A 57,671-nucleotide genomic window follows, 5' to 3' on the forward strand; every position below is an offset into this window, starting at 1 on the left:
TTAACAATGCCTTTGGAGCATGGCGCGGTAGCCAAGTGGTAAGGCCGGGGACTGCAAATCCTCTATTCGTGAGTTCGATTCTCACCCGCGCCTCCATTTTAGCCCACTGATAACAGTGAAATCCTTGACTAAAGGTAAGAGCTAAATGAGTTCAATAATTTACCTAGTTTTTCGAATTATAGATCCTTTACGATTGCGGAATTTTTGGGGTAGTGGCATAAAGTTGAATTTACTCTGTACGTTTTCGCTGTTCAAGTTTTGAAATGCTGGAACTCAACCCATTATCCCATGCAAGTAAACAAGGAAAATATCGACTCGATCCATCGCATTGATCCTGAAAGTACAGGTGAAATCGCGGGTCGTTTTGAGGAACTTGTTCATTTGCTCGAAACTGAAAGTGATGATCGGGTGCTTGCTCATGTGGATGCTTTTCACCACTCCGATTTGGCAGATGCGATTGGTCTGTTGACCGGGAGTCTGAGAAAGAGGTTACTCGAACTGGTCAAGGTCGACTTAGACCATGACTTGCTTTTTGAACTCGAGGATCACCTTCGTAAAGAGGTGACCGATCAATTATCTCCCAAGGAAATGGCGGAGGTCATTACCGAGATGGAGTCCGATGAGGCGGTTCAGGTACTCGAGGACATGGAGGCCGAGGAGAGGGACGAGGTATTAAGCGAGGTTCCGGATGAGGAACGCGAGGATATAGAGACTGGATTGGCTTACCCCGAAGACAGTGCGGGTCGTAGAATGCAGACAGAGCTGGTTAGCGTGGGCACTGACTGGACGGTCGGGCGGACGATTGATTTCTTGCGCGAGGAGGAGGATTTGCCCGAGGAATTCCTCGACCTTTTTGTAATCGATGGAGAAGAGAAACCAGTGGGTGTAATTTCACTATCTCGTATTTTACGTTCCCCCCGAAAAACCTTGATGAGGGAGATTGCGGATGAGACCCAGGTGATCGTGCCTGCCGAAATGCTCCAGGAAGAAGTGGCCCTACTTTTTGAGAAATACGATCTGACCACCTCCGGTGTGGTTGACGGTACAGGGAGGCTGATCGGGATGATCACGGTGGACGATGTAATGGAGGTGGCCCGTGAGGAATTTGAGGAGGATGTTCTTCGGCTCGGTGGAGTGGGGGAGGAAACGGTGGATGATTCTGTAATTCAAGCTTCCTTGAAACGTTTTACCTGGTTACTGGTTAACTTGGGTACCGCGATTTTAGCTTCTTTAGTAATTGGTTTATTTGATGGTACTCTTGAGGAAATGGTGGCGTTGGCAATCCTGATGCCGATCGTGGCATCGATGGGAGGAAATGCGGGGACGCAGACTTTAACGATTACGGTACGTGCACTCGCCACCAAGGAGTTGACCGCGTACAATGCGTTCCGTACTTTTCGAAAGGAATTTGCGGTGGGTCTTTTGAACGGTGTTGTCTTTGCAGTTCTTGCCGGCTTCGTCGTGGTGTTGTGGTTTAATCAATTGGATGATCGATACTTGCTCGGTGGTATTATTGCCGGAGCGATGGTAATTAACATGATGGTGGCCGGGATTGCTGGGGTTCTGCTGCCCTTGACACTGGATCGAATGGGCATTGATCCAGCAGTGGCTTCGGGAGTATTTGTTACCACGGTTACGGATGTAATTGGCTTTCTTTCCTTCCTCGGACTGGCTTCAGCAATTTTATTATGAGTATAGAAAAGCGCAGGATTTTAATTACCGGTTCGACCGGGTGTATTGGGACCCATGCCGTGGACTTTTTGTTGTCTGAGGGATCGGGAGAAATTTTTGGTTTCAATCGATCGATTCCCATTGGGAGCGAAGAGAAAAACGATTATCAATGTATTTCTGGAGATCTTTCCGACCCAGAAAGCATTGCACGGATAGTTGAGGAAGTACAGCCCACCCATGTGATTCACCTTGGGGCGTTGCAGACTCCTGACTGTCGGGATTACCCTATGAAGGGCTTGGACATAAATGTGATTGGGACTGCTCACTTGTTTCAAGCCTGTACCCGATTGAAAAGACCATTGGAACGATTTGTCTTTGCCAGTTCGAGTGCAGTAAATGGGGCTCGTTCTCTTTATGGACCGGAAGGAGTCCGCCCGGAAGATCCCTACCATCCATTTAATTTATACGGGTACTGGAAAGTGGCCGGGGAGGGAATGGCACAGGCTTTTCACCAAGCCACTGGTGTAGCCACAGTATGTCTTCGCCTTGCCACTACATATGGTCCTGGGAGAGATCGGGGTTTTACTGCTGCCATGACTTCTGCAATTAAGGCAATTGTAGAGGGCGAGCCTTTTGAGGTGCCCTATCGTGGGAAAGAGCATTACCATTTTTCCTTGGATGTGGGGGCAGGATTTGCCCGTGCTGCGATTGATCCATTTTCCGGATACGGTGTTTTTAACCTTTTAGGAGAAACCCATTCGATTGAGCATTTTATCGAAACCATCAAAAAAGAATCGGTACATTTCGAAATTGATAAACCGGAGATTAATTTTTCCTCGGATGCGGAACCTTCTCCCTTCATTTATGAATTAAATGACGAGGCAACCCGAAAGGTATTTCCCCTGATGCCACAGACCTCTTTACGCGAGGGAGTACTTCAATCGATTGCTTATTTCTTGGGGTTAACCCGCGAGAAATAAATAAATGTAAAAATAAATTTCAGATTATTTTGACATAGATACCTATTTAGTGTAAATACATTATTAAATCCCTTAATTAAATATGATCACTAACTTACTCTCCTTTATTTTCATCCTAAGCGTATCGACAACTGGACTTTGGTTCCTTACACAAGTGTAAGAAACTATTGATTTTCTTCTTCGCTTGGTTTCTCGATCGACTCCATTGTTTCATCCTGAACAAAAGCCCTCACTTTTTGTTCTTGTTGGTTTTCCTCATCGACTTCTTCTCGAATTTTTTCGACAAGTGAGAGTGCATTATTTCGATGTTTGAGTGAACGTTCTTGAAACTTGGCAACTTGAATAAGAGCGTCACTCTGATCATAATGTGCATGCAGGAAATGAAATAAATTAACTCCTGATAATACTCCCATCAATACGGCAATAAACAGAACCGCAATCTGAGCATTTTGAGGTAAATTTTGAGATAACCAATAGGCAGTGGCGAGCATACTTAATCCTAAAACCACGCAGAAAATGAGTACAAGGGTACGACTTGAATTATAGGCGGAATTTCTTCGAATCGATTTGATGGTCTCTTCTCCTGAGTTTGTTTTCTTTTTCATGTCATATTAATTTCATTGGAAAGAGACAGTTAGCAAGACAGAAGAAATCACCGAAATAAGGTTATTGTAAGAAGGAGGAGACTTTTTTTTCTTATTGGTTTTGAAAAAGTGAAACTTTTCCAAGCTCAATTTCATGAGCTAAGTCGTGTAATAAAGTAAGAAACTATTACCATCGATGAATCCACTTGAACACTGGAGGAGAGAATTTTTGAATAAATTGGACGAAATCCAGATTTCTTGAATCGTGAATTAAACTCGGAATACAACCAAAGAGTTTCTATCTGGCGGGACGATGTGATGGACCTGGGGTACCAGAGATCTCGTGGTCGATACGACAGACGAAAAGGTTGTACTGCGTCGGGCGATTCGAATCAATCTTAGCGTTTCCCTGCGTCGAGGCAGACTGCTTCGGAGGTACTCCGGGCAAAGACCAATCCGTTACTCAGGATGGGAGTGCTCCAGCATTTTCCATCGAGCACTTTTTTTCGAGCCAATTCCGTATATTTCGAAGGAGTGGCCTTGACCAAAGAAAGAACGCCGTCATCGGCAAGGGCAATCAAGTGATCGCCCGATAAAATAACATTGCCGGGCCCATATCCATCCTGGCTCCACTTAATCTTACCTGATTTTAACTCAACGCACTGAAGAGGTCCATTTCCATATTTTTTAAAACTGAACATACCATATAGATGTCCGTCATGGTAGAGCGGGGTACTCCAGTGGTTAAACATGTCATTCTTTTTGCGCCAAATCTCGGAGCTGGAGAAGCGGGTTCCTTTTCTGCTGATTTTATAGAGCCCCGCCCCGACACCGTACCCGGCCGAACAGTAGATCATGTCGCCGGCGACCACCGGAGAAGCGGCGGTGGAAACCTTGAAGGGAAATGCCTGACGCCAAAGCTCGCGGCCACTTTTGGGGTCGACTGAAACCAGACCCGATGTGCAGAAGAAAATTACTTGCCTGACCCCATGAATGGTAGTGGCAATGGGCGTGGCGTGGGTGGCGGTTTCATCCCCGGTTTTCCAGGCGAGCTTTCCGGTGTCCCGCTGGAAGGCGAGCAGGCTTTGTCCAGGTCCTCCACCATAAACAATTACCAGATCTCCTTCAATGAGGGGAGCGGAGGAATTTTTCCATTTTATATTTTGTCCGTTGTGTTCTTTTAATACCTTCACATCCCAGATTATTTTTCCACTGGCCGCGTTCATGCAATAAAGGTTCATGTCCGAATCGTAGACCCATACCTTTCCATTCAAGACCGAGGGAGTAGATCTTGGACCATCCCCACCATTATTCCCGGGTGCCCCCGAGTTTCCCCCACCGCTCTTATAATCCATTCGGCAAAGCCAGCTGCTCCAAAGGCGCTTGCCGGATTTTGTGTCCAAGGCTATGCATACTTCGCGCATCAGTCCGTCCTCGTCCTCTTCTGCAATCAGGGTGAAGGCACGGGATCCCTCGGTGGAAAAAGAACTGAACCCCAAGGGGGTGGAGATTTTCCATTTTGGGGAGCCTGATTTTTCTAGCCATGTAGTGGAGGTCAGTCTTTCATCGGTCTTATTATCCGACCGTCGTCCATGGTATTGATTCCAGTCAATCGCAAATACAAGACTTATATTTAGAAAAAGGGAAAAAAACAGGGTAGTGAATATGGTTTTCATGTGCATTTGTTTATTGTTACCTCTGTTCCTTGAAATTCAAGTAAGAAGAGTGGACTGCTTTAATTTTTTCGAAAGCGTAGTCGGTAAAAAATGACCACTAAAATAAGGGTGATTATAAAATACCACGGAAACCAACCAAGCGATTGTACAAAGACGGCATCCTGTTCATTCATCTTCCTTCCCATCACTTGTGCGGGGATCCCCTCGGTTTTGATCCAGGCAATTAATCCGGAATAGAGAATGGAAACTGCCCCATAAGAAAGGTTGGTGGACAGTCCGCGAAAGCTCAATACGGTGGCTCGTCTATCTGAAGATGCTTCTTCGTTGAGGTACCGACTGACCAGGTAATTCATTATTTGCATGGTCGCGTAGAGTAGAATCGCGGGCACAATACCCCAATAGGGAAAGGCATAACTAATACCGTACAGTCCCACAAATAAGAGCGGGCAGAGGAGAAAAAAGTTTTGATTGGGAGAAAATCGATCTGCTAACAGACGGGCGAAGCGGGGAATGAAGACGCCCATCAATGACATCCCTGAAGCGACGAGACCAAAGGTGGCCAGCGGGAGTTCGATTACATTCCAATAAGCACTCGCAATAGTAAGGAATTGTCTGATTACATTATCCAGTGCCATTGCCGCGAGAAGAATGCCAAAGGGGAGGGGAGTTTTCCAAATCCACGAACCTGCTTCCACGGTTTTTCGGAAAGATAACTTCATGGTTTCCCATGCCCCCATTTTTTCGGTTTCAAAAGGGTCTTTCATTGCCAATGCTGCCCCTAATACGACAAGGGAAGAAATAAAAGTCAGAAAAATGGGAGCCTTAACTGCGGTTTCCGCCGTGATGGAGAAATTAATTCCGAGTCCATTCAGGCATGAGTTAATGAAGGAAGAATCGTAAAATGCGGAACCAGTCATCATGGCAAAGAAAAATGCTAAGGAGGTGAACCGTTGTGCTTTTTCAAGGGCCTTGCCCCAATTCTTTTCTAACCCCGCTTCTTTAAGAGAATCATAGGCCAGGGCTTCATCTGCTCCGCTGGCCGCGGCCTCCGCTAAGCCACTCACGATTCGGTTGAGTGCAAAAAGAAGAAATACATATTCGCTTCCATTCATAGGAGCGAACAGAAGGGCTACCATTTCCACCACCATACAAATTGCGGCAAGAACCAAGAGTTTTTTTCTGCCCAAAGTATCGGCCAGTGCACCCGAAGGGACTTCGAGAATAATGATGGTAAGTGCCCAAATTGCATTCAGAATGCCGAAATCTTCCCAGCTCAATCCATGTTCCAAAAAGATCAGGGCGTATACTGGGTAATAAAAGCGGGCGTTGAAAAGCATGCGAAAACAAATAAAGAGACTCAAATTACGCTGAGCTATTTTGCTTATGTCTTTAGTTTTCACTGATGGTGCCAAGAAATTTTTTAAAAATTAATAATTTGAATTTGCAAGATAACTCACAATTCACTTGCTATGAAACAAGCAAGCCGATTCTGATTATTTTATGTCAAGTAGACCTAATATTTTATGGATTTGTACCGATCAGCAAAGATTTGACACGATTTTGGCTCTCGGCAATGACCACGCACAAACTCCTCATTTAGACAAACTGATCGGTCAGGGAACCACCTTTAATAATGCTTATTGTCAAAGCCCAGTCTGTGCCCCCAGTCGGGCTTCTTTTTTGACCGGCCGATATCCTCGAACTACCCGCTGTCGGCAGAATGGCCAGTCCATCCCTGGGGATGAGGTACTCGTCTCCAAGATTTTTTCGGATGCGGGGTACCGGTGTGGCTTGGCGGGAAAACTTCATTTGGCCTCCTGCTCGGACGGAAAAGTGGAAAAAAGAACCGACGACGGGTATGATCCATTTCATTGGTCCCATCATCCACAACCGGACTGGGAGGAAAATGAATATACTAAATGGCTCACGGAAAAAGGACAGGACTGGTTTGATTTACAGGGTGAGAAAATCAGTCCCTATGTGCAAATTGGTCCACCAGCGGAGTTTAGTCAAACCACATGGTGTGCCGAAAAAACGATCGACTTTATCAAGAAAGAAAATGGAAAACCCTGGTTTTTTAGCTTTAACTGTTTTGATCCACACCATCCCTTTGATCCGCCAAAGGAATATCTGAATCAATTTAATCCTGACGATATGCCTTTGCCAAGTGTGCACGCGGATGAGGCCGATGCAAAAACCACTTTCCAAAAACTGGATCGGATCTGGGCCCATAATACCCCCGGGGAATTTCAGGTTGAATCGATGACTGAAGACGACAAGAGATTGGTTTATGCTGCTTACATGGCGATGGTTTCTCTGATCGACGATCAGGTGGGGCGAATTTTGCAGGCTTTGGAGGAATCGGGGCAGGCTGATGATACACTGGTTGTGTTCATGTCAGATCACGGGGAAATGCTAGGCGACCATGGAATTTATTTTAAGGGACCCCATTTTTACGACTGTCAAATGAGAGTGCCTCTGATTATGAGGTGGCCCAATGGTGGTATTGTGGAAAACCGCCGGGTGGATGGATTCGTTGAATTGGTCGATTTGATGCCCACTTTTTTGGAAGCAGCCGGATTGGTAATTCCTTCCGCGGTGCAAGGCAGTAGTTTACTCCCACTCCTTATTGGTGGGGAAGAGAATGAATTTTGCCGGGAACAAGTCTATGCAGAATATTATAATGCATGGACGCATAGTGAGGCATACGGTACGATGCTCCGCACAAAAAGTTGGAAGGTCGTGGTATACCATGGAACCAATCAGGGGGAACTTTATGATTTAATGGAGGACCCGGATGAGTTTTTTAATCTTTGGGACAGTCCTGTTCACGCTCAACGGAAGCAGGAACTTGTTTTGAAATGTTTTGACGCTTCGGTTCTTTCCATGGACCCCGATCCTCCCCGTCTCGGCTCTTTCTAGATAATTTTTTTCGCTCAAAAATCGAATTGGCTTGAATGGAATTTTAACCATGTCAGTCTCCTTATTTTCTTCTTCCCATGAACATACACGAATACCAAGCAAAACAACTCTTCGCGAAGGCCGGAGTCGCAGTTCCTAACGGAACCGTTGCCCAATCCGCGGAAAATTTCGATCAAGCAATCTCTAGCCTGCCTGAAGGTAAGGCTATTGTAGTAAAAGCCCAAATCCACGCTGGTGGAAGAGGGAAGGGTACTTTTAAAGATGGATACAAGGGGGGAGTCCATGTCGTCTCTACTCCAGAAGAGGCCAAAGAAAAAGCGGAGGCCATGCTAGGCAATGTTTTGGTTACAAAACAAACTGGAGATGAAGGCAAAGAAGTTAGTACTGTTTACTTCAATGAAGCCACGGACATAGAAAAGGAATATTATCTCGCTGTATTAATGGACCGTGCCACCTCGAAGCCGGTTATTATTGCCTCCACCGAAGGAGGAGTGGATATTGAAGAGGTAGCGGAAAGCTCCCCCGAGAAAATTTTAAAAGTATTAATTGATCCTGCCCTTGGATTACGTTCTTACCAAGCCCGACAAATTGCATTTGGTTTGGAACTGAGTGGAGATTCCTTCAAGCAGTGTGTGAAATTAGTGACTAAGTTATACGCTTTCTTTTGGGAGAAAGATTGTTCTCAAGTGGAAGTCAATCCATTGGTCACCACTCCCGATGGTGATGTGTTGGCCTTGGATGCAAAAGTTAACTTTGATGCCAACGCACTTTTTCGTCATCCCGATGTGGTTGAACTCCGTGATGAAAGTGAAGAGGATTCCAAGGAAGTGGAGGCATCCAAATTCGATTTGAATTATATCGCCCTCGACGGAAATGTAGCCTGCATGGTAAACGGTGCCGGTCTGGCCATGGCCACAATGGATATCATCAAGCACTATGGTGGATCGCCTGCAAATTTTCTTGATGTGGGAGGAGGAGCAACAGAAGAACAGGTTGAGAATGCATTTCGTATCCTCGTTTCTGATGATTCAGTGAAAGCAATTTTAGTGAATATCTTTGGTGGAATTATGAAATGTGATGTGATCGCCACCGGAATTGTGAACGCTGCTCGCAAGCTTGACATGAAAGTACCTTTAGTGGTCCGTTTAGAAGGAACCAATGTGGAACAGGGTAAGAAGATACTCGCGGAGAGTGGGCTGGCCCTCGAGCCCGCGGACTCACTTTCCCAGGCAGCCGAGAAAATTGTTCAAATGGCGGCGGAAGCCAATTAATCCAGACACCTTTAACAGAAAAATTTATAATGAGCGTTTTAGTAAACAAAGATACCCGACTGGTTGTGCAAGGCATTACTGGAAGTGCAGGAAGTTTTCATACCACCCAATGTATTGAATATGGCACCAATGTTGTCGCGGGGGTTACCCCAGGCAAGGGCGGGCAAAAATTTCAAGATTCTGTACCGGTATTTGATACGGTAAAGGATGCAGTGGAGAAAGAAGGAGCCAATGTGGCTGCGATTTATGTCCCTCCTCCCTTTGCCGCAGATTCAATTTTGGAAGCAATTGACGCGGAGATTCCCTTAGTGATTGCCATAACCGAAGGCATACCAGTGCGAGATATGTCAGAAGTAAAAGCCCGTCTCGCTACTTCTAATACACGTTTAATCGGTCCGAACTGTCCGGGCATTATTACTCCAGGTGAGTGTAAGATTGGTATCATGCCAGGTTACATCCATAAGCCAGGAAAAGTGGGGATTGTTTCCCGTTCGGGTACCTTGACTTACGAAGCGGTTTGGCAAATTACTCAGGCTGGTCATGGCCAATCCACCTGTATTGGAATCGGTGGAGATCCGATCAACGGAACTAGTCACTTGGATGCGGTTAAGCTTTTCCACGAAGATCCAGATACCGATGCCATTATCTTAATTGGAGAGATTGGTGGTACTGCCGAGGAAGAAGCGGCTGCCTTTATCAAAGAACATGTAGATAAACCATGTGCCGCCTTCATCGCGGGTCGTACGGCACCTCCGGGTCGTCGTATGGGGCATGCCGGAGCAATTGTTTCAGGTGGAAAAGGAACAGCCGAAGCGAAAGTCGAAGCGATGCTCGATGCTGGAATCTCGGTCGCCGAGACTCCTTCTCATATCGCCGAAGCCCTCTTCAAAATTTATAATCCTTAATGTAGGATTATATTTTAAAGTGGATTAAGTATTTCTCCCCGAGCCCGGCTTGGGGAAGGGATTCGTCCAAGTTCCATACCTTGGCCGGATGGAGTCCTGAGCTTTTTAATTCTTCTGTATAGTCGCCTCCTTTTAGATAAAGGATTCCATTGGCGGGAGAATTTCTAGCCCCTTTTCGAATTTTATTACTCACCCAACCGAAGAATGTGGGTAGTGCGGTAACCGCACGTCCGATGATAAAGTCATAGGTTTTCTTTTTGGGTAATTCCTCGACTCGACCCCGGCGAATTTCCACATTTTTTAAATCGAGACGTTGTACCATGTCTTCCACTACCATAACCTTCTTCCCGATTGAATCAAGTAGCGTGAAGCGTGCCTGAGGATAGCATATGGCAAGTGGAATTCCCGGTAGTCCACCTCCCGTCCCCACATCTAGGATTTGGGCTTTGGGCATGAGGCGTAAGATATTGGTAATAGTTAGGCAATGGGCAAGATGCTTGGTTTCCAATCGGTCCATATCTTTGCGGGAGACCAAATTAATTTTTTCATTCCATTCCCTTAGTAATGCAGTGTACTCTTTAAGTTGTTGCCAAATTTCAGGAGATAATTCTGGAAACCATTGTTCGAGTAAGTTCCATGAATTTTCTGATTCGCTCATTGTAAAAGGATAAGAACGATTATTTCACATCCAAAGGCTGAAAGCCTTTCACGAGATCATCCATTGCCTTGGCTTGTTTTAGAAAAGCTTCCAGCTGATCCAAGGGCAGGGCACAGGGCCCGTCACATTTTGCCTCTGTCGGATTGGGGTGAGATTCGAGAAAAAGGCCCCCAATTCCCTGGCTCATTCCGGCGAGCATAAGTTCAGATACAGCCTGTCTTCGACCGCCTGCGGAATCACTTCTTCCCCCAGGTATCTGGAGTGAATGAGTCACATCAAAAACAACCGGGCATCCCGTTGTTTTCATAATTCCGAAGTTGAGCGGGTCAACGACTAGATTGTTGTATCCAAACGAGGAACCTCGTTCACAAAGAAGGATCTCTTCATTTCCGGCTTCTTTAAATTTGTTGATTATATGCCCCATTTCATGGGCGGCTAGAAATTGAGCTTTTTTTACATTGATTGGTTTGCCGGTTTCAGCAAGTGCAACCACGAGGTCAGTTTGTCGGCACAGGAAGGCGGGGAGCTGGAGAATATCAATTACTTCGGCACCTGGCTTTGCCTGAGCGGGTTCGTGAATATCCGAAATAATGGGAACTTGATGTACCTCTTTAATTTCGGCCAGTATTTCGAGTCCTTTCTTAAGTCCAGGTCCACGAAATGAATTAATGGATGATCGATTTGCTTTATCAAAGGATGCCTTGAATATGTAAGGAATTCCCAATTTACTGGTAATTTCTTTGTAGGTGGCGGCTACTTCCAAGGCAAGTTCGCGAGATTCCAGTACATTCATGCCCCCTAACAGAGTAAATGGCCGAAGGTTTGAAACTGTTAGGTTTCCAACCTGGATTTCCTTTTGATTATTCATGCAAATGTAATACTGGGTGGATTTCCATGCTCGGCGGAAACGACAATTCCAATACCACCACGGGCATTGAAATCGACTTCGACCCGGCACCATCTTGGTTGGAGCGCGTCGACGAGGTCATCCAGTAATCGATTGGCAAAATGTTCGTGAAAAGTACCCTCATCACGAAATGTCCAGAGATAAAGCTTGAGGGATTTTGATTCTACAATTTTTTGATCTGGTACATAGCGGATAAATATCTCTGCAAAGTCCGGTTGCCCGGTTTTGGGACATAAGCAGGTGAATTCATCGGTTTTCAATTCGACCAAATAGTCTCGTTCTGTATTTCTGTTAGGAAAAGTTTCCAGGGTCCGATTAGGATGGGTTCCCCCTTCTCCCAGCTTGGTAAGGTTGGTATGCTCAGAATTTGTTTCGTTCATAAAGTTTTATTTTTTCATGAGTTTGAAAAATGGGCAATTCTGAAAGGTTATTGAATTGCCTGCCAATTCAAATCTTTTGGTTTTCCTGCCAGGCTCTCTTGGAGTTTTTCGAGGAAAATGGTACGATCAACTTCAACTGCTCCAAGCTTTTCTAGATGGGGAGTGTGTACTTGGCAGTCTATGAAGTGGAAGTTATATTTTAACGCGATTGATACTAATTTCGCGAGACAAGCCTTGGAGGCTTCTGGCATATGAAAAAACATCGATTCTCCAAAAAAGGATTGGCCTAAAAAGAGTCCATATAACCCACCCACTAATTTGTTTTCATGGTAGGCTTCAATTGAATGAGCAATACCGAGTTGGTTTAGTGTACAATAGTCCTCAATCATATCATCTTCAATCCAAGTGCTTTCCTGGTCAGGCCTCTTGGATTGGGCACATTCTTTCATCGTTTGACGAAAGTTTTGATTGATACGAATGGAAAAACGGTTGTCCTTCACTGCTTTTTTTAATGAACGGGAAAGTTTAAATTCAGAGGGGTAAAGAAGGAAGCGAGGATCGGGCGAAAACCAATGCCAAAGCGGATAATCTCCTGTTTTAAGCCACGGAAAAATACCCTTTTGATAAGCAAGAATTAATCGTTCAGTACCCAAAGTCTCGCTTATGGCAACGAGACCATCCGGATCAGTTGCAAGCGGATCTGGAAACCAAGGGGCGTCTCGGTCGTCGAGAAAGTAAACCTTGGTCACAATTTAGCGTGAGGATAATTCCAGGATACTAACTTCGGGTCGGCAATTCAATCGAACTCCCCATAGATTTCCCACTCCTCGAGTGATGTGAATTTGCCTTTTTTTCCAGGAATGTAATCCCTCGACTAAAGAGTGATCTTGAACAGGCGCAAACGGTGTCCAATCGAGGAAGGGAATCTTTAGTTGACCACCATGGGTATGGCCGCAAAGCATGAGATCCCACTTATAATTTATTAATAATTCTTTGGCATCTGGATTATGGCAGAGAACCAATGATGTTCCAGAATTACTCCGGGAGGACACCTTGGTAAGACATTGTTCTGGACGGCAAGTTTTTGACCATAAGTCCCCCACGCCTGCAATTGTGAGGGATTGGCCTTTGAGGTAAATTGATTCTTTTTGATTATGCAGAAGTTTAATCCCTGCACGGGCGAGCATAGATTCGACTTTTTGAGTGCTCTTGAAACCACCATGAGCACCTGCCCATTCACCACCATCATGATTACCTAATGAGGCGAAAGTCGGAACAATATGTGCATACTTTGCCAATAGTCTGCCGAATTCTTCAAGTTCATGGTTACTTTTTTGTTCAGTGATAAAATCTCCAGTAATGACACATACATCTGGGCTTTGCGAAAAGCCTTCCCGAAAAGCAAAGTCAATATCCTCTAAATTTACGCTGTTTGAAAAATGTAAATCAGAAAGATGCAGGAGTTTTATGGGAACTTTATTTCTAAGCTTGGTAAGAATTACCTTCTTCTTTGTAATTTCCAACCAATTTGCTTCAAAGCGAAGATAAAAGAACGAGGCGAGTAATGTACCTAGTCCAAGGACTATTTTCCTTAAAAAATCGCGTCTGCTTCTGTTCGATTTGCTCTTCCTTTTTTTGAGTTGTTCTTGTTGGAAATCTGGAACTTCTCTTTGCATAATCAATTGTTTAGACTATTCGATCCCGCCTGCTTCATCCAGGTTTTCCAATTGTTCGATCAGGTTTTTCAGAGAAACTGTTTTTTCTTTACCACTTCGGAAATCTTTAATTTTGATCTCGTTTTTTATCCTTTCATCTTCGCCTAGAATTAAACCATATCGAGCACCGCTTTTTCCCGCTTCTTTAAATTGTTTCCCAAAGGCAGCATTTTTAAGAGAGTAAGCCACGGAAAATCCCGCTTTTCTGCATCGGGCAATAATGGGAAGGGAACTCTTTCTTTCTTCGTGATCTCCAATTAAAAATAGATCCGGGGCGAGAATATAGGTGGGAAGTAGGCCTTTTGATTGCAGGCAATCACTCAGGGTCATATCGCCAATCGCAAATCCACTTGCGGGCATATCTACATTGCCTGAAAGCTTTTTAATTAAATGATCATAGCGACCTCCCCCCGCGAGTGCACGACCTTGCCCGCTCGCTTCAAAGGCTTCATAAACAAATCCAGTATAATAGGCCAAACCACGGACAATCGAAAGGTCAATTTTTATGTAATCATCTGCACCATGTCCTTCTAAATATTCGAGGAGAGTAAACCATTGAGATGCTCTTTCTTTGCCCTCATCTCCACATTCATTTAATCGATTTTGTAATGCATCAAGCGAATCGATTTTTTTGATGGAGTCAATCTCAGCAAGGATTTCTTCTCCGCGTCCAGGGAGGGCATTTTCCAACGACTCTTTATTCTGTTCCGGTTTTCTTCTCTCACTTTTATCAATTGCATCCAGTACTGATGGTCTTTGCTCTTCTGTAACGCCGAGAGCATTTAAGAATAATACCCATGTAGTTCGGTCACTTAAGCGAATTCTAAAATCTCTTACACTCAATCCTAGGGTTTCGAATATTGCGACAAGCAGAGCGATTAATTCTGCATCTGCTCCGAGATTGGATTCTCCTAATAAATCAGCATTAAATTGATAAAATGATCGCCCCCGTCCTTTTTGTGGCCGTTCATATCGGAAGTGTTCCCCCACATTGAACCACTTAATGGGCTTGGGTAATGCATTTGCCCTTGAGGCAACCATGCGAGCTAATGTCGGGGTAAGTTCTGGCCTTAGTGCGACGCGTCGGTTGCCTTTATCTTCGAAGTGAAAAAGCTGACCTACAATTTCTTCACCAGATTTTTCTACATATAAATCTAGAGGCTCGAGTATGGGGGCATCGTACTCAGAGAAGTTAAAGGCATGAGCCACAGTTCGAAAAACGCGAAAAAGGTGGTTCCGTCGAGCACAGTCTTCGGGAGGGAAGTCCCGAAAACCGGGTAAAGTTTCAAACATTTTGAGGGGAGTAAAATTAGGAAGAAGGATCGAGCTTATCTAGGTTAAGTTTATCTAGTCCTTCTTTCATCTCTTTACCTGCTTTAAATTTAACGACTGCTCGGCGCGGTATCATTACATCAGTTTCAGGTTTATTGGGGTTTCTTCCTACCCGTGACTTTCTTACCTGAAGTTCAAACACGCCAAACTTACGCAATTCAATATTTTGACCATTTGCGAGGGCTTGTTGCATGATATCAAGAGTATTTTGTACTATACTTCGAACATCATCGTGGTTGTAATTAGAATTCTCGTAAATTTTCTGTACGATGTGCCGTTTCGTTAAATTATTGGACATGGTAGGGTGTTTCGGTTTGAAAGAGTTTCAATATAGGGTTAGATTGTTTCCTTCATAGATTCCTGTTACTCAATGACCTGTCAAACCCATTTTAAAAAAAATGACTAAGAAAGATGATGATAATCCTTTAGAGGAAATCCAAAAACAACTTCACGATTTACTAAATAATAAAAATGTTCAGGTTGCATTTGCCCCTTTTATGGAATCGATGAAGGCAAAAGACGGGGGAGAAAAAGTGGAAAATGAAGTCAAGGAGAGTAAGCCTCCTCCGCCGGAAGATGCGACTCGTGATGAGAGGTTAGACACCATTCGTTCCTTTGATCGTAGACCAAAGGAAATTCGTGATTATTTGGATCGTTTTGTAATCAAGCAGGAGCAGGCCAAGCGCGTGTTATCGGTTGCCGTTTGCGATCATTACAATCATGTCCGCCGTTGCTTAGAAAATGAGAAACTGGCCAAAAATGAATATGTGAAGCCTAATGTTCTCCTTCTTGGTCCAACTGGGGTAGGCAAGACCTTTCTGATGCGTAATGTTGCGAAATTAATTGGCGTGCCTTTTATTAAGGCAGATGCGACAAAATTCTCGGAGACTGGATATGTTGGATATGATGTGGAAGATATTGTGCGGGACTTGGTAAAATCTGCTGATGGTGATGTTGAACTTGCAGAATTTGGAATCGTGTATGTGGATGAGATCGATAAAATAGCCTCGGAGTCTTCAAAGACGGGCAAAGATGTTTCCGGTCGGGGGGTTCAAATCAATCTGCTTAAATTAATGGAGGAGACTGAAGTGAATCTGCATGCCCCTCAGGATATGATGGGGCAGATGAAATCCTTTATGGATATGCAGAAAGGAAATAAGCCTAAAAAGAGTACGGTAAGCACAAGAAATATATTGTTTATTGTAAGTGGTGCATTTGATCAACTGGGTGAAAACATTCGTAAACGACTCGACTTAAACCGAATTGGTTTTGGCTCGGCAGAAGAAAATATTTCATCGAGTGAATCGGCAAATCGCTTTTTATCTCAGGCGGAGACGCGCGATTTTATAGACTATGGTTTTGAGCCCGAATTTATTGGTCGATTACCAGTTCGTGTTTCCTGTGAAGAATTGAACAAGGACGACCTTGCTCAAATTCTTAGTTCGTCTGAAGGAAATGTATTGGAACAATACAAAAATGATTTTTCTGGTTACGACATCAGTATTGAGATTGGCGAGGATGCGATCGAAAAAATCGCCGAAAAAGCAGCTGAAGAAAAAACGGGTGCCCGTGGATTAGTAACTATTTTAGAAAAAACCTTCCGAGATTTTAAATTTGAACTTCCCTCCACTGCAATACGAGATTTTTCAGTCTCTGCTAACACCGTTGAAAATCCAGGAGAAGAACTTGAAATTTTACTTGAAGAAAGGAGGGATGAATTGGATGATTCCTTACTTGAAGATGTAGATCGTTATGCGGAACAATTTAGAAAAGAATGTGGCTATATTCTCAAGTTTCGCAAGGTTGCGAAGACAGCGATTGTAAAGGAATCAATCGCTGAGGGGCGATCTGTGCGTGCGATTTGTGAAAGAAAATTTTCTGATTTCATTCATGGTTTGGGCATCATTAACCAAAGAACAGGTAAAAAGGAATTTGTAATTGATAAGAAAGTAGTGGACGACCCGGATAAGGAATTATCTCAATGGGTAGTCGAGAGCTTTGGTAAAAGCAAGGATTCGTAAGGCGTGAGTAATCCTGATCCTGATGCGGTTCGAGAAACTTTTACCCGCGTTGCTGATCGATATGATATTGCGAATCATTTACTTTCTGGTGGGATTGATTTTTATTGGCGTAAAAAACTAGTCAATTTAGCAAGGCGGGCACCTTGTTCAAGAATCCTTGATTTGGCAACAGGCAGTGGAGATGTTGCCTTTGCCTTACAGGACGGCCTTGCTTCAACTGTTGAAATTATCGGGCTCGATTTTTGTGAACCTATGCTTAAACAAGCTCGTAAGAAACGAGGCCGACTTGGATTAGATTCTCAACAGTATCAGTTTATAGAAGGAGACTGCCTGGATCTTCCATTTGAAGATTCAAGCTTTGATTTGGTAACGATTTCTTTTGGCCTTCGAAACTTGGCAGATCGTAAAAAAGGATTGGCCGAGATTTATCGTGTTCTTAAACCAAATGGGCGTTTGATTGTATTGGAGTTTACTCAACCTTATTGGTGGTTTCGGCCCTTTTATTATTTTTATCTCCGCCTACTCTTACCTTGGTTTGCTCGAATAGTTACCGGTGATCGTGATGCCTATCTTTATTTGGGCACCAGTATTTCCAATTTTCCAAACCGTGCCGAATTGGGTGGGGAACTGGAAGAAGTGGGCTTTGAGAATGTGAATATTGAAGCACTTACTTTCTCGATTGTTGCCTTACATGTAGGTACAAAGAATTAATTTCTTACTATTTTCCCAATAGCTCTCTAATTTTTTCCGCACTGACTTCGGGTTGCTGGCAAGTTTGATTTTCGCAAATGTAAACGGCAGGTTTTCCATCCACTAACCGATGGGTTGTGATAAAAGGTGCAAACTCTAAAATTTCCGGATTTGTAACTTGCGTGGAACGAAAGAGTACAACTTTTGCTGGGAGGAAGTGTTGATTCACTTCTCTAATCAATTCCTTGGTATCATCCATGCTTGGATCTCCCACGATTACGATTTCTTTTGCTGGAGCGAGGGCGAAGTCAAGGGCATGTAGTAATACTTCTGCACCTTGTGGATTTTTTTCTATAAAACCAGAAAATGCAGAAAATAAATTTTCTGCAGAGGTGAGGTATTTCTTATTACCTGTAATTTTATTGATACGAAGTAGGTTGAGCGCCATGACTGAATTACCGGACGGAATTGCACCATCATAGATCTCCTTCGCCCTGATTAAAAGTTTTTCTCCATCATCCGCGGTCAGAAAAAACCCGCCCTTTTCTTGATCTTCAAAATGGACAATCGTGAGGTCCACCAATTCGATCGCTGCTTTCAAGTATTGAATATCAAAACTTGCTTCGTATAAATCAATTAATCCTTGGCTAAAAAAAGCGTAATCTTCTAAATGCGCAGGAAGTCCCGCTTTTCCACGACGCCACCTTTTTAAAAGTCGTCCGTTGGGTAGCCTTAATTCGGAAAGACAAAAATCGGCGGCATTTTGGGCGATTTTTAAATATTTATCTTGATCCAATGCCTTTGCCGCTTGTGCAAAAGTTGAAATCATTAATCCGTTCCAGTCGGTCAGTACTTTATCATCTTTTTGCGGATGGATTCGTTTTTTTCTAGCCGCAAAGAGAGTTGCTTTTAGCGAGTCTATTTTATCCCGAAATTCTTGCGGTGATTGATTTTTTTCTTGGGCGATTTCATCGAGAGATTTTCGTAAATGGGGAATATTCGTCCCGTTTTTTTGATGTGTGGCTTCATCCAGGAAATTTCCTTCTTTTTCGAACCGATAAGTTTCGTTAAAAAAGCTGCCATCCTCAATTCCCAGAATTTCTATTACTTCCGACTCAGTCCATACATAAAATTTTCCTTCTTCTCCCTCACTATCTGCATCTTCGGCAGAATAAAATCCACCTTCAGGTGAGGTCAAATCTCGGATTACATAACTAAGGATTTCCTTTGTAGTTTGTGCAAAATACTCAGACTTGGTAATTTGAAAGCATTCCAAATTTGCCTGGGCAAACAGGGCCTGATCGTAGAGCATTTTTTCGAAATGAGGAACAAGCCATTCTTCATCGACAGAGTACCGGTGAATTCCCATGCCGACTTGATCATACACTCCGCCCTGATGAATTTTTTGAAGACTGTGCTTTACTATTTCTAAGGCCTTTTTCTCTCCGGTTCTTTTATGATAACGTAGGAGAAAGCTTAGCGTATGAGCAGTTGGAAATTTAGGTTTATTCCCAAAACCTCCATATTGTGAGTCATAATCTGTCAGCAATGCCTGGAAACAAGCGTCGAGGTGACTTGCATTTAAGTCTCCACCAGCTTGATTCGCCTGCATTTCATTTAGGCTTTGCATGATTGCATTGCCGACTTCTGTTACCTTGTTTCTTTCCTTTTTCCAAATGTTTGCAAAATGTGGGATCAGTTGGATCATGGAAGATTTTGGAAAATATGTGCCGGCGAAGAAAGGAACTTTTTCGGGTGACATGATTACTGTCATGGGCCAACCGCCTTGACCAGTCATCATCTGTGTGACAGACATATAGACATTGTCTACATCTGGCCTTTCTTCCCGGTCCACTTTAATACAAATATAGTCCTTATTCATTAATTCCGCGACCTCATCATCTTCAAAGGATTCATGTTCCATCACATGACACCAATGACAAGTGGTGTAACCAATAGAAAGAAAGACTGGTTTATTTTCTTTTAATGCTTTTGAAAATGCTTCCTCCCCCCAAGGATACCAGTCGATTGGGTTACGGGCATGTTGAAGAAGGTAAGGACTGCTTTCAAATACCAAACGATTAAACTCCACTCCACCATCACGTGGCAGTTGAGCAATTTCTGAAGGCTCGGGGGGTGGGAGTCGCGAAGAATGCTTATTTTGTATATCCGAATGTTTTCCTTCCTTATTTTCTTTCATCGCAATAGGGGAGGGCAATTCGGCGGACCCAGTCTCTTTTTCTGCACACCCGGATATAAAAAAGAGGGGAGTCAGAAAAGAAAAGAAATAAAAGAACGCACTTGATTGTAACAAGGAACTGATCGGAATAGGGGTTTGTTGAAATTCCTTGCCCCGACAAGTGCTTCGAGTCACGAAACGGAGATCAGCTTTTGTAGACTATCTGCTCTTTCCTGTATTTCTTTCGCTCCGGCGGATTCGAGCCGGTCACACCCAAATGCTTCCACGGTTAAACTTGCAGTGGAGGTTGCATAAAGCATTGCTTCTTTAATCGTATTAAAGTCGGAGGCATTTCGTGATGCCATTCGTCCAATTAAGGCACCGGCAAAAGAATCGCCCGCACCAGTCGGGTCACGAAGATCGGTAACCGGATAAGCAGGCAGTGCAAACATGCCATCTTCATGAAAGAGAATAGCTCCGTGTTCACCTTTTTTAATAATGACAGATTCCGGGCCCATCTTCCTCAATTTTTGCCCCGCAAGAATGATGTTATTTTCTTCGGTCAATTCTTCTGCTTCAGTATCATTAATCACAAATAAATTGATTCTTTTAATCAAATCAAGCAGTGCGTTCCTTTCAATTTCAATCCAGAGATCAATTGTGTCCGCGAGTACATATGCTTCGCTTTCTAACTGATCTAGTACATGTGACTGAAGTGCCGGGTGAATATTTCCAAGAAGTACAAAAGGAGTATTTTTGTAAGAATCCGGAAGGTCGGGTCGAAATTTCTCAAAGACATTTAATTGAATATCAAGCGTGTCCCTACGATTGAAGTTTTCATGGTATTTTCCTTTCCAAAAAAAAGTGGGTCCACTTTCATCTTTTTGTACACCTTCCAAGTCAATTCCACGAGAACGTAGGCGGTCCAGATATTCTTCTCCAAAATCATTACCAATCACTCCCACCATTTGTACATCGGTATAGTAACTCGCCGCGAAAGAACAGTAGGACGCTGCACCTCCAAGAATGTGCTCTTTTTCACCGTAGGGAGTGATGACATTATCAAAAGCAACAGAACCCACCACAAGTAATGGGGAAACTGAAGAGGAATCAGATTTAATACGATCAGACATAGTGAAGTAAGATATCGAATTTTAAAAGAAGCTCAAGAGAACAAGGGTAAAGTTTTCTTGCATTTGTAGGGGAGATCAATCGGCTTGAATCTTAAGTTCCGATTCATCATTTTATTCTAATCATCTAGTTTGAACTGAGTTATTATTGATTGAAAATTTATAAATTAAAATGCAATTCGCAACCTCTTTGATTGCTCAATTAGCAACTAGTGAATGGCCAGTTTTTTCCTCATTAGTAGGTCGATTCGGTAGCAATCTAAGGATTCTACTGAATTAAAAAACTGATTTCAAAACGTCCTTAAATCTTCCCCCAAATTTTTTTCATAAGAGCAAATGTTGTGGGGTCATGTTCTTCCAATTCGGCCCTGACAAAGGGATAAAAGTCATTAACTCCAAGGTATGATTCGGACATCTCGGCAAAAAATTCCTTATGATTTGTCCGTGCATAATGACTTGTTTTTCCACCGCGGAAAAGCAGAACTTTTTCATAAAGGCCCTTTTTTTCAGCCCGTTGATAAGAATTTATAATTTCCTGGTGATCAAAACTGAGAATTTGATCATGATAGGAATGCGCGAGTTCGTGCAAAACTACATAGGGGTGTTTAGCCCACTGGTCCTTGCTTAAAAGTTGATGGGCCCTAGGGATATGAACTCTTTTTTCTAGTGTTGGGTCGTGCTTGTTTGTGAGTAACCATCGCTTGCTTGGATGGTATTGCATAGTGGTTAATTTGTGGTTCAGGTCTACTCGGATGTATAATTTACGCAATACCTCGACCTTTTCTTGATCTAAGATGTAGGTAATTCGTTGAAGGTGATTGGCGAGGGCTTTTTTTACATCTTTAAATAACATCCGATTCTCGCTGTTCTTAAAATCAGGATTCCATTCAACTGGCCAACCCTCGATTTTTTCTAGAAATGGAACGGAAAATTTTTCAATTGATGAAGCTCTTTCATTTGCGATTGAAAAAGAAACCAAAGTAAAAAAAATAAATAGGAGCGCAGGTAAGTATTTCATATTTAGGAAACTTGAGTGATCGGAAATGTGCTGGCGAGGACAACCTGGTCATCAATTTCAATAAGAATTGAGTAATTCCCCGGTTTTTCAAATTTTAAACGATGAATGTCATTAATTAAATTTATGCGGTGTTGGGGACCGGGAGATTCAAATTTGCGATCAATAATAGTCCTTGGTTCATCTTCCGCCATTGGAATACCAATAGAAATTTTGAGCATATGTTTTCCCTGGGTCAAATCAGAGAAAGAGAGAAACCAGATCATCCGGGGGTGAACTACTGGAAATTCTTTGGCTCTTAAATTCGAGAAAATACCCAGCAGGGTATTTTTGCCAGTAGCCGGATCTACATAAACTGAATCGCAGGTTATCCAAGCTAGGACTTGTGGCTTTGTAGACATAAAAGTTGAACTAGGTTTGTAGATTATGAAAGACCGCTTCTTTGAAGCAGAGCTTCTATCTTTGGGTCCCGTTCCATGAAATTTCGATATAATTGATCGGGAGGAAGTGAATTTCCTTTGCTTAAAATATGCTGTCTAAATCGATGACCAATTTCAGGATTCATCACACCCTCTTCTTGAAAGCGGGTAAAGGCATCCGCATCAAGAACCTCGGCCCATTTGTATGAATAATACGCAGCCGCATAGCCAACAGGACTACTAAATAGATGGCTAAATCGGTGGGTAATAGTGCGGGCAGGAGATTTTCTTTTTGGGAAATATTCTTTCAGTTCTGATTGAATTGCCTTTTCTAAATCATCAAATTCCTGCAATGCGAGAGTTCGGTGTAAAAATAAATCCAACTTGGAAAATGCAAGTTGTCTCATCATTGCATTTCCTGCCATAAAGTTTCGAGCCCGGAGCATCTTTTGAAATAAATCTTCCGGAATGGTTTCTCCCGTTTTATGGTGTCTTGCAAATAGGTCTAGACTGACACGCTCCCAGCACCAATTTTCCATAATTTGAGAAGGAAGTTCTACAAAATCCCATGCCACATTGACTCCGTTCAAGCTGCGGTGAGGTACTTCTCCGCATAAATGATGAAGGAGGTGACCAAATTCGTGAAATACGGTTTCGACTTCATAATGAGTAAGAAGTGCCGGCTTGCTTGCGGAGGGTGCAGTTAGGTTTCCACAAATGAGACCAAGATGGGGGGGGCGACTGCCGTCTGGTTTAGGCTCTGCTGTTTTTAAGTAGTTCATCCAGGCGCCACCACGCTTGGAAGAGCGGGGATGCCAGTCTGCGTAGAATGAGCCTAGCAAACACTTACTTTTTTGATCAAACAAATCGTAAAATCTTACTTCATTGTGCCATACTTCAACGGGTTGGCTTTCCTTTACTCCATGGGCAAAAACTTCCCCTTCAAATTGGGTGGACCGTTCAACAATCTCCAAGCCAAATATTTGGGTCACCAAGTTGAACATGCCGTTTAATACAGACTGAATAGGGAAGTAGGGTCGAAGATCTTCATCATCAAAACTATAGCGTTCCTTCTTTAACTTTTCTGCCCAGTAGCCGACTTCCCACGGTTGAAGCAGACCGACAGCTTGTCCTGTTTTCCCTGCTTTAAATTCCTCTAACTCACGGTTTTCTTCTGTGAAAAAGGGCAGAGTTTTCACTTTTAGGTCAGAGATGAAATCATCTGCACACTTACCATTTTTTGCCATTCTCCTACTCAATACGGTATCCGCAAAGTCTTTTTTGCCAACTAGTTCTGCTTTTTCTTGTCGAAGAGCCAAAATTTCTTTGATCAAGAGGGAGTTGTTATTGGGTTCTTCTGTACCCAATCGATCGCTTGCAGACCAAATTTCTTCCCGGAGTTCTTCGTCATCAAGATATTGTAATACTGGAAGCATGGATGGTGCATGAAGGGTGAATATCCAGGCATCTTTCCCTTCGTTATCACCTAGTTTTTTGATCGCAGCCTGCTTTGCTGCATCGAGCGCAGAGGAAGGAAGTCCCTTGAGCTTAGCTTCCTCTTTTACCACCATCTGCCAAGCGTTGGTTGCATCCAATACATTTTCAGAAAACTTTTGAGTAATCTTTGCAAGCTCACTGGAAATTTCTTCGAGGCGCTTTCTTTTTTCGAGAGGAAGATTAGCCCCCGCTTCCTGGAAATCTTGAATGGTTTCTTCCAGCAGTCTCCGGTCTATCGAACTTAACTCATTTGCTTGTTCGCTTTCGGCAAATGTTTTAACTGCATTCCATAATTTACCATCCAGGAATATTTTCGCACCAAATTCACTGACTGCAGGCAAAATATCATTATGTGCATTTCTTAATTCTTCTGAATTACAAACTGAGTCCAAATGAGCCACCAAACCCCAAGCTTCATCCAGTTCGACAGTAGCTTGCTCCAAAGACTTAATCGTGTTGGAAAAAGTTACATTTTGGTGGTTTAATTCACGGATGGACTGCAAGTTCTTTTCGGATTGCTCTAAGGCAACAGTGATATCATTTCGAACGCATTCTGGTTGGAGAGATGACCAGGAGGGATTCCCGGTGTTTTCGAGGAAAGGATGATTTTTCATAGTAGGAATAGATTCAAAGTGTTGGATTGGTAAATTGGTTATTTCCCAATCGATTCAAGAAGTTTTATTTTTTATTTGATTCAAGTTTTTTTTGTGGCGCATTTGTAAAAGTTGTATGGCTAGGGCAAAACCCATAGGCACATAAATCATAGATTTTTCAACTTCTTTACCGAGCCCTTCCATAAAAATAGTAATACCAATTACAATGAGAAAAGAGAGGGCTAAAATTTTCAAAGCCACATTTTTCATGATGAAGTCACCAATTGGCTTGGCAAAAAACAGGATTACAACAAATGAGGAAAGGACTGCCGTGATAATAATCCATTGATTATCCGTTAGCCCGACTGCCGTGATTACCGAGTCGAGCGAGAATACAATATCGAGAATTACAATTTGAAAAATGATTCCGCCCAAGCTCGCTTTTGCTTTATTTTTAGTCTCATGATGCTCCAACTCAACCGTGGCATGGATTTCTTTCACCGCTTTCCACATTAAAAATAAACCACCGGCCAGTAGTGCTAGGTCTCGCCACGAATAAGCAAACCAATCAGGACCATCAGTCCACGCCGGATTGGTCAATTGTATCAACTTTAGCCCCCCTAACACCATGATTACTCGAGCCACCATGGCAAGAACCAGTCCGAAGTTTCGGGTTGAATTTCTTTTGTTTTCCGGCAAGCGGGAAACCAAAATTGCAATAACCAAAACATTATCGACTCCAAGAATTAACTCCAAGCCAACCAATAATGCAAATAAGCCAATTAAATCACCATCCATACTTCCCATCCTTTCATGGTTTCTCGTTTTGAAAAGAAAAAAGATTCAAGAATCGACATTGTTTAGTATTTGGGATTGTTTTTTGTTATTTGAAAAATCCATTTGATATTCAAATAACCGATGCAAGCTTAGCTTTTTTACCGGTCGCCACACGCGTTCCCTTGAAGTTCGGATCTGAGGTACTGACCTCGGTCACCTGTGCACGAGTTTCTGTTAGTGTGGAGAGAAGGGATGGACATTCTGGGAAGGGATGGGGAGAAACCCCACTCAGTGTTCAGTGGGTTTGGCCATCCACAACTTCCTACGACGACCGACATTTAGCTTTGCAGGAATTTTCGGAAATATTGCTTAAGAAATGTAAAACTCATTCTGGTTTTGGACATGCATTGGAACTCGGGCATTCTTTCGTTTTTGAGCAATTGCCTACTTTTTTAAATGAGTATAATCAATCTGAAAGAAAGGGACTGGAGCCATTGCCGTGGCTTGCTGCTTTGGTTTGTGCTTCTGCTTTTGACCTCGCATTACATGATGCATATGGCATGACCAACGACTTGCCGACCTATCAATCCTATGATTTCCCTTACCTCAATCTGGATTTAAGTCATTTTATTGAACCCAAAGACGGGAATTCGATCTCATTTGCCGGTAAGACTCCCTCTGACTTTTTGGTACTCGATCCAGGTGATCAAATTCCCGTATGGCATTTAGTGGGAGGATTAGATCCTTTGTCAGAGCAGGAATGTACGGGAAACGAACCGCGGGACGGTTACCCTATACATTTGGAAGAATGGATTGAGCGGGATGGACTAAATTGCCTTAAAATTAAACTTCGGGGGAATGATTCTCATTGGGATTATGCACGATTGGTCGCAATTGGAAAGATTGCGAAAGAAATGAATGTAGACTACCTGACAACCGATTTTAATTGTACTGTAACTGATCCTCATTACGTGAATCAGATTCTCGATCAATTAAAAATCAAAGATTCTAAGACCTGGGATAAAATTATTTATGTGGAGCAACCCTTTCCCTATGATTTAGAAAAGTACGGAATTAAAGTACATTCTCTATCGAAAAGAAAACCTCTTTTTATGGATGAAAGTGCACATGACTGGAAGCATGTCAGACTGGGTTTGGAATTGGGGTGGACAGGAGTCGCTCTCAAGACATGCAAAACACAAACGGGAGCTCTTCTTTCACTCTGCTGGGCAAAAGCACATGGAATGGATTTGATGGTTCAGGATTTAACTAATCCAATGCTTGCTCAAATTCCGCATGTATTACTCGGTGCACATGCAGGGACTATCATGGGAGTGGAAAGTAATGGAATGCAATTTTATCCAGAGGCGTCGAAAAAAGAGGCGTTAATTCATCCTGGTATTTATGAGCGAAGAAATGGCATGCTTGATCTATCCACGATAAAGGGTCCTGGGTTTGGCTATCAAATGGAGTTGGGATAACTTGGGTAAATCTTTTTTTTAAATATTCTCAAACTTATAATTCAAATTAAGTTCCCTTTATTTATACTAAGCAATGGCTCAGATTGGTAATATAAAAAAGTTACCTTTTTTCGAAAAACTAATTCTTCGATGGTATACTCAAAGTGAGGGCAGAGTGCTTTTAGAGTCTTATTTGCTCTGTAGTCTTATACCCGTAATTCTGTATATTTTGCCTGAATGGGCAATGGTGAGCGATGGTCGTGTTCATCGCAATGGTTTAGTGGATTACAGCATGGGACTGGGGGCAATATTTCTAGCACCTATTTTAGAAACAATTTTTATTTTTGTACCTATCTTAGAACTCTGCCGATACTGTAAAGTGAAGACAATATGGACTATTCTCGGATTTGCCCTATTTTTTGAACTGCTCCATACTCAACGAGGATTTTGGGGACATCTTATTCTTTATCCGACAATGATAAGCATGACCGTTCTCTACCTTTCAATGAGAAAGAAGTCTTTTTTACACGCCCTGCTTTTTACTGGAGCAGTACATGAATTTTATAATTTCACTGTAGTGATGGCGAGTCCGATGACCTACGACAAATTTTTCTATTAATTCCCTAAAAATGACTAGGTGCAGTGTGTGGGCTTATACTAAGTGTGTGCAAGCTTGCCGTTCGATTCAATTTCTCGCATCACATTTTGAATTTCGGATCGGAACTCGTTTAACTTTGTCTTGGATAAATTAATTTTGTCATGGGCTGCTTTTTGCAACTCATCGCAAATATCAGTTAAGCGATCACTCCATTTTTCGAGGGAGGAGAGAGTCTGATCGATCAATTCACTTGAAGAAGTAGTGGCTTGTTGGATAAGGGAAATTTGGTCAGTCAATTGTCGCTTTGTTTCGCGAGTTTCAGCTAGAAGTATTCTTTCACCTGCGACACGTTTCAAATCTCCAGTTAAACCGAATTTAGAGAGAAACCAAATAATCCATTTTGATGGGTCGAGCTGCCAAGGCTTTACGCCATTTCGGTAATCCCATTGAAATTCATGGTGATAATTATGATATCCTTCCCCCATTGTGAAGATTGCGGCAATCCAACTGTCCCGTGCACTATGGCTTGTTGAGTAGGGACGCTCGCCAATCATATGGCATAGTGAGTTGATGCAAAATGTGGCATGTTGAACCATTACTACCCGTGCGACACCGGGTATTAGTAATCCACCTAGAGCACCTGCCATCGGGCTAATATTACCTGTGGAGACTGCATAAACATACCCGATGATCGTGGGTAAGATAAAACTCATGAAAAATGCAATCCCATGAACCCATTTGTCCTGCCACATGACAAGACGATCTTTTTTCAGGTCTTGTACATTGTTGATTGGATTGTCCGGTTTGAGCTTAAACATAAGCCATCCCATGTGAGCCCAGAAAAATCCTTTACTTATATCGTAGGGGTCATCATCAGTATCAACATGTTTGTGGTGTTTCCTATGTTCGGAACTCCACCATAGGGCAGAATTTTCAAAAGCAGCGGCCCCGAAAAGAAGTACAAACAATTTGACTGGCCATTTTGCCTTGAAGGCTTTGTGAGAAAATAAGCGGTGATACCCCACGGTGATACTCAATCCGGTGGCGGGATAGTAAAACATAAAAACCCCAAAAATAAACCAGTCCCACCCAAAAAAATAAAAGTAAGCCGGTACAGCAGTGAAAGTAAGAATGGCTGTAATAATTAAAAAACTACTAGTTACCCACTCAACTCGATTGAAAGGAATGTTTTTGAACATTGTTTTAATCTATTGGTGAATCCTCAAATTACGAATTCTTTTTTCGGCAGTAAGAAGATTCAATCAATGAATTTTATATCTTGGACCGATGGGCTTTGACATAAAAGGAAAATTTTCAAAGTATTTACATTTTAAACTCTCACTTATTTCATGAAAGATTTAGCTCATTTCCTTGTTTGTATTTTAACGCTTTCAGTATCTTCACTGTTTCTTTGTGCAGATGACTCGAAAATTCTTACCTTGAAGGGTAAAAGTGGCCCAGGAAATGGAAAAACGATTGTCCTGGTTTCTGGCGATGAAGAGTATAGAACTGAGGAAAGTATGCCCATGTTGGCTAAAATTCTTGCCGAAAAGCATGGCTTTACTTGCAAGGTTCTTTTTGCATGGGATAAAGCTGGTAAATATATTGATCCCAATAATCAGCAGGGTGTGGTTGGCTGGAATCACCTCGAATCCGCGGATCTCATGTTAATTGGTACGCGATTTCGCAAACCCAATCAGAATGATGCGGTGCATATTACGAATTTTCTAAACGCAGGGAAAGCGATTGTTGGAATTCGTACTTCCACTCATGCATTTAATGGAGGAGAAAAATTGGGAGGTGAAATTTCTTACAGTCAGTTCGGACCACTGATCATGGGAGAAGGCTGGGTGAGTCACCATGGCAAGCACAAGGGGGAAGGTGCACGTGGAATGGTTGAGACTAAAAATGCCGCACATCCAATTTTAAATGGAGTAACCGATGTATTTGGTCCCTCTGATGTATATGGCATTAATCGCTTAAATGAAAAAGATACCATTCTTTTGCGGGGAGCAGTAACTAAAACACTTGCACCAAACTCTTCTTTTGTGGATGCGAAGAATGATCCGATGCAACCACTGGCATGGCTTCATCCGTACACCGCTCCCAATGGAAAGAACGGCACCACATTCTGCACCACTATGGGGGCATCAGTTGACTTGGTTAGCGAAGATTTAAGGCGATTGCTGGTGAACTCGGTTTATCATCTTACCGGGCTAAAAGTTCCTGTTAACGCGGATGTAGATTATGTGGATCCTTTTTATCCCTCTTTTTATGGATTTATAAGGGATAAAAAGTATTGGTCGGGCCAAGACATGCAAGCAAAAGACTATGGCCTAGGTAAGACTCCTCATGCACCGGATCCCCAAGGCTCTCCTAGTTGGTCATTTCGTGATACCCCGAAAAAGAAGTAAGTTTTATTCTACCTCTTTATTTTTATTTACGATTTCATTCTTTGCCTGTTTTGCCAGTTTACGATACCGGATTACTTCCTGTAAATATACCATTCGTAAGTTATGCCCGCCGAGCTTGCTGTAGTTACGAAATCCGGGGTTAGAATAAGCAGGGCTTAAATTCTGGGCATCAGCAAGTGCCTGATAGGTCCTTGCTCTTGTCTCATATCTTTTTACACGAATTTCAGCAGATTCATTGCTTGTCTTGGTCGATTGATTAATGGATGAGGTGCAACCATTGTGGAGAAAAAATAATCCAATGCAAAGAATGACTTGAAAGGCTCTTTTCACTGAGTTGTAATGCCGGCTTGAATTAATTTCTCTTTTACCTGTTCGACTGACATTCCTGCTGTGGGAATTGGAAACCCCAGTGTGTCTCCATTGGGAGTAAAACCATCCCCATTGGTATCAACGAAGATTGGGTTGTGATAGGCACAGGGTTTGTTCGTTCCTTGACCGCTGTTTCCATATCCTGTTTTAAGATTTAATTCTTCGCCATAGGCTACTACGATTAAGTGGGCATCATGGGAAAGCTCGATTGTTAATAATTGATCGAATTTGACTACTTCATCCTTAAACCAATGGGGGTGTGTTTTTCGAGTGTAATTATACTTGGTGGACTGTCTTCCATTGATCAAAATTTGGACGCGATTAATGTCGATCCAGGAGGAGCATTGCACCCGGACATTTAATTGAATTGAATCATTTGCTCGGGCAAGGCCTCCGGGTAGGATTCCATCCTGAGTTTCCACTTCCAAAAAGGGGCCGGTGGTGAGCATCATTTGCCCCGCTTTCGCTCGACGACTTATTTCTTCCCAATCAATCTCTTGGGGGTTATCAGTGGAACTGGGAATATAGGTCCTCCATCCACCCACCCCATTTCCAAAAACAGTATGGGCATCACTTACAGCAATTCCCCAAACCCTTCTCCCTTGGTTGAGCATTTGAAGCCAGACAAATTCACGAATTATGGAAACTTGTTCCCTGCTTGCCCTTCGGGTAATCTGGTAGGGTGCCCGTCCCAAAATTTCCGAGGCTCGGTAATTTTGTGTTTCAATTGCGTCGATCAGTGAAACGATGCCCTCAAACCCATTGTCTGAATGTCCATCTTTGTTTCGGTCATTAAAATTTTCGACCATATCCGGATGGTTAATGTGAATCCATCGATTTTTCTTGTGACCGTGGTGATCGCGCAGATTGATTGCATTAATCCGAGGGTCCTTTACCCACTTTGGGGAACCGTTATCCTGAAGGTAAGGACTCGGAGTGATCGGGAATGCGTTCAGGTGTGCTCCTGAACCGGTGAGTTCGATCCCGGGGACAGTTGAAATCTCATTTGTCAGTTTTAACTCTTCTATGTGGGGTTGCCAGTCGTATACTCGGTTATGCTCGGTAGTGGGAGCGAATTCGATGTGTTCGGCGGCCAGGTTGATGATTCGATCATTTGTCCCACACACATTGTCTCCACTCGGAGTGGAGTGGTTGTGAAAGTCAGTGCTTACCCACCCCTTTGTGTTTACTGTTCGTTTAAGTTTGGTTGAAAAAGGCAAAGTCTCTTGCGGGGAGAGAGTGATTTCTTTTTCGACATGGTCGAATTCAATTCCGCGGGTCACAATAATTCGATAGGAACCAGGATTCAGGGCGATTGAGAAAGTACCGGTTTCCGAATGGTATTGATTGTTACATCCATGGGCACGATCAACGGGGCCGAGTTGAGGGTCGCTGGTTTCTCCCAGCCCGATCAATTGAACTTTGCAGGGTATGTCTTCCCCGCTTTCATTAGTGATGCTAAAATCAATTTTCGATGCCGGCTTCATTGTGCAATTTTTTCGTACTCCACTCTCTTGTACATCGATGGAAAATGATTGGTTTTCCCTGCCATGATCAAGGATTGAGACCATCCATTTTCCAATGGGTAATTGAGTTGATATTTTACCACTTTCATCAGGATACCCCAAAATGGATTGTTCATTTTGGGAAAATTTGAAAGTTGCGGATGAAATTGGCGTTGAGCTGTCTTCCTGAAGTGTGATTTCGACTATTCCAGTTTTACCCATTTTTTGTGCTACCCGACCCAATGCCTGTACTGGAGATGTTCCCACTGCGATAAAGCGCTTGATTTCAATTTGGTCTCCGGGATGAAGTGTTTTTGAGCGGGGCGGCAATTTTCCATTTTTGTCCCTATACCAACCATAGGCGTAGCCGGCTTTGTCGGCAGGATCTACAGAGTCCGCCCATTCGATATTCTCGAGTCGGCCAGATTCTCTGAACCGGGTCCACCGATCATCAATGGGTCCGGAAACTTTAATTTTCCCCTCATTACGAATCAGGCTGAGTATATGGATTCCATATTCTCCTTCTTGGATTGTATAAAGGTGTTTTTTAAACAAACCTCCAGATTTTGCTGCGGTGGTTACCACTTCAATTCCATCCCCAGACTCTGTTTTTCGAATGTAGGAAATCTCTCCCTGCTGGCGGGATGGGGAGAAAATGGTAAGTTGGTCATTTTCCGTTCCCCGTAGGCAAAGATCGTAGAGGCATCCAGGGGTCATTCCATTTGCCCCCCAGAAAGCACCCATGTTGGCCTTGCGGTCAGGTGCAGAACTTCCAATTGCACATTCAATCAGTTCATTCCTAAGTACGAAGTCTCCAATGATACCATCCGCTTCTTTACCTTGGGGGAGTTGAGTAACCGTTTCAGGAGAAATTTCAATGATCTCTACTTTTCCAAACTGCGAAAAAATAGGAACGAGCAAAAGAAATAAAAGAGATATTTTTTTCATTGGGGTAATTGTTGAGGGTGAAAAATCCAAATTGTGTGATGAAATTAATTATTACAACCCCTGAAAGTGAATTTTGATTCGTTTGTTCGAATGATCTCTTCTCTATAATCGTATAATGTGATTACTATTTATTAAAATTATACTGACCCCATTCTAGTTTGTGTTTATGAAACAATATATGTCTCAAAATACAAATATTACCCTTATTCGTCATGGTGAAACCGAATGGAATTTGTGCGGACGTTGGCAGGGGCACGCAGATTCTCCGCTGAGTCCCCGTGGTGTCGCACAGGCAGAAGCACTGGGCCAAAGAATGAAGGGTGAGAAATTCGATTTTTTTTATTCAAGTGACCTCGGTCGTGCCATGCATACATCCGAACTGGTGGGCGGGCCATCCGGTATGGTTGCGGAACAGTATGTCGGATTGCGGGAACGTGATCTTGGAGTGCTGGAGGGTATGAACACCGAGGAGATGAAAGTGAGTCAACCAGATGTTTACTCGTCCTTTCGTAATGATGGCCCGGATTTTCAGGTTCCAAACGGAGAGAGCTTTCGCGAATTTTGCTTACGTTGTTCAGGTGCAATCGAGGAACTTGCGACTAAACATTCGGGAGCGAACATCGCTTTGGTTACTCATGGCGGAGTGTTGGGTGCAATTTTTCGTTATGTTCTCAATCTGCCTTTGGATTCCGACCGTAATTTTGTTCTTCTTAACTGCTCCATTAATCGGATCGAACAGATAGAGGCGGGATGGAATTTGATCAGCTGGGGAGACGTGGCACATTTAAAAGAAATAAGCACTTTAGATGATGGCTGAAGTCAACGACATGGCTCGTCGATTCGCTTGTTCATTTCTCATTCAGTAGTGGGGGGTAGGGCACTACAAATGCTTTTTTTACCATATAAAAGAGTAACTGTTGTAGAGAGGGGAATCAATCCTCCTCATTGATGTATTGAATGATTCGTTCATAAGTGCGATATGCCAGCGTATGCATTAATGGGTCTGTGAATGTGGTAATTCTCTTCTCTGGTAGTGGGGGCCAAATCGGCTTTATTCAAAAGGGTAAATTTCAATTTTGATTTTATTTTGGCATCCAATCAAAAATTATTGGAGACCGAGAGAAAGCTTTTCCTTACAGAAAGAAATACTTTTTTCAAGCTGACTCAGTTGATAATTTTGTTGGGCCACTTTCTTTTCTATTCCCTCCGGTGAACTGAAAGGTTTTATTTCCTTTCCTTTTTGGCTGATCAACAAAAAACGCGAAAAGTCTTCCGCTAAAAAAGTAGAATATGGGGGCCAAAAAGTGGGATCCAGATAAGGAAATTCTTTTGCAAATCCTGATATGATTTCTAATTGCATGGGGAGGGAAGGGCACAATCTTTTCCATTCTGAAATAAAAGTGTCCAGGTCTGTACAACCCTCTCCCATAGCGGTCCATTGTACTTTTACCCCTCTTTTACTTTTCCATACCATGGAATCTCTAATACCACTCGATATTGCATAAGGGGCAAGGTTCCGAAGAGTATCAATTGGGTCTTCGAGGGTCCATGTTGCGTTACCCGAATCTAGAGTGGCACCAACATACTCAGTTCCTGCCCGTTCAATTAACTGAACAAGTTCACGGCTATGCAAATCACCTGCATGGTTTTCAACTGCTATTTTTACACCCGCATTTAAGGCCACTGTCTTTACTTTCCTTAAAACTTGTACAGTGCTCGTGATATGGTTCTGTATTCCTCCTTTGCCGTGCCTGTCTTTCATCGTGCCCAGGTAGCAACGGGCCACGCTTGCACCAACCTCTTTTGCGACCCGGATAAGAAGGCGTAAATGCTCTTCGGCGGTTCCATGTTTATCCTTGAAGCTTTTGGAGGTGGGACAAATCCCACCAGTTCCAGTATGAATGACTATGCCCCGGTTTTGAGCTTCCTGTTTAATCTCCTTGAGATAGGAGGAATCCAAAGACTCGTAAACATCAAGGTCGGAAAATAATATCGTGTCTAATTTATGAGAACTTGCAAAATCAAGAAGCCGTGGAGCTTTCCAACCAAGAGCTCGGATTGAAAAATTATCAAATCCAAGTGGAATCGTTGTTGCCGAAGAACTACTTGCACGCAGTGGATTAGGTAGCATGATACTGGAAGCAAGAAGAGATACGGAACCATGGCAGAATTTTCGTCTGGTTTGAAGAGAGTTGAATATTTCCATACTCATAATGGCAATCGATGTGTATGAGATCGGCAAGATTGAAAATGTTGAATTGCGAGATTTTCAATTCTAGGACTTACCCTTTTTACGCGACAAGATTCTTAATCGTAACCGAGGTGTTTTGAGTCCAACTTGACTATAAAGTTGCCCGCTACGATTAAAAAAATGTCAAAAAAACCTAAATATGATTTGCTAAGGTTAAATGTATTAGCATAGGTTATTGGGTATATGAAAGAGAGTAAAGAAGCGCAGTTGGAGGAATTTAAAGTGGTTTACGAATTAGAAGGATCTTTGGATCTTGCCACAAAGTATTTTATGGCAACCCAAACAGAGGACGCAAAAAAAATGTTTTCTTTCGTTTGCCAGAAAAATGATATGAATTCAACTGTACAAAGGATAGAGAAATGGAACCGTTGGAGTTCGCAATGGGAAGTACAGGAGGAAGAAGTTTCCTAAAGTTCTCTTTTGGTTTGATATTTTTCCAAAAAAATCGAGCGCGTTACGATTTCATTACTCTTTTTTGCGTTCCTGTATAATCTTATAAAGGGCGATGTGAGTTTATAAAAAATGTGGCGGTCCGTTTGAAAACTCATTCAAATTAGGTTATGTTGTTTGTATGAAATCGAATCGAGAACCAAACCTAGAAGAGTTCAAGTTTCATTATCATTTCGAAAATGCGGTGGGCTTTTCTGACAAGTATTTCTTAGCCCATAATCTTGATGAAGCAAAAGAAATGTTTGACTACGCATGTTGTAAAAGACATCTGCACCCACATCTGGACGGAGTTGAAAAATGGAATCGTTGGAAGTCAAGTTGGGAGAAGATAGCAATTCCCGACAAGAAGCACTTTTCCAATTAATTCACGCTTTTGAAGTTTGGACCAAATTCACATCTGATATCTCCTCACCGCTTGTAAATCGATAAGCCCACAAAACTTGGTCGCAGGTAACGCAACCGTCTACACAAACTACATTATTAATTACTTTTGGTTCATCCGCCGGTAGGCAATAGTGTCCCAAGAATATTGGTTTATCATTGTGTAAGTATTCTTGCCCAATTTTTTGGGAATTAATCGCAAAAGATTCAGTAAGTAACTTTTTCGATTTGGGAAAGAAATTCGACCCATTAATTTTGTTTTTCTCACCTTCCCACCACCGAATCCGTGCTTTCTTTCTCTTAATCCCGAATCGATCCAAATAATTTAGTTTGTTTGGAATTGGAACTGTAATTCCCCTCAAGATTATATCGATTGCTTGCCCGAGGTCTGACTGCGAGTCAAAAGTCGATCTGATGAAATTTTCATCTCCTACACTTTGATCTTTAAGTTTCGTAATTGAGGCAAAATGCCATGCAGCATGCACCACTCTTAACTCATGAAATTCTAAAAATAGGGGAAGAGATTGGATCCATGGAATAAATGGTTTGATCGCGGGTTCTACAAGTGTTGGGTCCTTTATAAATTGTTGAATTAAACGAAATTCGTGGTTTCCGAGCACAGCAAAGGCTTGTTCGCTGGAATGTAATTTTTGCACGATTTTTAGCACTTCAATTGTGTCCGGTCCTCGATTGATTAAATCACCCACAAAAATAATCTTACGACCTAGCGGGTGAACAAAAGTTCCCTTATTTTCTTCGTATCCCAGTATTTGCAATAATTCGATGAGCAAAGAAGGATACCCATGAACATCCCCTATAATATCAAAATTAGCCATTACTTTTGGCATTGTAAATGAGCGGGGAAATACCTAATTTTTGATCAAATTGTTTCATTATTAGTTTGTAATTTGTATTACTAATATAAGCCTGGTATTTGCTCAAATTGATAAATCTAAAATCCCATACCGGTTAGTTCCTTTTTTATCTATACTTTGAATTGGAGTAGTAGATTCATTTCTAATTAAAGAGTCATCGATGTATACTACTTTCTAATTGTTAATTTCAAATGAAATTAGTTTTCGTATTTTCTTGAGTTCAAACTTTATTAGAATAATTTTCTTAGCAATAGTACTTGATACTACTTACTGTAAGGAGACTTTATTGTATTTCATTACTAGATGAGTGAACTGCTTCTGGGGCGTTTTACTTCTCTCGGAAAATACAATCCACTACCCCTTATCTTGTAAATAGTAACTTGTATGTAATGATTTCTTCGGCAATTAGATCTTCTATCCAATCAATCTTTCCAATAATGCAGTCAATCCAACCAACCCAGAATCGATCCTTAAATAATGCTCGATTAACTACTATAAATTTACCCGGAGGAGAAGTTTCCACCCCTGTTTTTATGCCAGTGGGTACACAGGCAACAGTGAAAGGTATTCTCCCTCGTGATCTATCTGATGTGATCGGTGCGTCGATTATTTTAGGAAATACCTATCATTTAAACCTGAGACCCGGAATAGAGGTGATTAGGGAAGCAGGTGGACTTGCACGTTTTATGAATTGGAAGGGTCCTGTCCTCACAGATAGTGGGGGTTTTCAGGTTTTCAGCTTGGCAAAGTTAAGAAAGTTAAGTGATGAAGGAGTTCGATTTAATTCTCATATCGATGGAAGAGAAGTTTTCCTGGGCCCGAAAGAAGCGATCGAAATTCAGGACGCTCTCAAATCAGATATTGCCATGTGTTTGGATGAGTGTCCTCCGGCGGAAGCATCTCGGGGTGAAATATCTCAGGCGGTCGATCGTTCCACAAATTGGGCTCGTTCTTGTAATTCAGCGTGGAAAGAAACAGATGCCATTTCGGAGGGAAGAAAACTCTTTGGAATTGTACAAGGGGGACGTTTTCCAGAACTAAGGAAACGTTCTGCTCTGGAATTACAGGAGGTGGGTTTTGCAGGGTATGCAATTGGGGGAGTAAGTGTGGGTGAATCTGAGGAAGAAATGCTTGAACAAGTATTCTCTACGGTTCACTTTCTCCCCGATAAACTTCCTCGATATGTAATGGGAGTCGGTACTCCCACTCAATTATTACAAATGGTGGGATATGGAATTGATATGTTTGACTGTGTATTGCCAAGTCGAGCTGCGAGGCATGGTACTGCTTACACATCGACGGGTAGTATTAATATAAGAAATGAAAAATTTAAGTTCGATTTCAGTCCATTAGATTCGGAGACAGATTGTTTTGCGTCCCAAAATTTTTCTCGTTCCTATATTCGCCATTTATTTATGGCAAAGGAATCTTTGGGTGGAGTTTTACTCACTTTGCATAATTTGCGTTTTTTTGTAAAACTCATGGAAAATGCCCGGGAGCAAATCAAGGCGGGTACTTTTGCAAAATGGGCAACTGATTGGACCGAGAGATATAACACCAGTTCCGTGTAATAAAAAAGCCGAGGCAATGCTCGGCTTTTTTATTTGAATTGATCGAAAAGTTATTTCTTGGCGGGAGTCTTGAGTTCAGAGTCTTTTGGACCCGCATTCTTAGGTGCTGAACCTTTCCATTCGCATACATATCCCTTCACCTTACCTGAGAAATCAGTGGTGTCGGCCCATTTGCCTGATTTTCCATCAAGAATTAAAAAATTGTATCCGTTAAGAGCGGCAGGTTTATCATCTCCCCAATGCTTAAATTTGAAGGGTTCGCCATTATCCCAAGTCCATTTTCCTTCTTCAAATTCATCTGTGCCACCCAGCCAAACCAAATGATCCTTGGCCATACGACGAACGAATTCATTTTCTTGAACAGTTGAAATTACAACAAGCTCCCCGCCAATATCGTCACATGCAAACTTGGCTTCCCACCAGGTGCTATTGGTATCGAGAAATGCTTTGTAGTGACTGCCTCGAAAAGGAACTGAGTCCTTGGGCGGTTCAACTTTTTCTGCAAAAAGAAAGCTGGTGATTAGAATAGTGAGTGAAGTTATGAATATATTTTTATGTATTGGTGTCATATTATGCTAAATGTAATAAAAAGATGAATGAAGTTTCGCAACAAATTTTGATGAATTTAAAAAAAAACTAAAATGAACTCTCATGCCTTTGGCTTGACTAAACAAAGTGATTAAATCAGCATTATTCCTTTGCTTATGCAAATATTGAGGTCGGGACGTGGCGCAGTCTGGTAGCGCACTACGCTGGGGGTGTAGGGGTCGCAGGTTCAAATCCTGTCGTCCCGACCATTTTTCTCTTTTTTTGAATCTTTTATTATGTCAACGAAGCTGAGAGTCGGTTGGATAGGACTGGGAGTTATGGGATTTTCCATGGCAAAAAATTTGTTAAACCAGGGAATAGAGTTGAGTGTTTATTCCAGAACTAAAGAGAAAGCTATTCCACTGCTTAACTGCGGTGCAAGTTGGGCAGATACTCCAGCCGAACTCACCAGAGAAGTAGATTATTTATTTTCCATGGTTGGCTACCCAGAAGATGTGGAAAGTATTTACTTTGATGATCATGGGGTCTTTTCGAATTTAGGGGGTGGCAAGGTTCTTATTGATATGACAACCTCTAGTCCGTTACTTGCCGAGCGGATTGCAGAAAAGGCAAAAAACTTGGGTTCATCTGCGCTGGACGCACCTGTAAGTGGTGGAGATGTGGGAGCCAAAAAGGGTAGTTTAGCAATTATGTGCGGAGGTGAGCAGGAAATTTATGATCGATGTCTCAATCTTTTGGAAATAATGGGATCTAATATTCAGCTTTTTGGATTAGCTGGATCTGGACAACGAGTTAAAATGAGCAATCAAATACTAATTGCATCCACTATGATTGGCACCGTGGAAGCTTTGTTGTATGCGGAAAAAGCGAATCTCGACCTAAATAAAGTAATTGGATTGATTGGTCAGGGTGCGGCGGGGTGTTGGTCTTTAAATCAATTGGGACCGCGGATGGTTCAGGAAGATTGGGCACCAGGATTTTTTGTTAAACACTTTATTAAAGACATGGGGATTGCACTAGAGGATGCCGGTCGAATGAATCTCAAATTAAAAGGGTTGGAATTAGCCATGTCTTTTTATGAACAGGTCAAGAAAGAGGGTTGCTCGGAAAATGGCACTCAGGTCTTAATGAGAGTATTAAGAGGATTAAACCAACAATAATTTTCAATCGTTAAAAGAATGTTTCCAAATCCTGTGGAATCAGTAGTGTATATCTTTAATTTAATATTATGGTTATTCTAGTAACAGGGGGAGCAGGTTTTTTAGGCAGTCATTTATGTGAGCGTTTGCTGGGGCAAGGCCATGAGGTTTTATGCTTGGACAACTTTTTCACTGGCCGGAGAAAGAATGTTTCTCATTTGATGGCAAATTCGAATTTTGAACTGATTCGCCATGATGTTGTCGACCCATTTAAATTCGAAGTCGATCGGATATACAATTTGGCCTGTCCCGCTTCTCCAGTTCACTATCAATATAATCCGATCAAAACAGTAAAAACTTCTGTGATGGGAGCAATTAACTGTTTGGGTTTAGCAAAGCGAGTAGGGGCCCGAATTCTACAGGCATCCACGTCCGAAGTGTATGGCGATCCGGAAGTGCATCCCCAACCTGAGAGCTATCGGGGCAATGTAAACCCAATTGGGTTAAGAGCATGTTACGACGAGGGAAAACGCTGTGCTGAAACTTTATTTTTTGATTACCATCGCGAGAATAAAGTCGATGTCCGGGTTGTTCGTATATTTAACACATACGGTCCGCGAATGTTAGCAGATGATGGCCGGGTGGTATCGAATTTTATTGTTCAAGCCCTTAAGGGGGAAGATATCACCCTTTACGGAAATGGTTCACAGACCCGTTCGTTTTGCTATATGGATGATTTACTCGAAGCGATGATTCGTACAATGGAGCAGGATCAAACTGTTGGTCCTATTAATATCGGTAATCCGAACGAGTTTACAATTCGGCAACTCGCCGAAACAGTCTTACAAAAAGTCCAATCCAATTCCTCGATTATCGAAATGCCTTTGCCTGCAGATGACCCCACTCAGCGAAAACCAGATATTTCCCTCGCCCAAAAAGTTTTGGATTGGGAACCAAAAATACAACTTGAGGAAGGACTTGATAATACAATCCCTTACTTCAAGGAACTTCTTGGCGTTTAAATTTTAAACTATGAATCCTCTTTCTCCTTTTAAATCGATTTTGCAAAGCCTAAAGGGCAGAAATCATCGAAAATACATTAAGAAATGTGCGCCTGCTGTTCGCGAAATCAATCGAATTGAAAAGGAGTATCAAAGTTTAAGTGATGAACAACTTCAGGCAAAGACACCGGAGTTAATGGAGAGATTTCAGAAGGGCGAAACTTTGGACGCCTTATTGCCTGAAGCGTTTGCAGTTGTTAAGAACGGTGCACGGCGACTTTGTGGAAAAACAATTGATGTCTGCGGTCATCCACTTCTATGGGAGATGATTCATTATGACGTTCAGTTAATCGGGGGAATGGCATTGCATGATCGGCATATTGCAGAAATGGCAACGGGGGAAGGAAAGACATTAGTTTCGACTTGTCCCCTTTACCTCAATGCAATCTCAGGAAAAAATTGTCAACTCGTCACAGTGAATGATTATTTGGCCCGTCGGGATTCTCATTGGATGGGTGCTTTATTTGAATTTCTTGGTTTAACGGTGGGCTGTATTCAGAATAATATGCCTTCCGCTGAAAGACGTTTGATGTATGAGAAAAATTTAACTTACGGTACGGCATCGGAATTTGGATTTGACTACTTGCGCGATAATGGAATGGCAACCTGTAAGGATGATCAGGTACAAAAGGACTATTTCTTCTGTATTATTGACGAAGCCGATTCTATTTTGATAGATGAAGCTCGGACTCCATTAATTATTTCTGGACCGATGAGAGAAGACCACCCATTGCCCTTTGGTGAAATGAAGCCCTTGGTCATGAAACTCTTTGACACCCAACTTAAGCAATGTAATCGACTTGCAGAGGAGGCTAAAAAACTGTTTGGCAAAGAGGACCTTTCTGATGAAGAAGCCGATGAGGCGACTGCTAAGATTTACCAGGTTAAAAAAGGAATGCCCACTCATCGCCAATTTATGAGGATGATGGAAAATGCTCAAATTCGAAAGAAATTTGAAAAATTCGATTTGGAGATGAACTCTGATTACAACAAGCAAAGGGCTCATCAATTAAAAGAAGACTTGCATTATGTGATCGATGAAAAAAATCAACAAGCTGATTTGACTGAGATTGGAAGGTCTTTAATCAGCCCAAAAGATCCTAATGGCTTCGTCATTCCAGATTTAGCAACAATTTATGTGGAGATCGATCGTAACTCTGAATCTGATGACGATACCAAGCGGGAAAAAAAGGAAGAAGCAGAAAAAGACTTTCAAGTAAGAAGCGAAAGGATTCATACTGTATCCCAACTGCTACGGGCATTTGGCTTATACGAAAAAGATAAGCAATATGTTGTTCAAGGCGGAAAGGTAATGATTGTGGATGAGAATACAGGTCGCCTTATGCCCGGTCGTCGATGGAGTAATGGACTTCACCAGGCGGTTGAAGCCAAGGAGGGAGTGGCCATTGAAAAAGAAACTAAAACCTATGCCACGATTACTATCCAAAATTACTTTCGGATGTATGACAAACTGGCTGGTATGACTGGAACCGCTGAAACTGAAGCTGGAGAGTTTCATGATATTTACCGCCTCGGTGTAATGGTGATTCCCACACACCGAGATTGTGTGCGAAAAGATTTAAATGATTTGATGTTTAAAGGACGTCGCCAGAAATTTAATCAGGTTCTCGAAGACCTGACTGAGGCACATAAAAACGAACAACCCGTCTTAATTGGTACGGCTTCGGTTGAATCTTCTGAAGTATTTAGTCGTATGCTCAAACGTGCCAATATCAGGCATACCGTACTCAATGCAAAATTTCATGAAAGGGAAGCGGAAATTGTTTCACAGGCGGGTCAGCGGGGTGCAGTTACCATTGCTACCAACATGGCTGGACGGGGAACGGATATTAAATTGGGGGAGGGGGTAAAAGAGCTCGGTGGTCTTTTGGTTTTGGGTACTGAAAGGCACGAATCCCGACGAACAGACAGGCAGTTAAGAGGCCGATGTGCTCGTCAGGGAGATCCCGGTGCTTCTCGCTTTTATGTCTCCCTGGAAGATGACCTAATGCGCTTGTTTGCCAATCAAGGAGCTCTTTCCAAGATGCTGGAGAAATCCTTTGGGGATGACGAGGTCTTGGAGCATGGTACCTTAGATTGGTCGATTCAAAATGCGCAAAAGAAAGTGGAGCAACAAAATTACTCAATTCGTAAGAGACTTCTTCAATATGATGACGTCTTAAACAGGCAGCGGGAAATTGTTTATTCCATCCGTAATGACGTTTTGTTGGAGGAGGACCCTGGTAAGATTTTGATCGAGTTGGTAGAGGAAGAAGTAGAGGGAAGAGTTGGTGGGATTCCGCTTACTGAATTTAAAGCAAACCGAGTCGAGGACATGCCCGAAATGGAGTCATTATTGGCCTCTTGGGTGAATGTTACTTTTCCTTTATCAGTTCCATTGGAAGATTTATTCGGGAAGAGTGAGGATGAGGTTAAAACACTGTTACTCGAAAAAATTACCGGTGCCTATGATGGTAAAAGAAAACTGGAGGATCCCGACCAATTACAAAGCTTAGAACGGTATGTAGTGGTCAACGCTGTGGATGTGCATTGGCAGGACCACCTGACAGAAATGGATGAATTGCGTCGAAGCGTGGGATTGCGTGGTTATGGGCAAAAAGATCCTTTAAGCGAGTATAAAAATGAGGCATTTCGTGCCTTTGAAGAGATGATGGTCGCAATGAGGTCAGATGTATGTTCCGGGATGTTTCGTTCCTCGACCAATTTGGCAGCGTTTGAAAATATGCTTTCCAATCTAAGTAATGTGGCAAAAGTTTCCGGTCCGGATACATCTTCGAGCGGTGGATTTGATCGATTTTCGGGTCCGAGACAAGGTAATCCTAATTCAGGGCCAACCGAAGCTCCAGAGATTCCTAAAATTGCGACTCCTGTAGTGCGTGAAACTCCCAAAGTGGGGAGAAATGATCTTTGTCCTTGCGGGAGTGGGAAAAAATACAAGAAGTGTTGCGGAGTAGGAGTTTCTTCCTAACGAAATATTGCCAGCTTAATGAGTGGCGAGGGGGGGAAGAGTTTCCACTGAATTTCCCAATTTTTATTAGCCCTCCACCTTCTGGGACGGTTCGTTTATTGCTTGGGCTCTGCCGCGAGTTGTTGCCAGTTTATTGCACTGATCTGTTCGGGGCGTAAGTGCCGGTCGAGTTTATTAGCCAGTAACCAACGATCGATCTTTTCCTTCACATCTGTGCTTTCCTTTTTGATCAGAGATCCGATCTGCTTTCTCCTTTGTGTAAATATTTTACGGATGAGTGCACGATCTTCCTGGTCGAAGAGAAAGGGTGCTTCTAACCTATCCAGTTGAACGAGCACTGAATCAATTCCAGGTATGGGAAAAAAGCACTGTCTTGAGACTGGATGAGTTTGAATATGGGTAAAGGCAGCCTTGAGAAAAATGGAGAGAGCATTGTACTCTTTTGTTCCGTGGGTAGAATTCATCCGACTTACTGCTTCTTTTTGAAGCATTACCACCATTCGAAATGGAATTCTTTTGGTGTGCAATAAAGACTCCATCCAGGGAGAAGAAATGGCATAGGGCAAATTAGCAACAACTGCGAATTCCTTTATATCACTTGGCAGGTTGGCAAGTGGATACTTGACCGCATCCCCTTGGATGAGATCTAATTGTTGATCTGCAATAAAACGACCTAAGGTTTTTTCCAGATTTTTAACAAGTTCGCGATCAATCTCGACGGCAAATACAGGATGATTATTTGCCAAAATTTGTTTAGTTAATGTTCCCAAGCCCGGACCAATTTCAACCACTGGCATACCTTCAGGTAAATCCGCCATCGCGAGAGATTTACGGACAATATTTCCATCCACTAAGAAATTCTGCCCGAGTTTTTTCTTGGGCCTGTGATCTAGCTCATCTAAAATTTTTGAAGTTTCTGTGGGCGAAAGTGGCATAATTTCAAGGGCGGGAATTAAAAGATTAATCTCGTTGTTTCATCTGATGGATTAGCCCCTCGACATCATCAGATCTCATCAGTGCTTCACCACATAATACTGCGTCCGCTCCGCACTCTCGAACTTGCCACGCATCTTCGGGCTCAAAGATTCCACTTTCACTTACTTTAATAATTCCATCAGGAATTTGTGGGATTAATTTCTCAGATATTTCTAGATCAGTTACAAAACGGGTAAGGTCTCGATTATTTACCCCTAGGATTTTGGGGTCATGTCTGAGTGATTTTGTAAGTTCTTCTTCTTCGTGTATTTCATAAAGGCAATCCAATCCACTTACATCCGCTGCTTCACGCAGTACTTTTAATTCATCGTCTGATAATGCACGAACAATTAATAGAATGGCACTCGCTCCTGCCTCAAGTGCTTCGAGTACTTGGATCGGGTGTACCATAAAATCTTTTCGCAAGGTTGGAATTCCACGTTGGTGATTTTGAAGGAAATCATTCACTTCCCACAAATCTTCAAGTTGACCGCCAAAATATTTCATATCAGTCAAGATTGATAGGGCATCTGCATCCGCATTGAGATAAGTGCGACCCTGTTCCACCGCAGAGATATCCTCTGCAATATCTCCCGCAGATGGAGATTTCCTTTTGATTTCCGCAATAACTGAAAGCTCGTCCTGGGCGAGTGAATCATAAAAAGAAAAATCTTTTTTCATCCGCTTCCCTAATTGCTCCAGTTCATTCAATTTAACTGGACGAATACGAGAAGAAACTTCCTTTCGTTTCCATTCCATAATTTCGGCTAATTTATCCATTTAATTGAGAAGTTATTTTTATTTTGAGTTGAGTTTGAATTGCCATGTATTGTAACTCCTACAGAATGCGCGAGAGTGAGCGAAATTCAACGACTAAGACAAATTGTTACACAACTTCGGGCGCCAGATGGTTGTCCATGGGACAGGGAACAGACCCACCAATCCCTTCTCCGGTGTCTAGTGGAGGAGGTTTCTGAGGTTTTGGAAGCAGTGGATAATAATGATTTTGAATTAATGGAGGAGGAACTGGGAGATTTATTATTACAAGTCGTCATGCATGCCTGTTTAGCAGAGGAACAAAACCATTTTGATTTTGAGGATGTTGCCCGGGGGATTTCTGATAAATTGATTCGTCGACACCCTCATGTTTTTGGAGAGAAAGCAGAAACGGTCGATACCTCAGGTGAAGTCATAGATCGATGGGAATTAATCAAAGCAGAAGAGAAAAAAAAGAAGTTTGGTGAGAATGCAAAAATAAGTATTTTTAAGAATCTTCCTCCTCGATTACCGGCTTTGCTTTTTGCGAATGATATTTACAAAAGAGTGGCCAAAAATGGACTGGAGGAAAAAGGGGAATGGGAAGAGAATAATTCCACTGGATCTGCCCAAGAACTAAATGAGGAACTGGCAGGGAAAGCTCTTTTTGAATTGGTCGCTGCATGTCAGAAATCTGGAATCGATCCTGAATTAGCCCTTCGGAAATTTTCATCCGCTCAGGTGAAAAAACTGGAAGATTAATCGGACTATTTTAGGCTTTTATACCGATGAAAGATCGCGTGGAAGAGATCGTATTGAGCGAACTTGATCCCAATTTCAAGATTTCTTGCTTAATTCGTAAGTCAAATCGTGCTCGAAGAATTAATTTACGCATTCGTTCCAGAGAAAAAGCAGTCCTTACCCTTCCTCGTTGGACTTCGTATCGAGAAGGGTTGTCCTTTCTCTCTAATCAAAAAAAATGGTTGGAACAAAAAATCAAAACCTTTCCGGTTACTCAAAAACTAAGCGAGTACTTTATTGAAGGAGGACAGATTTGGATCAACAAAAGCCCCATTTTTCTTTCCTGGTCAGTAAATAATAACCGAAAGAAAGTATTTTCTGAGGTCTTGGAGGATGCCCTTCAACTTGATTTACCAACTACCGATACCATTGAGAACTATTTATTTAAATTCTTACGAGAATTAGCCCGTGAGAATTTAAAGTCGCGCCTTTTTACCCTTGCGGCAAAAGCAGAGTTAAATTGCGAGAATGTAAGGATTGGAAACCAGAGAAGTCGTTGGGGGTCTTGTTCTGCGAGGAGTACGATCTCATTAAATTGGAGGTTGATTTTGTTACCATACGAAATCGCGGATTATGTTATTTTTCATGAACTTGCCCACTTAAAACACCTAAATCATTCCCTTCAGTTTTGGGAATATTTGGAGTATATATGTCCGAATTCAAGAGTGTACGATAAGGAATTACTTAAAGCTGGGAAAAACGTGATTCGGTTGGGGCACATCGATTAGCAGTGAACTGCTGAACGGATCTATCTTACCCGACCTAATTCCCAGGCTGTTTTCCCGCCCAATGAACGTAGAAAGGGTAGTGCATCTCCAGTTTCTTCGGCCACATCAACTGGAGTAATTCCATCTGGGCCGTAACGGGAATTAACATCCAAGTTGTAGGATAATGCTTTTTGAACAAGGCTTCTTTTTCCAGAGAATGCAGCCCCATGCATCAAATTATATCCATCTTTTGCAGAAATATGAGGATTGGCATTTTGTGAGAGTAGGAATTCGACGATGTCTTCTTTGCCCGAAACCATTGCAACTAACAAGGGAGTGGCGCCAAAGGCGTCTTTTACATTGATCGAGTAACCATTATTAAGAAGCTTTTTAACCTGCTTCATATCGCCTAAACCAGCTGCCACATGTAATGGGTTTTGGTTATCAACTCCAATTTCTTCAAGTAAAGTAACAATTCCTTCATGTCCACCGGCAGCAGCCAGGTCGATAAAATTGGTACCGTGAATATCCTTCGCATGCGGGTCGGCTGAAAGAGCAAATAAAATCTCAAGCATTTCTTTTTCTCCACGAAGTGCCGCAGTCATGCCGGGTGTTTCTCCTTCATCTGTCTTAGCATCTACTTCTGCACCATCTTCGAGGAGTAATTCAAGGACTTGAATATTTCTTCCCCAGGCGGCACTATGCAGGGGGGTGGATTGATGCCTTCCACGTATGTTCGGATTACCACCATTGTTGAGTAGGTAATCTACAATTCGAGCATTTCCTTTATATGCCGCATAATGAATAGGGCTGTGACCAAAACGGTCGGTTGCATTAATTAATGAACCTTGTTGTACCGCTTGGATCACTAAGTTGAGGTCATTTTGAGCAATTGCCTGAAAAATGGATTGATTGGCTTGGTCAATTATCGCCTGACCTGCATGCTTGAATATGACTTCCCATCCCGAACGGTTTGCATCCAATAATTTAACATGGGTGATTAACTCACCGTCGATTACTTTACTCGAAATTCGGCTAAAGTCATCGGCGATATTTAAAAGTTTTAATTGAGGATAGCTTAGTGACGAGTGTTTACGAATTGATTGATTTGCCTGAACCACATTCAGGTCGAGTGCAAAGGAATGTTGATTGAGAAATCTTTTCCGGTTTTTTGAAAGCGGTACTATCGGTTTACTTTTTTCAATTTCACGAAGGTAGTTAATACTGGTAATCCAAAACTGATCTACCTGGTCGACCAGGTGGAGTTGATTAATGTTCAGTAGTGAGCGTATTGAATTAGATGAATTCAGTCCGGATAACAGTTGCTTAAGGGCAAGTTGTTGATCGATCCCCATTCCAAAAAGTAATACAGGAGAGATTGCGGGAGATAATTCTCCCTTCGGACTGTATTTAATTTGTTTGTTAAAGTGCCCTCCAGCGAAGATGAAATCTCCATTTGGGGTGGTAAGGAGTTCAGTAGGAGTGGAATTGAATCCAGGAAGTTTAACCTCTTTATTAATTTTTCCCTCACTCAGGATTTGTAGTAATTGATCCACTGCAAATATGGTTGCCTGCTGGACTTGCTTGGTGGGAACACTGAGACGGACAACGAGAGGAGAATCACCAGGAACTTGATCAAGCATTCCGATTTCTCGGATCGGTTTAGAATGATCATTGGTTGCTATTGAATACTCTAGAGTGGTGATCTTAACGGAGTCTTTGTTTGAAATTACGTGCATGCCAAACTGTCTGGTAAAAAAGGGATCCAATAAAGGAAGTAACTTTTTCCATTGATCATCAGGCCAGTTTTCTTGGACCACATTTGCCAATCCAGACCCATCTAAATAAAGAGAGATTTCACTTGGACGGGAGAAGTGTTTGGTAAGAGATTCAGGAAATTGATCCTCTTTGTTTTTGTTCGAAATCGATCGTGAAAGTTTATCTAGTTCAATATTGGAAGAATCTGAGTCACGAATGATCGGACCCACGCCGACGATGTAAAATACTTTACCCTTTCGTCCAAATTCGATAGGGAGTCCATTTTTTCGATATCGTATGCTTTTTCCCTTCCGTTTCTCAAAATCCATAGATTCTGCGAAATTTGCAATAAATTGATCTGCTTTTTTGGTGTCTCCAACGGTGGATACCAGTCCAAAGGAGAGGGGGTTCTTTTGGGAAGGTGTTGTGCGAACAAAAAACTGAACGGGGATGTCGAAGTTAAATCCATAATGTTCGCCCTCCAGTAGAAGACTTTTTAATTGTGGTGTTGAAAGGCTTAATACGTCGATGATTGGAGCCCATACTAGACTCTTTCTCACCTTTGACTTATTCAAAATGGCCTCTATATCAACAGAAAATACGAGAAATGAATCTTTCGGTACCTGACTGATGGAAGCGGGCAGTGCATTTAAAGGACGAGCAGAATATATAACGCTCCCTAGAATAAAGAGGGTTACAAATGTGCGTTTTAATAAAATGGAAATTGTCATGGACATAACTTCAAAGTACTTTGCGTTACGAAAGGGTCAAATTATCTTTCCATTTTTCTAATTGTTATTTTCAATGATCAATATTTTATATTTATGTTTACCGGAATAGTAGAAAATGTCGGGCGGGTAATTTCGTTCGAAGAAAAGAAAGAATCTTGGCTTCTTAAGCTTGATATTCCATTTGATGGATCGGATGGGATGGAGGCAGGTGCTAGTCTTTCTGTAAACGGTTGCTGCTTAACCTTTCGTGCAGATTCGAGCGGGGTAGGATCCTTTGATTTATTAGACGAAACTTTGGAAAGAACGAACCTCGGTAATTTGCAGGATGGGCATTTCGTAAACTTGGAACGTTCAATGCCAGCCAATGGTAGGGTGGGTGGACATTTTGTGACCGGCCATATTGATGCGTGCGGAGAGATTGAAATTTTTGAAGAACGTGGAAAAAACTTATACCTCCAAATCAAAGTACCTCCCACTCACAAGCAGTACTTAGTAGATAAAGGATGTATTGCGGTAGACGGATGTTCTCTTACTGTTTGTGATGTAACGGGAGATTCATTTGCTGTTTGGTTAATTCCACACACTCTTGGAAAGACAAATTTAATGAGTCGTCAACCTGGAGATCGGCTTAATCTTGAATTTGATTTACTCGCCAAGTATGTCGAGAAACTTGCTGCATCTTCAATCGAGCAATTATCTTGATGAATATTCCAGAAGCCAGTTTTGCTTTGCTTGAAGAACTCAAGCGTATGCGCGAAGAAGGAGTGCGTGAAATTTATCTTGAGGAGGAGACACTCACGCAGTTGGAAAAGAAGTTGGAACCGCTGATACCAGAACGTCCAGCTTCTCCTTTGAATAAGCCTACGCAAAAAAAAGCAGTAGATGTACCAACTTCCCGAAACAATCCCGTTAGACAGGAAACCACTTCGGTGGATACCGCTGAATCCACCCCGGCTATTGCCTCACAAGCTCCCCCGAAAACGATTACGGTAGAAGGTGCTGGTGTGTCAGGAGATAATGACGCAAAGTTTGCAACCCCGCCCAGCTTTACACTGCCCGAGGGTGATAAAAGAACAAAATGGAAATGGTTAGAAAAAGAAGTCAATAATTGCCCAATTTCAAATCCTGAAATTAATCCTGACGGTCAAATAATTTTTGGGAGGGGTGATCTTGATGCAGAATTATTTTTTTGTGGAGAATCTCCAAACGATGAGGATGAAAAGGCAGGTTCTGCCTTTGGAGGACCGGCGGGGGAATTGCTGGGTAAAATTATTGAAGCGATGGGTTTTCCGGTGCCTTCTGTTTATATTTCCAATATTTTACATTGGAAACCTAAGCATGACCTTGCTTTTGGACATCGTCCACCCAGTCAAGCTGAACTTCAATTTGCAATGCCCTATCTAAAAGCTCAATTAGAGATTGTTCAGCCTAAAGTGATTATTTCTCTTGGTAAAATCGCAACAGATGGATTTCTTGGGTTCGACTCAAAAAGAAGATTGGGAGATGTTCGTGGAAACTGGAATGAATATGAAGGTATTCCCCTCATGGTTACCTATCACCCATCTTACCTGCTTCATAATCCAAGTAAATCGGGAAAAAGAAAAGTATGGGAGGATATGTTAAAAGTGATGGAAAAGGTGGAAGTTTCGATAAGTGAAAAACAACAGGGATTTTTCCTTTAATTAATCGAAGTTCAGATATTTTAATGTCTTTTCGCAAAGCTCTATTAGTGATGGGGGGAGAACCGCCCTCAGAAGAAAGTCTACTTTGGCGCCGGGAGGAGGCAGATATTTCTATCGCGGTTGACGCCGGATGGTTATCCTTTCGTCATGCGGATATTTTCCCCGATGTGTTAATCGGGGATTTGGATAGTTGGGGAGGGGAGGAGAGTAGGGATGATATTCCACAGGAGGTCGAACTAATCGAGGTAAATGAGCAGGATAGAACTGATTTTCAAAAAGCACTCGATTACCTGAAAAAATATCCGGATATAACGGAAATCATTATTCTTGGTGGATTAGGGAATCGTACTGATCATTTGTTCGCCAATTTTCTAATCGCCTGTTCGGTAGACTCTGACCTAATCATTATTTTTGATTCTGAAAAAGAGTGGATTCGTCGGGTAACTTCAAATACAAAATTAAAGATTATCGGACAAGAGGGTGCGACAGTTAGTCTGCTCCCCATTACTTGTTGCAACTCTGTAAAAACTGCTGGATTGAAGTGGGAAATTGAAAACCAAGTGCTATCTGGCGTGGAATCATTTAGTCAAAGCAATATGTGTATTTCGAATGAGGCTTGGGTTTCCGTTGAGTCAGGAAGTTTATTAGTAATTTTACAAAAATAATATCTCCCGTTCTTTCAAGCTTGTAGCCTTTTTCAAATGTCACTTTGTACCATGAGAGCGAGGTTTGAAAATCACCTGTGATCTATTTTCCGACCATGCACAAAAAAGCCCTCTTGAAAGAGGGCTTTTAGGTAAAGTTAAAGTGGAAACTATTTGTATTGAGGGAGAAGATCTTGATCCATCGCTGCTTTGAAGTATTTCTCAGGATCTTTTTTCCAACGACGTTGAGCACTAGATGACCACAGATAGATCGTTTTTCCTTTGTATTCAACTGTTTTGGAATTTGGATTAATTACACGCTCCGGGTAAATGGGACAAAACTTTTGATCGAGCAACTTTACTTTATCTACTCCCAGTTTCTTTTGTTCGTCTGAACTGAAGAGTTTTGCAAGTACAGGTAGGGCTTTTAAGTAGTAGGCTTGATTCGAGTCGAACGCCTTGACGCAAGAACCACAGCAAAAATAAACCTTCTTTCCAAGAACTTCCGAAAATTCTTCGGTATCAATTTCATCTCCTGCCATGAGAGCACAAGTTTCTTGTTCAGCAAAGAGGCTGTTCGCGAGGAAAAGGGCAATAAGTAGAGTTGTAATATTTTTCATATACTTAACTAATGTCCTAAAAGTGAAATTTTATCAAGACTTTCGGAAGGTTTTCCCGAAAATATTTGATTAATCAATTTGACCTTTTGATGAAAATACTTGTGCATTGATATTGTTACCCATTTTGTAATGAATTCGGAAGATATAGAAAAGTATAGTGCAAAACTGTCAAAGTTAAGTCTTGAGATTGAGGATTACCTCAAGAAGAGTGAGGATTCTGCGTCCGCGGTCGAGCCCGATAATGCACTGGGTCGCTTATCTCGTATGGAAGCGATGCAAGATCAACAGATGGTGTTGGAGTTACGAAGGCGTAAAAAGAGGCAACTGTTGGACGTCGAAAACGCAATCAAGCGGATAGAACAGGAGAGCTTTGGATCCTGTATGTTTTGTGGTCAATCGATCTCACCGGATCGACTCGATGCCTTTCCGGAAGTTCAAACATGTGTGAATTGTGCGTAAATATTTAATTCGATAAAGGATTAAAAACTAATCCTTTATTTTCTATTTGTTTCAATTAATTCCCACTTTTTGAGTACAACTGACCTGGGGGACCAGGGTTGGTTATAGGCTCTTCATATCTATCACAAAACGGTATTTTACATCACTCTTTACTAGTCTTTTATAGGCAGCATTAATGTCGTTCATTTGAATCATCTCTACTTCTGAGACAATTTGTTTTTCTCCACAGAAATTCAACATCTCTTGTGTTTCTTTAATTCCGCCAATTAAGGAGCCAGCTAAGGTTTTTCTACCAAAAACAAGTTGCCCTACATTAATACTGAAAGTTTCTGGTGCACCCACTACGCACATAGTTCCGTCCACCTTTAATAAATCCATGTAGGGATCAAATGAGTGATTTACGGGAATCGTATTGAGAATGAAATCAAATTGTCCCAGTTCTTTTTCCATCGCATCCGGATCCGTTGAAATTAAAACCTCATCGGCACCCAAACTTTTTGCATCAGTTCCTTTTCCTGGCGAGGTTGTTATCATTACAGTATGGGCACCAAGAGCATGGGAAAATTTTACCCCCATATGGCCTAGCCCTCCAAGGCCCACGATACCTACTTTCTTGCCCGGGCCCACATTCCAATGTTTTAATGGGGAATAAGTGGTTATACCCGCACAGAGGAGGGGGGCAGTTGCTTTTAAATCAAGGCTATTGGGCATGGAAAGTATAAAGCTTTCATCGGCGACAATACTTTTTGAATATCCTCCAAATGTAAATCCGCCTGGATCCTCAGTCGGGCTATTGTATGTCGCCGTAAATCCATTCAAGCAATATTGTTCCTCTCCACTGATACAAGATTGGCACTCTCCGCAGGATTTAACCATGCATCCAATCGCGGCAACATCGCCGACTTTAAATTGTTTCACATCAGTTCCAACCTCTGAAACCCGTCCCACAATCTCGTGGCCAGGTACGACCGGGTATTCGCTCATGCCCCAATCATTGTTTACAAAATGAAGGTCGGTGTGACATACACCACAGTAATCGATTTCAATTTGTACATCATTGGATGCAACTAAGCGACGTTGAATGGGATAAGATTCTAAAGGAGATTTTGCATTGTGAGATGCGTATGCGTCTATTGTTTTCATATTTTAAATCTATAGATTTTAAAAGTTGTAGTGTTTAATTTTTGAGTATCCTGTTACTCGAAGTTAAATCCTGAGACTTTGCAATACAAGTCTAGTATGAGATTAATCAAATGAGTCATTCTCGATTCCAATCCTTGACCTTAATCTATTCCCTCATTCATAATTATAGGATGAAAAAATTGATTATTTGTATATTTATCTTTTGGGGTCTTGCAGGGTGTAGTCAAGAGGAGGAGCCAATCCCGTCTTTTCCAAAAATCGATAATCCTCTCGATCGGGAAGATAAACTAAAATCAACAAGTAAGGAGGCGGTCGATTTTTCAGAAATTAGCATTACCATCGAGAACGAAATAGAGATATTAAGACTTTCGACTAATGGAGAACGATACAACGGTTGGGTCAAAAAAAGTTATGAAAATGGAAAACTAGGATATCTTTTTCATTCCCAAAATGGAATGCAGGACGGATTATATACCGCATGGTATAGAAATGGAAAAAAAATGGTCGAGCGGACCTGGAAGAATGGAATGCGGAATGGACCCTTTAAGTTATGGACAGATGCAGGAATTTTAGACTCTCGTGGATTTAATCAAAATAATTTGAGGGATGGGCTTTTCGAAGAGTTTTATGCGGTCGGTAAAATAAAATCCAAGATCGAATATAGTAAAGGAAGGATACAAACCTTTTTAAGATGGAAACCAGACGGTACAAAATGCCCAGACACCCTCGTTAAGGCCGGAACTGGGTTAGTGATTCATTACAAAGAGGATGGCACGGTTGATTCAAATGAATCTTATTTAGATGGAGAGTATGATTACGGATATCCTTCAGATATAAATGAAACTTCTTTGAATACGGAAGACAAAGATAGTAATCCGATTAATTTAAATACTTCCCAAGCTGAAGTGTCTGAGGATGAAGTACCCGTGATCGAGTAAATTCATTCGGACACTTTTATTTTTCCTTTTTATCAAGAACCGGATCAAACCAAGCGGGAATAATTTCTAAATCCGCTTTCTCTCCGATACAGTAAACAACATCACCCACTTCTAAAACCGTATCCGCTAGTCGGTGTAAAATAAGTTCTTCTTCCCTCTTAATTGCGATTACCAAAACGCCTGTTTTTTCAGCAATTTTAAGTTCTTTTGGGGACTTCGATTCTGCTCTGCTTCCAGCAATGAGGAGAATATTTTCTACGGTTAAGTCCTTCAGTTCTTCGTGGTCACGAATCGGAAGTGCATCTTCTTTAAATTCCCGGTCCGAGTGCATGGTTTGTGAACGGGCATGATCAATTTCGCGGATAATCAAATTTCGGGGAACTTCCAATTTTCTAAGAACACGGGAGAGAACTTCTAATCCCCCCTCGACCTCGCAGGCAATTACACCAGCGGGCTTGAATTTGTTAAAATCTTCTACCCCTATCATGTATTGCGTTCGTACAAAGATTGGAACATTCACTTGCAGTCGATCAATCGTAGCTAATACCCGTTCGGTTGCTCCATGATCGTTAATCATAACCACAACGGCACGTGCAGATTCAAGGTGAGCATGGCCAAGTGCTTCCTCACTGGTTGCATCGGCGTAATAGACAGGATCTCCCCGCCCCCGTCCTCGCGAGACATTATCGGAGTTCATTTCCAAAACAACTGTTTCGATTGATAATGTTCGCAGACTTGCTGTCAAAAGTTCCCCAGAAATTCCATATCCGATGATAATGACATGGTCATTGTGACCCACTGTTTTCTGCTCCAGATCTTCCGCACTCTTCGTTCGCAATAACTTCGCCAGTGGATCGAGGACCCTTTCTCCTGCAGTGAAATGGGGAGCCTTGTATACAATTAAAGGAGTGAGGAACATACTGAGGATTCCCGCATTTAAAAGCGGTGCAATCTCATCGCTTGAAAGAACATCTTCTTGAATTGCTAATTGGATTAGAACAAACCCAAATTCACCGAACTGAGCCAAGCCTACCCCAGCCAGCCAAGCTGCTCTTGGAGGGAAACGCATAAACATGGCAGCGAGGGAAGCGATGAGTCCTTTACCAAAAAGAAAAGCAAGTAAGAGGAGGAGAACTTCACCCGTATAATCAAACAACACATCAAAATTAAAAAACATTCCAATCGATACAAAAAAGAAACTTACAAAGACATCCTTGAGCGGTAGGATATCCCCCATGGCTCGATGCCGAAAGTCGGTGTCTGCCACAATCATGCCGGCAAGGAAAGAACCAAGGGCAAGGGAAAGCCCGGTCAGAGAGGTGAGGTAAGCAGTGCCAATACATAGGCAGAGGACAGTGAGAATGAACACCTCGCTACTTCGACTTGCATCCACCCATTTGAAAAGTAAGGGAACCAATTTACGGGAACAGACGAAAAGTGCAGTTACCATTAAAACTGCTTGTGCCATCGCTATCCCAATTTCTTTCCATACATACAAATTCTCTAAGCCCTGCGAGAGAAGGGGAATAATTAAGACCATTGGTACAATGCAAAGGTCTTGAAATATAAGGGTCCCCACAATAAATCGACCATGGGGGGCATCTAATTCATTTCTTTCATTAAGTGTGCGCAAAACCAAAGCGGTGCTCGACAAGGCAAAGACAAACCCATACACGATTGCTTCTGGTAGGGGGCGATTTAATGAGAGGGCAACTACTGTTGTAATAGAGGCAGTTGCACCCACCTGTAATAGCCCACCCAATGCAACCTGTCTGAAAATATGTTTTAGTCGGCCGAGGGAGAATTCTAATCCGATAGTAAATAATAGGAAAACCACACCAACTTCGGCAATCACTTCAATAGTTTCTGAATCATTGGCCAAAGAAAGTCCGTGCGGGCCGACCAAAGCACCTGTTAGCACTAAACCTGCGACAACTGGTAGTTTAAAACGACCAAGCACAAGAGTCACAATTATGCTTACTGTTGCAATGAGAGTTATTTCTTCAAGAAAATGCATTGATTATTTCTGTTATGATTTAAAAGCATGTGATTAAGCACAACCCTACTTGTTGCTTTTTTTGGGCATGAGCTCAAACAATATTGAATTTTTATTTATGCAGTTAGATTGACTATTTTCCTCGAGTGCTTCTAGCATCATTTTGTGAAGTTATACTCCATCTATTTTCAAAGTTTAATTGTGGCATTATGTTGCCAATGGGCAAGTGGAGCACAGTACCCTAATTTTGATGATCGCTCGGTGGTTACAAAAATTATCTCAGATGCATTGGTTGGGGAGTGGGATGAATTCAATAACAAGTCTTTACCTTTTGCCGAGTTTAGGCAAAAGCAAGGACTTCAATATGAAAGGGCAGGTGCCCAACCATACTCTGGTTTTTACGTACAGTTGGACGGAAACAAAAGAATACGCAATCTGAGGCATTTTCAGGAAGGGGTTATGGACGGACCTGTTGTTAGTTGGCGAGAAAATGGGCTTAAATTTCATCAGGGCAATTATTCACTTGGTAAAAAAAACGGAATACAAAGTTCTTGGTCAGAAAATAATATGAAAATACTG

General features: G+C 42.2%; 53 protein-coding genes and 2 tRNA genes (1 of these 55 running past the window's edge). 27 read left to right on the forward strand and 28 right to left on the reverse strand.

The features are described from left to right. Window positions 1-21 precede the first annotated feature (21 nt). From ACKPQ5_RS04965 to ACKPQ5_RS04975, 3 genes are all read left to right on the forward strand, one after another. A tRNA-Cys gene (locus tag ACKPQ5_RS04965) sits at window positions 22-96 on the forward strand. 192 nt (window positions 97-288) lie between these two features. After that, entirely contained in the window at window positions 289-1,692 is a 1,404-nt protein-coding gene (mgtE, locus tag ACKPQ5_RS04970; RefSeq protein WP_407677998.1) for a magnesium transporter, read from the forward strand. Continuing rightward, entirely contained in the window at window positions 1,689-2,651 is a 963-nt protein-coding gene (locus ACKPQ5_RS04975; protein WP_407677999.1) for an NAD-dependent epimerase/dehydratase family protein, read from the forward strand. Before mgtE ends, ACKPQ5_RS04975 begins: the two co-directional genes overlap by 4 nt. A gap of 164 nt (window positions 2,652-2,815) precedes the next feature. Here the strand turns inward: ACKPQ5_RS04975 and ACKPQ5_RS04980 are convergent, their stop codons facing one another. The 3 genes from ACKPQ5_RS04980 to ACKPQ5_RS04990 all read right to left on the reverse strand — a co-directional run bounded on the left by ACKPQ5_RS04980 (window position 2,816) and on the right by ACKPQ5_RS04990 (window position 6,311). Further along, window positions 2,816-3,256 carry a hypothetical protein gene (locus ACKPQ5_RS04980; protein ID WP_407678000.1) on the reverse strand — a complete coding sequence of 147 codons (441 nt, stop codon included), beginning with the start codon at window positions 3,254-3,256 and terminating at the stop codon, window positions 2,816-2,818. A gap of 377 nt (window positions 3,257-3,633) precedes the next feature. Then, window positions 3,634-4,911 carry a PQQ-binding-like beta-propeller repeat protein gene (locus ACKPQ5_RS04985; RefSeq protein WP_407678001.1) on the reverse strand — a complete coding sequence of 426 codons (1,278 nt, stop codon included), beginning with the start codon at window positions 4,909-4,911 and terminating at the stop codon, window positions 3,634-3,636. A 59-nt stretch (window positions 4,912-4,970) separates the two neighbouring features. Next, complete coding sequence (locus tag ACKPQ5_RS04990; protein WP_407678002.1) at window positions 4,971-6,311, reverse strand: MFS transporter; 1,341 nt, start codon at window positions 6,309-6,311, stop codon at window positions 4,971-4,973. A gap of 100 nt (window positions 6,312-6,411) precedes the next feature. On the opposite strand from ACKPQ5_RS04990, the gene ACKPQ5_RS04995 reads away from it, so the two are divergent. The 3 genes from ACKPQ5_RS04995 (at window position 6,412) to sucD (ending at window position 10,009) form a co-directional block, all read left to right on the forward strand. Then, window positions 6,412-7,833, forward strand: a complete 1,422-nt coding sequence (locus ACKPQ5_RS04995; RefSeq protein WP_407678003.1) for a sulfatase family protein — start codon at window positions 6,412-6,414, stop codon at window positions 7,831-7,833. A gap of 77 nt (window positions 7,834-7,910) precedes the next feature. Continuing rightward, a complete protein-coding gene (sucC, locus tag ACKPQ5_RS05000; RefSeq protein ID WP_407678004.1) occupies window positions 7,911-9,104 on the forward strand; it encodes an ADP-forming succinate--CoA ligase subunit beta in 1,194 nt (397 codons plus the stop codon). Between the two features lie 29 nt (window positions 9,105-9,133). Beyond that, window positions 9,134-10,009: a succinate--CoA ligase subunit alpha gene (sucD, locus tag ACKPQ5_RS05005; RefSeq protein WP_407678005.1), complete on the forward strand. Its 876-nt coding sequence runs from the start codon at window positions 9,134-9,136 to the stop codon at window positions 10,007-10,009. Window positions 10,010-10,016: 7 nt separating this feature from the next. Here the strand turns inward: sucD and rsmG are convergent, their stop codons facing one another. From rsmG to ACKPQ5_RS05040, 7 genes are read right to left on the reverse strand one after another with little or no spacing between them, the layout of a single operon-like run. After that, window positions 10,017-10,667, reverse strand: a complete 651-nt coding sequence (gene rsmG, locus ACKPQ5_RS05010) for a 16S rRNA (guanine(527)-N(7))-methyltransferase RsmG (protein WP_407678006.1) — start codon at window positions 10,665-10,667, stop codon at window positions 10,017-10,019. 19 nt (window positions 10,668-10,686) lie between these two features. Beyond that, complete coding sequence (kdsA, locus tag ACKPQ5_RS05015; protein WP_407678007.1) at window positions 10,687-11,535, reverse strand: 3-deoxy-8-phosphooctulonate synthase; 849 nt, start codon at window positions 11,533-11,535, stop codon at window positions 10,687-10,689. Beyond that, complete coding sequence (queF, locus tag ACKPQ5_RS05020; protein WP_407678008.1) at window positions 11,532-11,954, reverse strand: preQ(1) synthase; 423 nt, start codon at window positions 11,952-11,954, stop codon at window positions 11,532-11,534. The genes kdsA and queF overlap by 4 nt, the downstream gene beginning before the upstream one ends. A 47-nt stretch (window positions 11,955-12,001) precedes the next feature. Continuing rightward, window positions 12,002-12,703 (reverse strand): leucyl/phenylalanyl-tRNA--protein transferase, encoded by a 702-nt coding sequence (aat, locus tag ACKPQ5_RS05025; protein WP_407678009.1) that lies wholly within the window; start codon window positions 12,701-12,703, stop codon window positions 12,002-12,004. Window positions 12,704-12,706: 3 nt separating this feature from the next. Next, window positions 12,707-13,630 (reverse strand): phosphodiesterase YaeI, encoded by a 924-nt coding sequence (gene yaeI, locus ACKPQ5_RS05030; protein ID WP_407678010.1) that lies wholly within the window; start codon window positions 13,628-13,630, stop codon window positions 12,707-12,709. Window positions 13,631-13,645: 15 nt separating this feature from the next. Next, window positions 13,646-14,962: a histidine--tRNA ligase gene (gene hisS, locus ACKPQ5_RS05035; RefSeq protein ID WP_407678011.1), complete on the reverse strand. Its 1,317-nt coding sequence runs from the start codon at window positions 14,960-14,962 to the stop codon at window positions 13,646-13,648. Between the two features lie 16 nt (window positions 14,963-14,978). Then, the gene (locus ACKPQ5_RS05040) at window positions 14,979-15,299 is read right to left on the reverse strand and encodes an HU family DNA-binding protein (RefSeq protein ID WP_407678012.1); all 321 of its coding nucleotides are present in this window, start codon (window positions 15,297-15,299) and stop codon (window positions 14,979-14,981) included. A gap of 100 nt (window positions 15,300-15,399) precedes the next feature. On the opposite strand from ACKPQ5_RS05040, the gene ACKPQ5_RS05045 reads away from it, so the two are divergent. Both ACKPQ5_RS05045 and ubiE read left to right on the forward strand, forming a co-directional pair. After that, window positions 15,400-17,022, forward strand: coding sequence for an AAA family ATPase (locus tag ACKPQ5_RS05045; RefSeq protein WP_407678013.1), 1,623 nt, complete (start codon window positions 15,400-15,402; stop codon window positions 17,020-17,022). Window positions 17,023-17,025: 3 nt separating this feature from the next. Beyond that, the gene (gene ubiE / locus ACKPQ5_RS05050; RefSeq protein WP_407678014.1) at window positions 17,026-17,733 is read left to right on the forward strand and encodes a bifunctional demethylmenaquinone methyltransferase/2-methoxy-6-polyprenyl-1,4-benzoquinol methylase UbiE; all 708 of its coding nucleotides are present in this window, start codon (window positions 17,026-17,028) and stop codon (window positions 17,731-17,733) included. A 7-nt stretch (window positions 17,734-17,740) separates the two neighbouring features. On the opposite strand, the gene ACKPQ5_RS05055 is transcribed toward ubiE, so the two are convergent. The 6 genes from ACKPQ5_RS05055 to ACKPQ5_RS05080 all read right to left on the reverse strand — a co-directional run bounded on the left by ACKPQ5_RS05055 (window position 17,741) and on the right by ACKPQ5_RS05080 (window position 25,352). Continuing rightward, on the reverse strand, window positions 17,741-20,086 hold the full coding sequence (locus tag ACKPQ5_RS05055) for a thioredoxin domain-containing protein (protein ID WP_407678015.1): 2,346 nt from the start codon (window positions 20,084-20,086) through the stop codon (window positions 17,741-17,743). After that, a complete protein-coding gene (locus tag ACKPQ5_RS05060; RefSeq protein WP_407678016.1) occupies window positions 20,083-21,024 on the reverse strand; it encodes a PfkB family carbohydrate kinase in 942 nt (313 codons plus the stop codon). Before ACKPQ5_RS05060 ends, ACKPQ5_RS05055 begins: the two co-directional genes overlap by 4 nt. Window positions 21,025-21,322: 298 nt before the next feature. After that, window positions 21,323-22,039 carry a metallopeptidase gene (locus ACKPQ5_RS05065; protein WP_407678017.1) on the reverse strand — a complete coding sequence of 239 codons (717 nt, stop codon included), beginning with the start codon at window positions 22,037-22,039 and terminating at the stop codon, window positions 21,323-21,325. A gap of 2 nt (window positions 22,040-22,041) precedes the next feature. Further along, window positions 22,042-22,437: a DUF6941 family protein gene (locus ACKPQ5_RS05070; protein ID WP_407678018.1), complete on the reverse strand. Its 396-nt coding sequence runs from the start codon at window positions 22,435-22,437 to the stop codon at window positions 22,042-22,044. A gap of 23 nt (window positions 22,438-22,460) precedes the next feature. Further along, complete coding sequence (locus ACKPQ5_RS05075) at window positions 22,461-24,566, reverse strand: M3 family metallopeptidase (RefSeq protein WP_407678019.1); 2,106 nt, start codon at window positions 24,564-24,566, stop codon at window positions 22,461-22,463. Window positions 24,567-24,620: 54 nt separating this feature from the next. Continuing rightward, window positions 24,621-25,352, reverse strand: a complete 732-nt coding sequence (locus ACKPQ5_RS05080; protein WP_407678020.1) for a TerC family protein — start codon at window positions 25,350-25,352, stop codon at window positions 24,621-24,623. 80 nt (window positions 25,353-25,432) lie between these two features. Between ACKPQ5_RS05080 and ACKPQ5_RS05085 the strand changes: the two genes are divergently transcribed. Next, window positions 25,433-26,803: an enolase C-terminal domain-like protein gene (locus tag ACKPQ5_RS05085; RefSeq protein WP_407678021.1), complete on the forward strand. Its 1,371-nt coding sequence runs from the start codon at window positions 25,433-25,435 to the stop codon at window positions 26,801-26,803. Between the two features lie 208 nt (window positions 26,804-27,011). Then, window positions 27,012-27,401 (forward strand): hypothetical protein, encoded by a 390-nt coding sequence (locus ACKPQ5_RS05090; RefSeq protein ID WP_407678022.1) that lies wholly within the window; start codon window positions 27,012-27,014, stop codon window positions 27,399-27,401. Between the two features lie 38 nt (window positions 27,402-27,439). On the opposite strand, the gene ACKPQ5_RS05095 is transcribed toward ACKPQ5_RS05090, so the two are convergent. Further along, on the reverse strand, window positions 27,440-28,579 hold the full coding sequence (locus tag ACKPQ5_RS05095; protein ID WP_407678023.1) for an acyl-CoA desaturase: 1,140 nt from the start codon (window positions 28,577-28,579) through the stop codon (window positions 27,440-27,442). Window positions 28,580-28,729: 150 nt separating this feature from the next. Here ACKPQ5_RS05095 and ACKPQ5_RS05100 point away from each other — a divergent pair, with 150 nt between their 5' ends. Beyond that, window positions 28,730-29,794, forward strand: a complete 1,065-nt coding sequence (locus ACKPQ5_RS05100) for a hypothetical protein (protein WP_407678024.1) — start codon at window positions 28,730-28,732, stop codon at window positions 29,792-29,794. Between the two features lie 3 nt (window positions 29,795-29,797). Here the strand turns inward: ACKPQ5_RS05100 and ACKPQ5_RS05105 are convergent, their stop codons facing one another. Next, window positions 29,798-30,124, reverse strand: coding sequence for a hypothetical protein (locus ACKPQ5_RS05105; RefSeq protein ID WP_407678025.1), 327 nt, complete (start codon window positions 30,122-30,124; stop codon window positions 29,798-29,800). After that, on the reverse strand, window positions 30,121-32,616 hold the full coding sequence (locus ACKPQ5_RS05110) for a CehA/McbA family metallohydrolase (RefSeq protein ID WP_407678026.1): 2,496 nt from the start codon (window positions 32,614-32,616) through the stop codon (window positions 30,121-30,123). Before ACKPQ5_RS05110 ends, ACKPQ5_RS05105 begins: the two co-directional genes overlap by 4 nt. 166 nt (window positions 32,617-32,782) lie before the next feature. On the opposite strand from ACKPQ5_RS05110, the gene ACKPQ5_RS05115 reads away from it, so the two are divergent. After that, window positions 32,783-33,433, forward strand: coding sequence for a histidine phosphatase family protein (locus tag ACKPQ5_RS05115; protein ID WP_407678027.1), 651 nt, complete (start codon window positions 32,783-32,785; stop codon window positions 33,431-33,433). Window positions 33,434-33,721: 288 nt separating this feature from the next. On the opposite strand, the gene ACKPQ5_RS05120 is transcribed toward ACKPQ5_RS05115, so the two are convergent. Then, window positions 33,722-34,822, reverse strand: coding sequence for a sugar phosphate isomerase/epimerase family protein (locus ACKPQ5_RS05120; protein WP_407678028.1), 1,101 nt, complete (start codon window positions 34,820-34,822; stop codon window positions 33,722-33,724). 228 nt (window positions 34,823-35,050) lie between these two features. On the opposite strand from ACKPQ5_RS05120, the gene ACKPQ5_RS05125 reads away from it, so the two are divergent. Then, window positions 35,051-35,278: a hypothetical protein gene (locus tag ACKPQ5_RS05125; RefSeq protein WP_407678029.1), complete on the forward strand. Its 228-nt coding sequence runs from the start codon at window positions 35,051-35,053 to the stop codon at window positions 35,276-35,278. A gap of 160 nt (window positions 35,279-35,438) precedes the next feature. Next, entirely contained in the window at window positions 35,439-35,681 is a 243-nt protein-coding gene (locus ACKPQ5_RS05130) for a hypothetical protein (RefSeq protein WP_407678030.1), read from the forward strand. Between the two features lies 1 nt (window position 35,682). On the opposite strand, the gene ACKPQ5_RS05135 is transcribed toward ACKPQ5_RS05130, so the two are convergent. After that, window positions 35,683-36,546 carry a metallophosphoesterase gene (locus tag ACKPQ5_RS05135; protein ID WP_407678031.1) on the reverse strand — a complete coding sequence of 288 codons (864 nt, stop codon included), beginning with the start codon at window positions 36,544-36,546 and terminating at the stop codon, window positions 35,683-35,685. Between the two features lie 416 nt (window positions 36,547-36,962). Between ACKPQ5_RS05135 and tgt the strand changes: the two genes are divergently transcribed. Further along, window positions 36,963-38,144, forward strand: coding sequence for a tRNA guanosine(34) transglycosylase Tgt (tgt, locus tag ACKPQ5_RS05140; protein ID WP_407678032.1), 1,182 nt, complete (start codon window positions 36,963-36,965; stop codon window positions 38,142-38,144). A 50-nt stretch (window positions 38,145-38,194) separates the two neighbouring features. Here tgt and ACKPQ5_RS05145 read toward each other — a convergent pair whose 3' ends face one another. Further along, window positions 38,195-38,713 (reverse strand): C-type lectin domain-containing protein, encoded by a 519-nt coding sequence (locus tag ACKPQ5_RS05145; RefSeq protein WP_407678033.1) that lies wholly within the window; start codon window positions 38,711-38,713, stop codon window positions 38,195-38,197. Window positions 38,714-38,864: 151 nt separating this feature from the next. On the opposite strand from ACKPQ5_RS05145, the gene ACKPQ5_RS05150 reads away from it, so the two are divergent. The 4 genes from ACKPQ5_RS05150 to secA all read left to right on the forward strand — a co-directional run bounded on the left by ACKPQ5_RS05150 (window position 38,865) and on the right by secA (window position 43,882). Next, window positions 38,865-38,941: transfer RNA gene (locus ACKPQ5_RS05150), tRNA-Pro, on the forward strand. Window positions 38,942-38,965: 24 nt separating this feature from the next. After that, complete coding sequence (locus ACKPQ5_RS05155) at window positions 38,966-39,853, forward strand: NAD(P)-dependent oxidoreductase (protein WP_407678051.1); 888 nt, start codon at window positions 38,966-38,968, stop codon at window positions 39,851-39,853. Between the two features lie 68 nt (window positions 39,854-39,921). Beyond that, window positions 39,922-40,854 (forward strand): UDP-glucuronic acid decarboxylase family protein, encoded by a 933-nt coding sequence (locus tag ACKPQ5_RS05160; protein ID WP_407678034.1) that lies wholly within the window; start codon window positions 39,922-39,924, stop codon window positions 40,852-40,854. A 10-nt stretch (window positions 40,855-40,864) separates the two neighbouring features. Further along, window positions 40,865-43,882, forward strand: a complete 3,018-nt coding sequence (gene secA, locus ACKPQ5_RS05165; RefSeq protein WP_407678035.1) for a preprotein translocase subunit SecA — start codon at window positions 40,865-40,867, stop codon at window positions 43,880-43,882. Window positions 43,883-43,977: 95 nt separating this feature from the next. On the opposite strand, the gene rsmA is transcribed toward secA, so the two are convergent. Beyond that, entirely contained in the window at window positions 43,978-44,817 is an 840-nt protein-coding gene (gene rsmA, locus ACKPQ5_RS05170; protein ID WP_407678036.1) for a 16S rRNA (adenine(1518)-N(6)/adenine(1519)-N(6))-dimethyltransferase RsmA, read from the reverse strand. Window positions 44,818-44,842: 25 nt separating this feature from the next. Then, the gene (gene trpC / locus ACKPQ5_RS05175; RefSeq protein ID WP_407678037.1) at window positions 44,843-45,637 is read right to left on the reverse strand and encodes an indole-3-glycerol phosphate synthase TrpC; all 795 of its coding nucleotides are present in this window, start codon (window positions 45,635-45,637) and stop codon (window positions 44,843-44,845) included. Between the two features lie 75 nt (window positions 45,638-45,712). On the opposite strand from trpC, the gene mazG reads away from it, so the two are divergent. Next, the gene (gene mazG / locus ACKPQ5_RS05180) at window positions 45,713-46,375 is read left to right on the forward strand and encodes a nucleoside triphosphate pyrophosphohydrolase (protein WP_407678038.1); all 663 of its coding nucleotides are present in this window, start codon (window positions 45,713-45,715) and stop codon (window positions 46,373-46,375) included. A 26-nt stretch (window positions 46,376-46,401) separates the two neighbouring features. Beyond that, the gene (locus tag ACKPQ5_RS05185) at window positions 46,402-47,142 is read left to right on the forward strand and encodes a M48 family metallopeptidase (protein WP_407678039.1); all 741 of its coding nucleotides are present in this window, start codon (window positions 46,402-46,404) and stop codon (window positions 47,140-47,142) included. A 20-nt stretch (window positions 47,143-47,162) separates the two neighbouring features. Here the strand turns inward: ACKPQ5_RS05185 and ACKPQ5_RS05190 are convergent, their stop codons facing one another. Further along, window positions 47,163-49,610 (reverse strand): ankyrin repeat domain-containing protein, encoded by a 2,448-nt coding sequence (locus ACKPQ5_RS05190; RefSeq protein WP_407678040.1) that lies wholly within the window; start codon window positions 49,608-49,610, stop codon window positions 47,163-47,165. 93 nt (window positions 49,611-49,703) lie between these two features. On the opposite strand from ACKPQ5_RS05190, the gene ACKPQ5_RS05195 reads away from it, so the two are divergent. The 3 genes from ACKPQ5_RS05195 to ACKPQ5_RS05205 are packed head-to-tail and all read left to right on the forward strand — an operon-like array spanning window position 49,704 to window position 51,957. Continuing rightward, window positions 49,704-50,312: a riboflavin synthase gene (locus tag ACKPQ5_RS05195; RefSeq protein WP_407678041.1), complete on the forward strand. Its 609-nt coding sequence runs from the start codon at window positions 49,704-49,706 to the stop codon at window positions 50,310-50,312. Then, window positions 50,312-51,292: a uracil-DNA glycosylase gene (locus ACKPQ5_RS05200; RefSeq protein ID WP_407678042.1), complete on the forward strand. Its 981-nt coding sequence runs from the start codon at window positions 50,312-50,314 to the stop codon at window positions 51,290-51,292. Before ACKPQ5_RS05195 ends, ACKPQ5_RS05200 begins: the two co-directional genes overlap by 1 nt. A 23-nt stretch (window positions 51,293-51,315) precedes the next feature. Then, window positions 51,316-51,957 carry a thiamine diphosphokinase gene (locus ACKPQ5_RS05205; RefSeq protein WP_407678043.1) on the forward strand — a complete coding sequence of 214 codons (642 nt, stop codon included), beginning with the start codon at window positions 51,316-51,318 and terminating at the stop codon, window positions 51,955-51,957. A gap of 149 nt (window positions 51,958-52,106) precedes the next feature. Here ACKPQ5_RS05205 and ACKPQ5_RS05210 read toward each other — a convergent pair whose 3' ends face one another. Then, window positions 52,107-52,556, reverse strand: coding sequence for a hypothetical protein (locus tag ACKPQ5_RS05210; RefSeq protein ID WP_407678044.1), 450 nt, complete (start codon window positions 52,554-52,556; stop codon window positions 52,107-52,109). Between the two features lie 129 nt (window positions 52,557-52,685). Between ACKPQ5_RS05210 and ACKPQ5_RS05215 the strand changes: the two genes are divergently transcribed. Continuing rightward, window positions 52,686-53,015, forward strand: coding sequence for a TraR/DksA family transcriptional regulator (locus ACKPQ5_RS05215; RefSeq protein WP_407678045.1), 330 nt, complete (start codon window positions 52,686-52,688; stop codon window positions 53,013-53,015). Window positions 53,016-53,117: 102 nt separating this feature from the next. On the opposite strand, the gene ACKPQ5_RS05220 is transcribed toward ACKPQ5_RS05215, so the two are convergent. Then, the gene (locus tag ACKPQ5_RS05220; RefSeq protein WP_407678046.1) at window positions 53,118-54,158 is read right to left on the reverse strand and encodes an NAD(P)-dependent alcohol dehydrogenase; all 1,041 of its coding nucleotides are present in this window, start codon (window positions 54,156-54,158) and stop codon (window positions 53,118-53,120) included. Window positions 54,159-54,328: 170 nt separating this feature from the next. Here ACKPQ5_RS05220 and ACKPQ5_RS05225 point away from each other — a divergent pair, with 170 nt between their 5' ends. After that, complete coding sequence (locus ACKPQ5_RS05225) at window positions 54,329-55,096, forward strand: toxin-antitoxin system YwqK family antitoxin (RefSeq protein ID WP_407678047.1); 768 nt, start codon at window positions 54,329-54,331, stop codon at window positions 55,094-55,096. Between the two features lie 16 nt (window positions 55,097-55,112). Here ACKPQ5_RS05225 and ACKPQ5_RS05230 read toward each other — a convergent pair whose 3' ends face one another. After that, complete coding sequence (locus ACKPQ5_RS05230; RefSeq protein WP_407678048.1) at window positions 55,113-57,113, reverse strand: cation:proton antiporter domain-containing protein; 2,001 nt, start codon at window positions 57,111-57,113, stop codon at window positions 55,113-55,115. Window positions 57,114-57,293: 180 nt separating this feature from the next. Between ACKPQ5_RS05230 and ACKPQ5_RS05235 the strand changes: the two genes are divergently transcribed. Then, window positions 57,294-57,671, forward strand: the 5' end (the start) of a protein-coding gene (locus ACKPQ5_RS05235) for a toxin-antitoxin system YwqK family antitoxin (protein ID WP_407678049.1). 420 nt of this gene lie beyond the right edge of the window; only the first 378 of its 798 coding nucleotides appear in the window; it begins with the start codon at window positions 57,294-57,296; the stop codon falls past the right edge of the window.

The organism is Candidatus Seribacter sulfatis, from assembly GCF_964187635.1.
GTDB lineage: Bacteria > Verrucomicrobiota > Verrucomicrobiia > Opitutales > Seribacteraceae > Seribacter > Seribacter sulfatis.

Excerpts from the sequence above, each read along its gene's own strand:
- mgtE (WP_407677998.1), top strand. The coding sequence starts at position 289 with ATGCAAGTAAACAAGGAAAATATCGACTCGATCCATCGCATTGATCCT.
- ACKPQ5_RS04975 (WP_407677999.1), top strand. The coding sequence starts at position 1,689 with ATGAGTATAGAAAAGCGCAGGATTTTAATTACCGGTTCGACCGGGTGT.
- ACKPQ5_RS04980 (WP_407678000.1), bottom strand. The coding sequence starts at position 3,256 with ATGAAAAAGAAAACAAACTCAGGAGAAGAGACCATCAAATCGATTCGA.
- ACKPQ5_RS04985 (WP_407678001.1), bottom strand. The coding sequence starts at position 4,911 with ATGAAAACCATATTCACTACCCTGTTTTTTTCCCTTTTTCTAAATATA.
- ACKPQ5_RS04995 (WP_407678003.1), top strand. The coding sequence starts at position 6,412 with ATGTCAAGTAGACCTAATATTTTATGGATTTGTACCGATCAGCAAAGA.
- sucC (WP_407678004.1), top strand. The coding sequence starts at position 7,911 with ATGAACATACACGAATACCAAGCAAAACAACTCTTCGCGAAGGCCGGA.
- sucD (WP_407678005.1), top strand. The coding sequence starts at position 9,134 with ATGAGCGTTTTAGTAAACAAAGATACCCGACTGGTTGTGCAAGGCATT.
- rsmG (WP_407678006.1), bottom strand. The coding sequence starts at position 10,667 with ATGAGCGAATCAGAAAATTCATGGAACTTACTCGAACAATGGTTTCCA.
- kdsA (WP_407678007.1), bottom strand. The coding sequence starts at position 11,535 with ATGAATAATCAAAAGGAAATCCAGGTTGGAAACCTAACAGTTTCAAAC.
- queF (WP_407678008.1), bottom strand. The coding sequence starts at position 11,954 with ATGAACGAAACAAATTCTGAGCATACCAACCTTACCAAGCTGGGAGAA.
- yaeI (WP_407678010.1), bottom strand. The coding sequence starts at position 13,630 with ATGCAAAGAGAAGTTCCAGATTTCCAACAAGAACAACTCAAAAAAAGG.
- hisS (WP_407678011.1), bottom strand. The coding sequence starts at position 14,962 with ATGTTTGAAACTTTACCCGGTTTTCGGGACTTCCCTCCCGAAGACTGT.
- ACKPQ5_RS05040 (WP_407678012.1), bottom strand. The coding sequence starts at position 15,299 with ATGTCCAATAATTTAACGAAACGGCACATCGTACAGAAAATTTACGAG.
- ACKPQ5_RS05045 (WP_407678013.1), top strand. The coding sequence starts at position 15,400 with ATGACTAAGAAAGATGATGATAATCCTTTAGAGGAAATCCAAAAACAA.
- ACKPQ5_RS05060 (WP_407678016.1), bottom strand. The coding sequence starts at position 21,024 with ATGTCTGATCGTATTAAATCTGATTCCTCTTCAGTTTCCCCATTACTT.
- ACKPQ5_RS05065 (WP_407678017.1), bottom strand. The coding sequence starts at position 22,039 with ATGAAATACTTACCTGCGCTCCTATTTATTTTTTTTACTTTGGTTTCT.
- ACKPQ5_RS05070 (WP_407678018.1), bottom strand. The coding sequence starts at position 22,437 with ATGTCTACAAAGCCACAAGTCCTAGCTTGGATAACCTGCGATTCAGTT.
- ACKPQ5_RS05075 (WP_407678019.1), bottom strand. The coding sequence starts at position 24,566 with ATGAAAAATCATCCTTTCCTCGAAAACACCGGGAATCCCTCCTGGTCA.
- ACKPQ5_RS05080 (WP_407678020.1), bottom strand. The coding sequence starts at position 25,352 with ATGGGAAGTATGGATGGTGATTTAATTGGCTTATTTGCATTATTGGTT.
- ACKPQ5_RS05095 (WP_407678023.1), bottom strand. The coding sequence starts at position 28,579 with ATGTTCAAAAACATTCCTTTCAATCGAGTTGAGTGGGTAACTAGTAGT.
- ACKPQ5_RS05100 (WP_407678024.1), top strand. The coding sequence starts at position 28,730 with ATGAAAGATTTAGCTCATTTCCTTGTTTGTATTTTAACGCTTTCAGTA.
- ACKPQ5_RS05110 (WP_407678026.1), bottom strand. The coding sequence starts at position 32,616 with ATGAAAAAAATATCTCTTTTATTTCTTTTGCTCGTTCCTATTTTTTCG.
- ACKPQ5_RS05115 (WP_407678027.1), top strand. The coding sequence starts at position 32,783 with ATGAAACAATATATGTCTCAAAATACAAATATTACCCTTATTCGTCAT.
- ACKPQ5_RS05120 (WP_407678028.1), bottom strand. The coding sequence starts at position 34,822 with ATGGAAATATTCAACTCTCTTCAAACCAGACGAAAATTCTGCCATGGT.
- ACKPQ5_RS05125 (WP_407678029.1), top strand. The coding sequence starts at position 35,051 with ATGAAAGAGAGTAAAGAAGCGCAGTTGGAGGAATTTAAAGTGGTTTAC.
- ACKPQ5_RS05130 (WP_407678030.1), top strand. The coding sequence starts at position 35,439 with ATGAAATCGAATCGAGAACCAAACCTAGAAGAGTTCAAGTTTCATTAT.
- ACKPQ5_RS05135 (WP_407678031.1), bottom strand. The coding sequence starts at position 36,546 with ATGCCAAAAGTAATGGCTAATTTTGATATTATAGGGGATGTTCATGGG.
- tgt (WP_407678032.1), top strand. The coding sequence starts at position 36,963 with ATGATTTCTTCGGCAATTAGATCTTCTATCCAATCAATCTTTCCAATA.
- ACKPQ5_RS05145 (WP_407678033.1), bottom strand. The coding sequence starts at position 38,713 with ATGACACCAATACATAAAAATATATTCATAACTTCACTCACTATTCTA.
- ACKPQ5_RS05160 (WP_407678034.1), top strand. The coding sequence starts at position 39,922 with ATGGTTATTCTAGTAACAGGGGGAGCAGGTTTTTTAGGCAGTCATTTA.
- secA (WP_407678035.1), top strand. The coding sequence starts at position 40,865 with ATGAATCCTCTTTCTCCTTTTAAATCGATTTTGCAAAGCCTAAAGGGC.
- rsmA (WP_407678036.1), bottom strand. The coding sequence starts at position 44,817 with ATGCCACTTTCGCCCACAGAAACTTCAAAAATTTTAGATGAGCTAGAT.
- trpC (WP_407678037.1), bottom strand. The coding sequence starts at position 45,637 with ATGGATAAATTAGCCGAAATTATGGAATGGAAACGAAAGGAAGTTTCT.
- ACKPQ5_RS05185 (WP_407678039.1), top strand. The coding sequence starts at position 46,402 with ATGAAAGATCGCGTGGAAGAGATCGTATTGAGCGAACTTGATCCCAAT.
- ACKPQ5_RS05190 (WP_407678040.1), bottom strand. The coding sequence starts at position 49,610 with ATGACAATTTCCATTTTATTAAAACGCACATTTGTAACCCTCTTTATT.
- ACKPQ5_RS05195 (WP_407678041.1), top strand. The coding sequence starts at position 49,704 with ATGTTTACCGGAATAGTAGAAAATGTCGGGCGGGTAATTTCGTTCGAA.
- ACKPQ5_RS05200 (WP_407678042.1), top strand. The coding sequence starts at position 50,312 with ATGAATATTCCAGAAGCCAGTTTTGCTTTGCTTGAAGAACTCAAGCGT.
- ACKPQ5_RS05205 (WP_407678043.1), top strand. The coding sequence starts at position 51,316 with ATGTCTTTTCGCAAAGCTCTATTAGTGATGGGGGGAGAACCGCCCTCA.
- ACKPQ5_RS05210 (WP_407678044.1), bottom strand. The coding sequence starts at position 52,556 with ATGAAAAATATTACAACTCTACTTATTGCCCTTTTCCTCGCGAACAGC.
- ACKPQ5_RS05215 (WP_407678045.1), top strand. The coding sequence starts at position 52,686 with ATGAATTCGGAAGATATAGAAAAGTATAGTGCAAAACTGTCAAAGTTA.
- ACKPQ5_RS05220 (WP_407678046.1), bottom strand. The coding sequence starts at position 54,158 with ATGAAAACAATAGACGCATACGCATCTCACAATGCAAAATCTCCTTTA.
- ACKPQ5_RS05225 (WP_407678047.1), top strand. The coding sequence starts at position 54,329 with ATGAAAAAATTGATTATTTGTATATTTATCTTTTGGGGTCTTGCAGGG.
- ACKPQ5_RS05230 (WP_407678048.1), bottom strand. The coding sequence starts at position 57,113 with ATGCATTTTCTTGAAGAAATAACTCTCATTGCAACAGTAAGCATAATT.